This window comes from Hymenobacter terrenus, assembly GCF_000972495.1.
Classification (GTDB): domain Bacteria; phylum Bacteroidota; class Bacteroidia; order Cytophagales; family Hymenobacteraceae; genus Hymenobacter; species Hymenobacter terrenus.
The window spans coordinates 230,687-288,357 of record NZ_LATM01000002.1 but is presented as its reverse complement, the minus strand read 5'-3'; the positions used below and the strand labels follow the sequence as shown (position 1 = coordinate 288,357).

General features: G+C 58.4%; 42 protein-coding genes, 1 tRNA gene and 1 pseudogene (2 of these 44 running past the window's edge). 18 read left to right on the top strand and 26 right to left on the bottom strand.

Translation table 11 applies throughout. From position 1 onward, the window contains the following. The 4 genes from argG to carA form a co-directional block, all read left to right on the top strand. A protein-coding gene (argG, locus tag WX88_RS05715) for an argininosuccinate synthase (protein ID WP_046243357.1) crosses the window boundary here: on the top strand, positions 1–1,073 show its 3' portion. 118 nt of this gene lie to the left of the window's left edge; the window shows 1,073 of its 1,191 coding nt (coding positions 119–1,191); its start codon lies off the left edge, out of view; the stop codon is at positions 1,071–1,073. Then, a complete protein-coding gene (argC, locus tag WX88_RS05710) occupies positions 1,063–2,043 on the top strand; it encodes an N-acetyl-gamma-glutamyl-phosphate reductase (protein WP_046243356.1) in 981 nt (326 codons plus the stop codon). Before argG ends, argC begins: the two co-directional genes overlap by 11 nt. Before the next feature lie 157 nt (positions 2,044–2,200). Further along, positions 2,201–3,343: an aspartate aminotransferase family protein gene (locus WX88_RS05705; RefSeq protein ID WP_046243355.1), complete on the top strand. Its 1,143-nt coding sequence runs from the start codon at positions 2,201–2,203 to the stop codon at positions 3,341–3,343. 140 nt (positions 3,344–3,483) lie between these two features. After that, entirely contained in the window at positions 3,484–4,563 is a 1,080-nt protein-coding gene (carA, locus tag WX88_RS05700) for a glutamine-hydrolyzing carbamoyl-phosphate synthase small subunit (protein WP_046243354.1), read from the top strand. 146 nt (positions 4,564–4,709) lie between these two features. On the opposite strand, the gene WX88_RS05695 is transcribed toward carA, so the two are convergent. After that, entirely contained in the window at positions 4,710–4,892 is a 183-nt protein-coding gene (locus WX88_RS05695; RefSeq protein ID WP_046243353.1) for a hypothetical protein, read from the bottom strand. Positions 4,893–5,205: 313 nt separating this feature from the next. On the opposite strand from WX88_RS05695, the gene carB reads away from it, so the two are divergent. Both carB and WX88_RS05685 read left to right on the top strand, forming a co-directional pair. Further along, positions 5,206–8,436, top strand: a complete 3,231-nt coding sequence (carB, locus tag WX88_RS05690; RefSeq protein ID WP_046243352.1) for a carbamoyl-phosphate synthase (glutamine-hydrolyzing) large subunit — start codon at positions 5,206–5,208, stop codon at positions 8,434–8,436. Between the two features lie 81 nt (positions 8,437–8,517). After that, positions 8,518–9,108: a hypothetical protein gene (locus WX88_RS05685; protein WP_046243351.1), complete on the top strand. Its 591-nt coding sequence runs from the start codon at positions 8,518–8,520 to the stop codon at positions 9,106–9,108. A gap of 635 nt (positions 9,109–9,743) precedes the next feature. Here WX88_RS05685 and WX88_RS05680 read toward each other — a convergent pair. Then, entirely contained in the window at positions 9,744–10,346 is a 603-nt protein-coding gene (locus tag WX88_RS05680; RefSeq protein ID WP_197076684.1) for a Uma2 family endonuclease, read from the bottom strand. 184 nt (positions 10,347–10,530) lie between these two features. On the opposite strand from WX88_RS05680, the gene WX88_RS05675 reads away from it, so the two are divergent. After that, positions 10,531–11,475, top strand: a complete 945-nt coding sequence (locus WX88_RS05675) for a Rossmann-fold NAD(P)-binding domain-containing protein (protein ID WP_046243350.1) — start codon at positions 10,531–10,533, stop codon at positions 11,473–11,475. 329 nt (positions 11,476–11,804) lie between these two features. Here WX88_RS05675 and WX88_RS05670 read toward each other — a convergent pair whose 3' ends face one another. The 3 genes from WX88_RS05670 to WX88_RS05660 form a co-directional block, all read right to left on the bottom strand. Beyond that, complete coding sequence (locus WX88_RS05670; protein WP_046243349.1) at positions 11,805–12,116, bottom strand: aminotransferase class V-fold PLP-dependent enzyme; 312 nt, start codon at positions 12,114–12,116, stop codon at positions 11,805–11,807. A 50-nt stretch (positions 12,117–12,166) separates the two neighbouring features. Continuing rightward, a complete protein-coding gene (locus tag WX88_RS05665; protein WP_197076683.1) occupies positions 12,167–12,679 on the bottom strand; it encodes an aminotransferase class V-fold PLP-dependent enzyme in 513 nt (170 codons plus the stop codon). Positions 12,680–12,959: 280 nt separating this feature from the next. Next, positions 12,960–13,032 (bottom strand) — tRNA-Lys (locus WX88_RS05660). A 192-nt stretch (positions 13,033–13,224) separates the two neighbouring features. Here WX88_RS05660 and WX88_RS05655 point away from each other — a divergent pair. The 3 genes from WX88_RS05655 (at position 13,225) to WX88_RS05645 (ending at position 15,591) form a co-directional block, all read left to right on the top strand. After that, on the top strand, positions 13,225–13,875 hold the full coding sequence (locus tag WX88_RS05655; RefSeq protein ID WP_156175955.1) for a hypothetical protein: 651 nt from the start codon (positions 13,225–13,227) through the stop codon (positions 13,873–13,875). Between the two features lie 111 nt (positions 13,876–13,986). Then, a complete protein-coding gene (locus WX88_RS05650) occupies positions 13,987–14,811 on the top strand; it encodes an MOSC domain-containing protein (protein ID WP_046243346.1) in 825 nt (274 codons plus the stop codon). Positions 14,812–14,916: 105 nt separating this feature from the next. Beyond that, positions 14,917–15,591: a DUF2461 domain-containing protein gene (locus tag WX88_RS05645; protein WP_052732383.1), complete on the top strand. Its 675-nt coding sequence runs from the start codon at positions 14,917–14,919 to the stop codon at positions 15,589–15,591. A 227-nt stretch (positions 15,592–15,818) separates the two neighbouring features. On the opposite strand, the gene WX88_RS05640 is transcribed toward WX88_RS05645, so the two are convergent. After that, on the bottom strand, positions 15,819–16,442 hold the full coding sequence (locus WX88_RS05640) for a deoxynucleoside kinase (protein ID WP_046243345.1): 624 nt from the start codon (positions 16,440–16,442) through the stop codon (positions 15,819–15,821). 126 nt (positions 16,443–16,568) lie between these two features. Here WX88_RS05640 and WX88_RS05635 point away from each other — a divergent pair, with 126 nt between their 5' ends. Continuing rightward, the gene (locus WX88_RS05635) at positions 16,569–16,925 is read left to right on the top strand and encodes a hypothetical protein (protein ID WP_046243344.1); all 357 of its coding nucleotides are present in this window, start codon (positions 16,569–16,571) and stop codon (positions 16,923–16,925) included. 291 nt (positions 16,926–17,216) lie between these two features. On the opposite strand, the gene WX88_RS05630 is transcribed toward WX88_RS05635, so the two are convergent. The 11 genes from WX88_RS05630 to WX88_RS05580 all read right to left on the bottom strand — a co-directional run bounded on the left by WX88_RS05630 (position 17,217) and on the right by WX88_RS05580 (position 36,460). Next, positions 17,217–18,089, bottom strand: coding sequence for a creatininase family protein (locus tag WX88_RS05630; protein WP_197076682.1), 873 nt, complete (start codon positions 18,087–18,089; stop codon positions 17,217–17,219). After that, on the bottom strand, positions 18,076–19,113 hold the full coding sequence (locus WX88_RS05625; RefSeq protein ID WP_046243343.1) for an aldo/keto reductase: 1,038 nt from the start codon (positions 19,111–19,113) through the stop codon (positions 18,076–18,078). The genes WX88_RS05630 and WX88_RS05625 overlap by 14 nt, the downstream gene beginning before the upstream one ends. Before the next feature lie 288 nt (positions 19,114–19,401). Then, positions 19,402–21,594, bottom strand: coding sequence for an alpha-galactosidase (locus WX88_RS05620; RefSeq protein WP_046243342.1), 2,193 nt, complete (start codon positions 21,592–21,594; stop codon positions 19,402–19,404). 137 nt (positions 21,595–21,731) lie between these two features. Beyond that, positions 21,732–23,081: an MGH1-like glycoside hydrolase domain-containing protein gene (locus WX88_RS05615; RefSeq protein ID WP_072052945.1), complete on the bottom strand. Its 1,350-nt coding sequence runs from the start codon at positions 23,079–23,081 to the stop codon at positions 21,732–21,734. Positions 23,082–23,134: 53 nt separating this feature from the next. Next, positions 23,135–25,132: a sialate O-acetylesterase gene (locus tag WX88_RS05610; RefSeq protein WP_046243340.1), complete on the bottom strand. Its 1,998-nt coding sequence runs from the start codon at positions 25,130–25,132 to the stop codon at positions 23,135–23,137. 12 nt (positions 25,133–25,144) lie between these two features. After that, on the bottom strand, positions 25,145–27,403 hold the full coding sequence (locus WX88_RS05605; RefSeq protein ID WP_052732381.1) for a GH92 family glycosyl hydrolase: 2,259 nt from the start codon (positions 27,401–27,403) through the stop codon (positions 25,145–25,147). Between the two features lie 74 nt (positions 27,404–27,477). Then, a complete protein-coding gene (gene bglX / locus WX88_RS05600; RefSeq protein ID WP_052732380.1) occupies positions 27,478–29,796 on the bottom strand; it encodes a beta-glucosidase BglX in 2,319 nt (772 codons plus the stop codon). A gap of 244 nt (positions 29,797–30,040) precedes the next feature. After that, the gene (locus WX88_RS05595) at positions 30,041–31,624 is read right to left on the bottom strand and encodes an ADP-ribosylglycohydrolase family protein (RefSeq protein ID WP_046243339.1); all 1,584 of its coding nucleotides are present in this window, start codon (positions 31,622–31,624) and stop codon (positions 30,041–30,043) included. A 91-nt stretch (positions 31,625–31,715) separates the two neighbouring features. Beyond that, positions 31,716–32,711, bottom strand: a complete 996-nt coding sequence (locus WX88_RS05590) for a GRP family sugar transporter (RefSeq protein ID WP_046243338.1) — start codon at positions 32,709–32,711, stop codon at positions 31,716–31,718. Between the two features lie 129 nt (positions 32,712–32,840). Next, on the bottom strand, positions 32,841–33,779 hold the full coding sequence (rbsK, locus tag WX88_RS05585) for a ribokinase (RefSeq protein ID WP_046243337.1): 939 nt from the start codon (positions 33,777–33,779) through the stop codon (positions 32,841–32,843). Between the two features lie 398 nt (positions 33,780–34,177). Beyond that, positions 34,178–36,460: a glycoside hydrolase family 3 C-terminal domain-containing protein gene (locus WX88_RS05580; RefSeq protein WP_082115864.1), complete on the bottom strand. Its 2,283-nt coding sequence runs from the start codon at positions 36,458–36,460 to the stop codon at positions 34,178–34,180. A gap of 415 nt (positions 36,461–36,875) precedes the next feature. Here WX88_RS05580 and WX88_RS05575 point away from each other — a divergent pair, with 415 nt between their 5' ends. The 5 genes from WX88_RS05575 to WX88_RS05555 all read left to right on the top strand — a co-directional run bounded on the left by WX88_RS05575 (position 36,876) and on the right by WX88_RS05555 (position 46,380). Beyond that, a complete protein-coding gene (locus WX88_RS05575; RefSeq protein WP_052732379.1) occupies positions 36,876–39,533 on the top strand; it encodes a glycoside hydrolase family 3 C-terminal domain-containing protein in 2,658 nt (885 codons plus the stop codon). 117 nt (positions 39,534–39,650) lie between these two features. Continuing rightward, positions 39,651–41,597 carry a glycoside hydrolase 5 family protein gene (locus tag WX88_RS05570; RefSeq protein ID WP_231590648.1) on the top strand — a complete coding sequence of 649 codons (1,947 nt, stop codon included), beginning with the start codon at positions 39,651–39,653 and terminating at the stop codon, positions 41,595–41,597. A 4-nt stretch (positions 41,598–41,601) separates the two neighbouring features. After that, entirely contained in the window at positions 41,602–43,101 is a 1,500-nt protein-coding gene (locus WX88_RS05565) for a glycoside hydrolase family 30 protein (protein ID WP_082115863.1), read from the top strand. Positions 43,102–43,144: 43 nt separating this feature from the next. After that, entirely contained in the window at positions 43,145–43,999 is an 855-nt protein-coding gene (locus WX88_RS05560; RefSeq protein ID WP_046243336.1) for a sialate O-acetylesterase, read from the top strand. A gap of 149 nt (positions 44,000–44,148) precedes the next feature. After that, the gene (locus WX88_RS05555; RefSeq protein ID WP_046243335.1) at positions 44,149–46,380 is read left to right on the top strand and encodes a GH92 family glycosyl hydrolase; all 2,232 of its coding nucleotides are present in this window, start codon (positions 44,149–44,151) and stop codon (positions 46,378–46,380) included. Positions 46,381–46,410: 30 nt separating this feature from the next. On the opposite strand, the gene WX88_RS29390 is transcribed toward WX88_RS05555, so the two are convergent. Continuing rightward, a complete protein-coding gene (locus tag WX88_RS29390; protein ID WP_197076681.1) occupies positions 46,411–46,971 on the bottom strand; it encodes a MerC domain-containing protein in 561 nt (186 codons plus the stop codon). A gap of 321 nt (positions 46,972–47,292) precedes the next feature. On the opposite strand from WX88_RS29390, the gene WX88_RS05540 reads away from it, so the two are divergent. Next, the gene (locus WX88_RS05540; RefSeq protein ID WP_046243332.1) at positions 47,293–47,814 is read left to right on the top strand and encodes a hypothetical protein; all 522 of its coding nucleotides are present in this window, start codon (positions 47,293–47,295) and stop codon (positions 47,812–47,814) included. 641 nt (positions 47,815–48,455) lie between these two features. Here WX88_RS05540 and WX88_RS05535 read toward each other — a convergent pair. From WX88_RS05535 to WX88_RS05500, 8 genes and pseudogenes are all read right to left on the bottom strand, one after another. Next, positions 48,456–48,875 (bottom strand): DUF3526 domain-containing protein, encoded by a 420-nt coding sequence (locus WX88_RS05535; RefSeq protein WP_046243331.1) that lies wholly within the window; start codon positions 48,873–48,875, stop codon positions 48,456–48,458. Between the two features lie 7 nt (positions 48,876–48,882). Further along, positions 48,883–49,740, bottom strand: a complete 858-nt coding sequence (locus tag WX88_RS27255) for an ABC transporter permease subunit (RefSeq protein ID WP_052732377.1) — start codon at positions 49,738–49,740, stop codon at positions 48,883–48,885. A 32-nt stretch (positions 49,741–49,772) separates the two neighbouring features. Next, positions 49,773–50,272, bottom strand: a pseudogene (locus tag WX88_RS31315) (DUF3526 domain-containing protein). Next, positions 50,217–51,179: an ABC transporter permease gene (locus WX88_RS05520; protein WP_052732375.1), complete on the bottom strand. Its 963-nt coding sequence runs from the start codon at positions 51,177–51,179 to the stop codon at positions 50,217–50,219. Before WX88_RS05520 ends, WX88_RS31315 begins: the two are co-directional and overlap by 56 nt. An 85-nt stretch (positions 51,180–51,264) precedes the next feature. Beyond that, a complete protein-coding gene (locus tag WX88_RS05515; RefSeq protein ID WP_316932312.1) occupies positions 51,265–51,909 on the bottom strand; it encodes an ABC transporter ATP-binding protein in 645 nt (214 codons plus the stop codon). A gap of 288 nt (positions 51,910–52,197) precedes the next feature. Beyond that, positions 52,198–52,629: a Fur family transcriptional regulator gene (locus tag WX88_RS05510; RefSeq protein WP_046243328.1), complete on the bottom strand. Its 432-nt coding sequence runs from the start codon at positions 52,627–52,629 to the stop codon at positions 52,198–52,200. Between the two features lie 360 nt (positions 52,630–52,989). Next, positions 52,990–55,752 carry an MGH1-like glycoside hydrolase domain-containing protein gene (locus WX88_RS05505; protein WP_052732374.1) on the bottom strand — a complete coding sequence of 921 codons (2,763 nt, stop codon included), beginning with the start codon at positions 55,750–55,752 and terminating at the stop codon, positions 52,990–52,992. Positions 55,753–55,900: 148 nt separating this feature from the next. Then, positions 55,901–56,854 (bottom strand): SIS domain-containing protein, encoded by a 954-nt coding sequence (locus WX88_RS05500; protein WP_231590639.1) that lies wholly within the window; start codon positions 56,852–56,854, stop codon positions 55,901–55,903. A 281-nt stretch (positions 56,855–57,135) separates the two neighbouring features. Here WX88_RS05500 and WX88_RS05495 point away from each other — a divergent pair, with 281 nt between their 5' ends. After that, positions 57,136–57,671, top strand: the 5' portion of a protein-coding gene (locus WX88_RS05495; protein WP_046243326.1) for a bifunctional transcriptional activator/DNA repair enzyme AdaA. It continues 328 nt past the right edge of the window; only the first 536 of its 864 coding nucleotides appear in the window; its start codon is at positions 57,136–57,138; its stop codon lies off the right edge, out of view.

The following is a 57,671-nucleotide window of genomic DNA, read 5'->3' as shown; positions in this document are numbered from 1 at the left end:
TCACGGCGGAAGAATTGGCGACCATTGAGAAGCGCGCCTACGAGTTGGGCTCAGTGAAGCACGAGGTAATTGACGTAACGACCCGTTTCTACCGCGACTGTCTGCGCTACCTGCTGTTTGGCAATGTGTTGAAGAACGACACCTATCCTCTCTCAGTGAGCGCCGAGCGCATGTTTCAGTCGCTGGCCATTGCCGAATATGCACGCGCTAACGAGGCCGACTACATAGTTCACGGCAGTACGGGCGCCGGCAACGACCAGGTGCGTTTCGATGTGGCCTTCTCAGTTATCGCGCCCAAAACGGAGATTCTGACGCCCATCCGCGACTTGAAACTATCGCGCCAAGCCGAAATTGAATACTTGCAAAAACAGGGCTTCGAGATGAGTTGGGAGAAAGCCCGCTACTCCATTAACAAAGGCATTTGGGGCACCAGCGTAGGTGGCGTCGAAACCCTGACTTCACACGAGGCACTGCCTGAAACAGCCTATCCGTCGCAGCTGCGGCGACAGGATTCAGAGCGTGTGGAAATCACCTTCGAAAAAGGCGAGCCAGTGGCACTGAACGGCGAAACGTTGGAGCCGGTAGCTCTAATTCAAAAGTTGAATGAGTTGGGCGCAGCATTTGCCGTCGGCCGCGACATTCACGTGGGCGACACCATTCTGGGCATCAAAGGCCGCGTAGGTTTCGAAGCACCCGCGCCACTCATTCTCATCAAGGCCCACCACTTGCTGGAAAAGCATACCAGCACGCGCTGGCAGTTGCTGCACAAAGACTACATTGCCAACTGGTACGGCACGCTGCTGCACGAGGCGCAGTACCTCGACCCGGTGATGCGCGATATGGAGGCCTTTCTGGAGTCGTCGCAAAACCACGTGTCGGGCAAGGTATTTGTCAATTTGAAACCGTATCAGTTTGAGTTGCTCGGCATCGAGTCGAAATACGACATGATGCAGTCGAAAGTGGCTACTTACGGCGAAGAAAACAACGCTTGGGACGCCCGCGACGCCCGCGGTTTCATCAAGATTTTCGGCAACCAGCTGAAGATTAGCAGCAGCCTGCACGATGAAAATTAAGGTTGGCATCGTAGGCGGCGCTGGCTATACAGCCGGCGAGCTCATCCGCATTCTGCTGCACCACGAGCACGCGGAACTAGGTGCCATCGTTAGCTCTTCTAACGCGGGCAACCTCGTGTACCAGGTGCACGACGACCTAGTGGGCGAAATCAAACTGCGCTTTGCCACGGAACTGGCTGGCGACGAAGACGTAGTTTTTCTCTGTCTGGGTCACGGTGATTCTCGGGCGTTTCTGGAAAACAACAACTTACCCGCCACCACGCACATCATCGACCTGAGCAACGATTTCCGCTTGGAAAATGACCGGGAATTTGACGGCCGCGAGTTTGTGTACGGCCTACCAGAACTGAACAGAAGCAGTATTCAGCAAGCCCAGAGCATTGCTAATCCCGGCTGCTTCGCCACGGCCATTCAACTGGCGCTGCTGCCACTGGCCGGCGCGGGCCGGCTGACGGATGACGTGCACGTATCGGCCATCACCGGCTCGACCGGCGCGGGCCAGAGCCTGTCGGAAACAGTGCATTTCTCCTGGCGCACCAACAACGTATCCATCTACAAGCCCTTCACGCACCAGCACCTCGGCGAAATCGGCGAGAGCCTGGCGCAGCTACAGACGCAACTGGACACGGCGATTCATTTCATCCCCTACCGCGGTAATTTCTCGCGGGGCATTTTTGCCAGCGTGTATACGCCTTCGGATTTGACGCAAGACCAAGCACGGGAGCTGTACCGGAATTTCTACACCGACGCGCCGTTCACTACAGTTTCGGAAAAGGAAATTCACCTCAAGCAGGTAGTGAATACCAATAAATGCCTGTTGCACGTGCAGAAACTTGGCAAGCAGCTGCTTATTACCTCAATCATTGACAACCTAGTGAAAGGGGCTTCCGGCCAAGCCGTGCAGAATATGAATTTGCTTTTTGGGCTACCGGAGACGACAGGTCTTCATCTTAAATCGGTGCTTTTGTAATGCATCGCCAGAACGTCATGCCGAGCGGAGCCGAGGCAGCTCGCGTGGGGTGGTCATCCAATCAATCATTGGACGATGCGAGCGAGATGCCTCGGCTCTGCTCGGCATGACGTTTTTCCTGATTCCTAAGCTCTCTAACACCTAACCTCTATTTCACATGGAGCTTTTCAACGTTTATCCGCTCGTCAACATCACGCCTGTGAAGGCGCTCGGCGCCAAGCTGTGGGACGACCAGGGCCAGGAATACCTGGATTTCTACGGCGGCCACGCTGTTATTTCCATTGGCCACAGCCATCCGCACTACGTGCAGCGCCTGACGGAGCAACTGCAAAACATCGGCTTCTACTCTAACTCGGTGCAGATTCCGATTCAGACGCAGCTGGCGCACAAGCTAGGTCAGGTTTCAGGCTACGAGGACTATGCGCTGTTTCTGTGCAACTCCGGTGCTGAAGCGAATGAGAATGCGTTGAAGCTAGCCTCCTTCCATACCGGCAAAAAACGTGTGGTGGCCTTTAAAGGTGCATTCCACGGCCGTACTTCCGGCGCAGTGGCTGCCACTGATAATCCCAAAATTGTCGCGCCCTTCAACGCGGACCATGCCATAACCTTTGTCGATTACGACCTGAAGGCCGTGGCCAAATTGCTACACGGCGGCGATGTCTGCGCCGTTATTATCGAGCCCATTCAGGGCGTAGGCGGCATCATTATGCCCTCTGATGATTTCCTACAGGGCCTCTCCTTATTGTGCGGTGCACACAACGTCATCCTAATTGCCGACGAGGTGCAAAGCGGCTACGGACGCAGCGGTAAGTTTTTCGCCCACCAGCACGCCGGTATCCGGCCCGATATCATCTCCGTGGCCAAAGGCATGGGTAATGGCTTCCCCATCGGCGGCATCCTGATTTCGCCAAGATTGAAAGCTTCGTATGGCTTGCTCGGCACCACGTTTGGTGGCAACCACCTGGCTTGTGCCGCGGCCCTGGCCGTGCTAGAAGTCATTGAGGAGGAAAATCTGATGGCCAATGCCGCTGAGCTAGGCCAGTACCTAAGCACCAAATTGGAAGCCAACGCCGGCGCCGAAGAGATTCGCGGCCGCGGCCTAATGGTGGGAATCAAGTACGACTTTCCCGTCAAAAACGTGCGCGACAAGCTGCTTTCGGAACATCACATTTTTGTAGGCAATGCTTCCGACCCCACAGTTCTGCGCTTGCTACCACCGCTCAATATCACCAAAGCCGAAGTTGACCGATTTTTGGAAGCGCTATACGTTCTGACCGCAGCCGAAGTAAGAGCGCTGTAGAGACGCGACAATTCGCGTCTCGTCGTTGAACGACCTGCGTCATAAATGACAGATCAAAACAACGTCAGCAACGATTGAGACGCGAACCGCAGGTCGGCGTAGCCAAGTGTCGCGTCTCTACATCCTAACAGTAACAATCTATGATGCATCAAGTAAAACTCATTCTCGAAGACGGCACCACCATCGAAGGCGACTCCTTCGGGGCCTTTACCTCTGCAGCGGGCGAAGTCGTGTTCAGCACGGCCATGACGGGCTACCCCGAAAACCTCACCGATCCGTCCTTCGCCGGGCAGATTTTGGTGCTCACCACTCCTATGGTGGGCAACTACGGCGTGCCCGGCGAGGAACTATACGAGTCGATTTCAAAGATTTTCGAATCGGATAAGATTCACATTGCCGGCTTGGTGGTGAACTACTACTCCGAGGAGCACAGCCACTGGAACGCCGCTAAAAGCCTCGGCGACTGGCTGAAGGAGTACAACATCCCCGGCATCTGCGGCGTCGATACCCGCCTGCTCACCAAGAAACTGCGTGAGAATGGCGCCCTGCTGGGCAAAATCGTAGCCGAGGACGACGTGCCCTTTCACGACCCCAACCTCGACAACTTAGTGGCGCAGGTGAGCCACCCCGGCGTGCAGCACTACGGCAAAGGCCAGCACAAAATCGTGCTGGTGGACTGCGGCACTAAAACCAACATCCTCCGCTGCTTTCTGGAGCGCGACGTAGAGCTGATTCGCGTACCTTGGGACTACGACTTCACCACGCTCGACTACGACGGCCTCTTCCTAAGCAACGGCCCCGGCGACCCCAAGATGTGCGAGGCCACCATCAGCCACCTGCAAACGGCCCTGGCCCAGGACAAGCCTATTTTCGGCATCTGCCTGGGCAGCCAGCTCATGGGCCTGGCGGCAGGCGGCGACACGTTCAAGCTGAAATACGGCCACCGCAGTCACAACCAGCCCGTGAAGCTCACCGGCACCCAGCGCTGCTACATCACCAGCCAGAACCACGGCTTCGCGGTGGACACGGCCACGCTACCCGCCGAGTGGACCGTGCTGTTCGAGAACCTGAACGACGGTACCTGCGAAGGCATCAAGCACCAGACCAAGCCGTTTTTCTCCACCCAGTTTCACCCCGAAGCTGCCGGCGGGCCCCAGGACACCGAGTATTTGTTTGATGACTTTTTGAAAGCGGTGGTGGAGTATAAGTCCGGTAAATAGCAGAACGACAAATCCAGAACGTCATGCAGAGCGCAGCGAAGCATCTTGCCCGCTTCGTTGGAAGCTTTGCAACCCAGCTCATACCAATCAGAAGACCCTCGGGTAGAACCTATGTTATATCAGCTATTGGATGTGATTTCATCGCCTCACCGCTGGCCAATTGTTAAAACAATGGCTATTGGTGCTACGATAATTTGGTCTTCATCTAAAATAGCAGATATCGTGTCAGTTGGGCCTGGTCCCATTGATGACATAACTAGAACAAGCATCATCAACTCAACAATTACTGCTTGCGCCTGGATATTAATATGTGTTTTTCTTTCATACATATCGCATACAAGACGTTTAGTTCGCACAAATAAGAATGGCAAAATATCTTTTATAACAATGTGGGTACTTTACACCTATTTGGCGTTGTACATGCTGCTACTTTGTGTATTTATCCCATCAGCAAATGATAATTTTCTTGAGCATGAACCAGGACAACCTTTGTTTGGCCTAGTTTCTAATTTGAGTCTTTTAGCATAAAAAATAATGAGTGTAAGCTTGTCCCAACGAAGCGGGCGAGATGCTTCGCTGCGCTCTGCATGACGTTCTTTTTTAACATGACCACACCAAACGGTCTGTTACCTAACCCTTAGAATGAACAAACCCAACAAAGTTCTCGTCCTCGGTTCTGGCGCCCTTAAAATTGGCGAAGCCGGGGAATTCGATTATTCCGGCTCGCAGGCGCTGAAGGCGCTGAAGGAGGAAGGCATTCGCACCATCCTCATCAACCCCAACATTGCCACCGTGCAGACGTCGGACAATATCGCCGATGACGTGTACTTCCTGCCCGTGACGCCCTTCTTCGTGGAGGAAGTCATCAAAAAAGAGCAGCCTGATGGCATTCTGGTAGCTTTCGGCGGCCAAACGGCGCTGAACTGCGCCGTGGCCTTGTTCCGCGGCGGCGTGTTTGAGAAGTACGGGGTGCAGGTGCTGGGCACCCCCGTGCAGAGCATCATCGACACCGAGGACCGCGACATTTTCAAGGACAAGCTCGCCCAGATTGGCGTGCTGTGTGCCCGCAGCGTGGCCGTGACGACCATGGAAGACGCCCTGGCGGCCGGGGAGAAAATCGGTTTCCCGATTATCGTGCGGGCGGCGTTTGCGCTGGGCGGGCTGGGCAGCGGTTTCGCCAACAACATGGACGAGCTGCGGACGCTGGCCCAAAAATCCTTCACCACTTCCGACCAGATTCTGGTGGAAGAATCCTTGAAGGGCTGGAAGGAAGTGGAGTACGAAGTGGTGCGTGACCAGTACGATAACTGCATCACGGTCTGCAACATGGAGAACTTCGACCCCATCGGCATCCACACCGGGGAGAGCATTGTGGTGGCCCCGTCGCAGACGCTGAGCAACCGCGAGTACCACAAGCTGCGCAGCATCGGCATCCAGACCATTCGCCACCTCGGCATCGTGGGCGAGTGCAACATTCAGTACGCGCTGGACCCCGTTTCCGAAGATTACCGCGTGATTGAGGTGAACGCGCGCCTGTCGCGCTCCTCGGCGCTGGCCTCGAAGGCTACGGGCTACCCGCTGGCGTTTGTAGCGGCCAAGCTGAGCTTGGGCTACTCATTGTCGGAGCTAAAAAACAGCGTGACGCAGACGACTTCGGCGTTTTTCGAACCGGCCCTCGACTACGTGGTGGTGAAGCTGCCGCGCTGGGACCTCGGCAAATTTGAGGGCGTGAACCGGCATATTGGCAGCGCCATGAAGAGCGTGGGCGAGGTCATGGCTATCGGCAAGTCCTTCGAGGAAGCCATCCAGAAAGGCCTGCGGATGCTGGACACCGGTAAACGCGGCTTCGTGGCCAACAAGCCCGAAATCGTTGACAAGGCGACGATTGACAAGCTACTGAGCGAGCCCAACGAAGAGCGCATTTTCGCCATCAACCTAGCATTTGAGGCCGGGTACACGCTCGACCAGGTGCACGAGCTGACCAAAATCGACCACTGGTTTTTGCAGCGCCTGTCCACCATTTTCCAGCTCAGCAACAAGCTCGCTGAAGGCCGGGCGAATGGCCTTGCGGGCTTGGAAACCGCCTTGCTGCGCGAGGTCAAGAAAGCCGGTTTTTCGGACCAGCAGATTGCCGTGAAGCTGCTCGGCGAGGGAGACGTGAAGGCCGATGAGTTGCTGGTGCGCGCCCGCCGCAAGGCGCTGGGCGTGGTGCCAGTCATCAAGCAGATTGACACGCTGGCGGCCGAATTTCCGGCCAAAACCAACTACCTCTACAGCACCTACCACGGCACCGAAAACGACCTGGCGCCCGAAACCGACAAGTCCGTCGTGGTGCTGGGCTCGGGCGTGTACCGTATTGGCAGCTCGGTGGAGTTTGACTGGTGCGGCGTGAATGCCGTGCAAACGGCTGCCGCCGAGGGCTACAAAACCATCCTCATCAACTACAACCCCGAAACCGTCTCGACCGACTACGACGTCTCGGACCGGCTGTATTTTGAGGAGCTCAGTTTCGAGCGGGTGCTGGACATTCTGGATTTTGAACAGCCGCAGGGCGTGATTCTCTCTACCGGCGGCCAGATTCCCAACAACCTCGCCACCCGCTTGGCTGAGGCCGAAGCGCCCATCCTGGGCACCGCGCCGGCTCGCATCGACGAGGCCGAGAACCGCCACAAGTTCTCCAGCATCATGGACGAGCTGGGCATCGCGCAACCCCGCTGGCAGGAGTTGACCTCGCTGGACGCCATGGACGAGTTCGTGCGCGAAGTTGGCTTCCCGGTGCTCATCCGGCCGAGCTACGTGCTGTCGGGCGCGGCCATGAACGTGGTTTCCAACGGCCACGAGCTGGAAGCCTTCCTGCAAACCGCCGTGGCAGTAAGCGCCGAATACCCGGTGGTGGTGTCGGAATTCATCCAGGAAGCCAAGGAAATTGAGCTTGACGCGGTGGCCGACCACGGCGACATTGTGAGCTATGCCATCTCCGAGCACGTCGAGTTTGCCGGCGTGCACTCCGGCGATGCCACCATGTACTACCCGCCCCAACGGGTGTACGTGGGCACCATCCGCAAGCTGAAAATCATCGCCGAAAAGATTGCCAAGCGCTACGAAATCAGCGGCCCGTTCAACATCCAGTTCCTGGAGAAAAACGGCGAAATCCGGGTGATTGAGTGCAACATCCGCGCCTCGCGCAGCTACCCGTTCGTGTCGAAAGTATCGGGCAACAACCTCATCCAAAAGGCCACCCAGGTGCTGCTAGGCAAGAAGGTCGAGCGCGACGAAAGCGAGCGGGTGTACGACCTGCCCTTCGTGGGCGTGAAGGCCCCGCAGTTCTCTTTCACCCGCCTCCCCGGCGCCGACCCGGTGCTGCGCGTCGACATGGTGAGCACCGGTGAAGTGGGCTGCCTGGGCGACACCGCCGAGGAAGCTCTGCTGAAATCGATGCTGAGCGTGGGCTACAAAATCCCGCAGCAATCGGTGCTGATTTCCGGCGGCCCTATCATCTCGAAAGTGGCCCTGCTCGCGCCCGCCGCGCTGCTCATTAAAAAGGGCTACACCGTGTACGCCACCCAGGGCACGCACCGCTTCTTCGCCGAAAACGGCATTCCCAGTAGCCTGCTCTTCTGGCCCGATGACTTGCAGGAGCCCAACGTGCTGACATACCTGAAGGAAAAGAAAATTGACTTAGTCATTAATATACCGAAAAACCTGTCGAAAGGCGAGTTGGATAATGATTACAAAATCCGCCGCACGGCCGTGGATTTCGGCGTCGGTTTGCTGACGAATGCGCGGCTGGCGAAGGCGTTTATTCAGGCCTTCTGCTCGCTGGAGATGAAGGACCTGAAGATTAAGAGCTGGAACGAGTATAAGGCCATGTAGCTTCGTTAAAAGGTAGAAGGTTGTTAGAAGTTTAAGCAAAAATCCTTAACTTGTAAACATACCTTCTACTTTTTCAGCTCCATGGGAAAATTTACTGTTCGCTTTCTTTCACAGGACAAAGACATTCACCGGGAAAATTGGAACCGGGATTGGCAACACGCTTACGACTTAGCTTCTCGGTACGACATCCAAGAAATGAGTAAGCTGAAGCATGATGGTGAAGACTTTGTTTTGGATTTCAATGTTTCTCTATTAGGGGAAAGTATTGATTGGGAGTATGCGACTTATCCGAGCGAAAAGATAAAAAAAGCAGTTGCTGCCATAATCTCCTTTGAACCTATTCACCGGCAGTTGAGAATAATCAAGGAGAAAATCCAGTCTTGCCAGTTTGAAGAACGACGTTATTTAGAAACGTTTGGTCGAGAAGCTCTGCGCATAATTGAGCAAGCAACACCTAGTGAAGGTGCATCCCTTCTAGCAGGAGCCAAAAAAGAGGCTAACAAAGCCATGGAGCATTCCTTGGGCAAAGAAGTGAAGCAGGCAGTCGAGTTGAAAAAGACCAGCAGAACTTCTCAGCGCAGTATAGATTTAGCTATGAAAGACGCCAGATTCTATCTGATTAGAGATATTGACTTATTTATTCAATCAGCAACCATTTACCACACTCTATAGCCTTACTGATTAGAGCCTAGGCTTACCTTCGCCCTACCGCACGGTTTTTCCACCTCACCACACGGCTGCCCCTGAAAAGGTGGAGCCCCCAGTGTTGGAGCACCGAGGGCTTCAAAGAAGAAGGTGGAAACGCACCTAATTCTCGGTCCAATGAGAAAAAAATCGTGCGGCGAAGATGAGATGAAAAGCCCTACTTCGTAAACACACACCATCAACGGCTGAAAAAGGTTTCTAGTGGTGGCTGATGCTGGAAACGGTCAAGGTGGCGCTAGCGGCCGCGGCCCGACACTGGATAAGCTAACGGGTTGGCAAGGAGCCGGGCCGCAGGGTTCGGCCTCTTGTTTTCTACGCTTCGAACCCGCTGGGGCGTTGGGCCAGATAATCAAAAGGAGGTGGTACAGGAGGGGGGTGGTACAAAAATAAATGTACCACCCCCCTCCTGTACCACCTCCTTAAGCATCGCATCCTACTCCACGCCGGTTTGGCGTCGCAAGCTGGGCTTCTCCCAAACCGCCCTGGCGCGCCCGGCCGCCGCATCGCCACACTATTTGGAGCAGGAATGTAGTGTAGGGCCTGATACAAGTTGGCCTGATACATTTTGTTTTGTATCAGGCCAACTTGTATCAGGTTCCGTTCTACGCCCGCCGCAAGGGCCGCAAATCCAGCTCAAACCCGGGCAGTGCCGGCTCCGCGCTCAGCGTCGTGTCGAAGCTGGTGATTTCTTCCGGTTCCTGCCCGCTCCGGTAGATGGTGGCGGTTTCGTTGGTGGGGTCGAGCAGGAATCCGACTTCGACACCGTTGGACAGGTAGGTTTCCATCTTGCGGCGTAGCGGGGCCAGTCCATCGGAAGGCGAGCGGACCTCGACCACGAACGGGGGGCACACCGGCGCGAAACGTAGGCGTTGCTCCTCAGTCAGCGCATCATAAGCCGCTTTGGGTACCCACGAAGCATCAGGTGAGCGCACTGAGCCATCGGGCAGCGTGAAGCCGACGGATGATTCAAATACGTAGCCTAACTGATGCTGGCGATTCCAGAGCATCAGTTGAAAAGTCACTTCACTGGACTTACGGCTGGATTCAGAACCGGCGTGGGGCATGGCAATGATTTCGTGTTCGGCATTGCGCTCCATGCGCAGGAGAGGATTGTGCTGACAGAGGTCAAAAAACTCCTCATCGGTGAGCCGGGCCAGGACGGGGCCGTGCAACACCATCATATTATCAATGTCGGCGAAAGTCATAGCAGCAAGAAATGGAAGCTCATCAAATATACAGAGTTGTTATACGACAAGGACGGCGCAGGCGTAGAAGTTCGTCCTTGCCGTTCTTACGGCACTAGCAGTAGCGCGAACTTTGTAGTTCGCGTAGTCGCACGACCTATACTCTAACAACGCAAACTACTAAAGTTCGCGCTACATCAACACCATGAAAAACTTCACCTCTTTCGCTGATGCCGGCGACTACCACGCCCTCTTGAAACAGGCGCTGGAAATCAAAGCCAACCCTTACGGCTACCAGCATATCGGGCGCAATAAAACCGTCGGCCTCATCTTCTTCAACCCCAGCCTCCGCACCCGCCTCAGCTCCGTGAAGGCGGCCTACAACCTGGGCGCGCAAGCCTGGGTGCTCAACGCCGGCGCCGACTCCTGGACCCTGGAAATGGCCGATGGCGCAGTGATGAACGGCGGTACCCAGGAGCACATCAAGGACGCCATCGCGGTGATGAGCCAGTACTGCGACGTGCTGGGCGTGCGCACTTTCCCTACTCTCAAGGATAAGGCCGAGGACTACGGCGAAGTGGTGTTCAACAAGATTCTGCAATACGCTACTGTGCCCGTCATCAGCCTGGAAAGCGCTACGCTGCACCCGTTACAGTCCTTCGCTGACCTCATTACGGTGGCCGAAACCAAGCAGAAGGAGCGCGTGAAAGTGGTGCTCACCTGGGCCCCGCACGTGCGCGCCCTGCCCCAGTGCGTGCCCAATTCCTTCTGCGATTGGTTTTCGGAAATCGACTGGGTCGACTTCGTCATCACCCACCCCGAAGGCTACGAATTGGACGAGAAATTCACCAAAGGCGCCCGTATCGAATACGACCAGCGCAAGGCCCTGGAAGGCGCCGACTACGTGCAGGCCAAAAACTGGAGCAGCTACCGCGACTATGGCCAAGTGCTGCAAAACGACCGCATCTGGATGCTCACCCCCGAGCACATGGCCCTCACCAACGACGCCAAATTCCTGCACTGCCTGCCCGTGCGCCGCAACGTGGAAGTGTCCGACGCCGTGCTCGACGCGCCCGGCTCGCTCATCATCCAGGAAGCCGGCAACCGCACCATCTCCATGCAAACCGTGCTGCACGAGCTGCTGAAATAACAGTTGATATCAGAAGCGGATGCGGATATAGAAGGTTTGCCAGCAGCGAAAAGAACGTCATGCAGAGCGCAGCGAAGCATCTCGCGTGTAGCAGTAATTCAATCGAAAGGATTAGTGACGGCACGCGAGATGCCTCGGCTGCGCTCGGCATGACGGTTTAATAAACGCTCCCCGCTAAACTGGATTTGGTGGGGGCTGCTGCGTTTACCGCACTATTTCCGCTTTGCCCGAAATTTCCAGCGGGGCTTCAATCGGCGACGGGCTATTTTGGTACGAAAAGGGGGTTTGCTTACGAAACGGAAGCTGCTCATAGTCGAATTAATATCTGTTTAGCGAAGGCTTCGCACTGCCTCTAGGGCCTGGTATACTTCTTCGGGTGTATTGATGATGCCGGGTGTGAAGCGCGCGTATTGATAATATTGGTAAGATGCTTTGGTGGCAATGATTTTCTGTTCGTGCAGCCGCTCCACCACTTCGTCGGTATTGTAGCCGCGCACTTCGAAAGAGGTGATGCCCGAGGAAAGCGCATCGTCCAGGGGCGTGTGCAGCACCACGTGGGGCATAGCTGCCAGTCCTTCCTTGCATTGCCGGTTGAGTTCGTGCACGCGTTGATACACGCGCTCCCGGCCCAGCGATTCCATAAACTCAAAATTTGAGCCACGGGCGTCTTCAGGCCAGTGCTGGAATGTACTCAGGTAATGCCCACCGCGCGGATTGCAGGGCATATTTCCCGCATGGGGCAGCCCACTATTTCCTCTTCGGCCACGTGGTTGAGGCGGTCGTACAACTCAATTTTGCGGTAATTACCACCTGAACAGCGTGTAGCCAGCCGAATGGCCTCGTGCTGCGAGTAATGGTCGTGCACAGTAGTCAGCACTTCCTGGCCCGGCGTTAGATTCAGCCCCGAGTAAATGGTGCCCAGCCCCATGGTAGTGCTGTCGGTCAGGGCAATGTTTTCAGGCTCAGCGATACCCAAGTAGCGGGCCGCGGCTTCCCGTACTTTCTGCATCTCGGCATTTTCCAGTGCCTGAGTGCGAGGCACGGGGTTTTCATCGAGTAGGCGGCGGTAGTGAGCGATGGCCTCGCGTACGGATTTGGGGTGCGATGCGATGAACTGCGAAGCCCCAAGGTGCAGGTACTCGGGGGTTAGGGCGAACTGGGCGCGCACGGCCTCCCAGTCAGAAGCAATTATCGAGGGCAGCAAAAGCTTGTTGTTGGTCAATCATGAGCAGGCGAAAAAGAAATCCAAATGCTCCCTACGCACCCTTTAAGCCCTTGTTAAGCCAGAAAATACGGAATTGATTACGTACAAAGCCCGCCTACTTCTGCTTCTTTCCAATCTCTGCTGCTGTCAACCTCCGCCGGTATTGCCTTTAACAACCTAACCATTTGCCACCCTGCCCTGCCCGGTTCCACCCGTAGCCTGCCGCACCAACACCCAAAGAAAAAGCCCCAATCTATTTCCAGATTGGGGCTTTTTGTTGTGATCCCGCTGGGATTCGAACCCAGGACCCGTACATTAAAAGTGTACTGCTCTACCAGCTGAGCTACAGAATCGGTACCTTGTCACTTCAAAAGGCGATACCTTTTTTGTGGGCACAAAAGTACGACCACCTTCCGGATTTCACAACCTTGATTCAAAAAAAAGTCTCTCTTCTTTCTGTGCGGGCCCTTTTACTCGGATTAATAGTCCTGCCTATCTGGACCTTGGGTGCAAATGCGCCCGAAAATAAAACACCAAAAAAAACTATGCTGCCCCCCGTCGAGGCGCTGCGGCAGGCCGATTCACTATTCGCAGCGGGGCGATACGCCGCGGCAGTACCGGCCTACAAGCAGCAAGTATGGCAGCAACGCCGGACTTCGCCAGAGCTGCTGTTGAAATTGGCTTACGCCCAGCAGCAGTTGGGCTACTATCCGGCCGCGCTGCTCTATCTGAGCATGGCCCAGGCCCGGCAGCCGCGCGTGCGAACGTGGCGCCAGCTAGCTACTCTGGCCGCGCAGCACCAGCTAGTGGGCTACCCGGTTACCTGGCAGCAAGAGCTGCGGGTGCAAGCGCAGCGCTACTATTACCCCGGCTTGCAGGTACTGTTGGGTGGAGCCGTGGTGAGCGCCGTCTGGCTGCTGTGGCGTCGGAGCCGGCGCGAGGCTTGGCTGGGCTACGCTGCCTACGTGGCGCTGCTGGGGGCCTATCTGCACTTGCTGCGGCCCAAGCCGGCAGGACTAGTGGCGCGGCCAGGAGCAGCTTTGATGGCCGGACCGAGCGCGGGAGCGGCGTGGCTCAGCACGGCGGCCGTCGGCGACCGGCTGCTGGTGCTGGGGCGCCAGGATATTTGGTACCGCGTGCAGTGGCAACAGCGAGTGGCGTTTGTGCGCGCGGCCGATTTGTTGGTGGTGGAATAATGGTCAAGGGAGAAGCCGAATGTTTTTAGGGGAAGTTAAATTGACTATCAAACGCCCTATTTCTCTCCTGCGGCATTTTCCCACCTCCGTTGTGGCGGTACTTTTGCCGGCATGTCTGTTTCTCTTACCCTAACTGGTCTGTACGTATATCCCGTTAAATCTCTCGGGGGCTACGCGGTGTCCGAAGCCGAGGTGACGGCCCGCGGCCTGCGGCACGACCGCCGCTGGCTAATTGTAGATGAGCGCAACCGTTTCATGACCCAGCGGCAGCAGCCCGAGCTGGCGTTGTTGTTGGTAGCGCCGGCTTATAATGGTTTTTTGATTACTCACCGCCAACGGCCCGATTTGCTGCCCCTGTTCGTTCCGTTTGAGGCAACGCCGGAGCGGACGCTGTTTGTCACCATCTGGGATGATATGGCGTGGGCCTGGCGTGGCACCGCCGAAGCCGACGAATGGCTGGCCGAAGCCCTCGGCCGCCCATGCCGCCTGGTGTACATGTCTGACATGGTACGCCGCGATGTAGAGCCGGATTTAAATCCCGAAGGCCAGCTGGTGAGCTTCGCCGATGGCTACCCTTTCCTCCTCATCGGCGAACCCGCGCTGGCCGATTTGAATACTCGCCTCGCGCAGCCTGTACCCATGAACCGCTTCCGCCCTAACCTCGTGTTCGACGGTGGCGTGCCTTACGATGACGACAATTGGGAGAACTTTCAGATTGGTGCCGTCCCGTTTCGGGCGGTGCGGGGATGCGGCCGGTGCGTGCTCACCACCATCGACCAACAAACCGCCACTAAGAGCCCGCTTGGGGACCCACTACGCACCCTGGCCACTTATCGCAAGGTGGAGAACAGCATCATGTTTGGCCAAAACGTGACTGGTGGCGGCACAGGCCGCCTGCGCGTGGGTGATGCGCTAACGGTACTTAGTCGGAAGTAGCGCTTAGCCATCCGGGGCTGCTGAGTTCAGCGTTTAGCGGTTCGCTGCAACTCTGGTGTCAGCCACAGCGTTCTGATTTTCCGGGGTACTACGCCCGGCTTTTTGATGGAACTTGATATTCTGCTGGACTTTCTGGCCCGGCTCGCGGCTAATAACACCACGGCCTGGATGGCCGACCACCGGCCCGATTACCAGCGGGCCCGCACCGCCTGCACCGAGCTGGTACGCCAGATACTGGCCGGTGCCGCCGCTACCGACCCCGACCTGGCCGGCCTGACCACGGCAGATGTTATGTTTCGGCTGCACAAGAACGACCGTGCCCACCGCGACCCGGAGCCTTACAAACGGCGCATGGGGGCTGGCCTGAAGCGGGGTGGGCGCCATGCGCCCCGGGCGGGGTATTTTGTCGCTATTCAGCCCGGTGGGCGCAGTTGGCTGGGGGCCGGCACCTTCTACCCTACTCCGGCCATGCTGGCGGCCATCCGACAAGAAATCCATTATAATGGCGCCGAATTTCACCGGCTACGGCAAGCTCCGGAACTGCTGCGCTATTTTCCGGCTGGCCTCGATACCACAGGCCCCCAACTCAGCCAGCCGCCCCGTGGGTACTCGGCCACTGACCCGGACCTTGCCTGGCTGCGCCTCAAGACCTACGGAGCCGGCCGCTTTTACACCGATGCGGAGGTGTTGGCGCCTGGTTTTGTACCCGAAGTCGTAGCAGCTATTGCGGCCGCCCGGCCGCTGGTGGACTTCTTCAATGAAGCTCTTTCCAACTGTTGATTCCGCATAAGTCGTCTAAGCAGGAGGCCCCGTTTGGAGTAAACAGGGCCTCCTCTTTGAGTAGTCAGACAAACGTAACCGCATCACTCAGGCGGTCATGCTCAGCAGGGCCACATCTCGCGTGCTGCTGCCAATCCTTTTCTGACGATTGAATTACTGCTGCAAGCGAGATGCTTCGGCTCCGCTCAGCAGGACGGGCTTAGTACGCTCTTAGCATAGTAATAGCGCTAGAACAGACCAAACAAGGTATTATTTATCTTGTCGATGATGGTGCCGAGGTCTTCGGGATTGCGCACGTAGTCAAGTTCGCTCACATCCACGATGAGGTAGCGGCCGGCGCTATAGCTGGCTATCCACTTCTCGTAGTGCTCGTTGAGGTTTTTGAGGTACTCGATGCTAATGGTATTTTCGTAGTCGCGGCCGCGCTTTTCAATCTGGCTGATGAGCTTGGGTAGGTCGGCGCGGAGGTATAGGAGTAAATCGGGTGGCGCGACGAGGTCTATCATCGACTCGAACAGCGCGTAGTAATTGTTGTAATCGCGGGTTTCGAGCAGGCCGGAATCGTGCAGGTTGGCCGCAAAGATGTGGGCGTCCTCGTAGATGGTGCGGTCCTGAATGATGCCTTTACCGGCTTTCTGCAGCTCTTTGATGCGCTGCGTCTGACGGAACCGGCCGTTGAGGAAATACACCTGGAGGTGGAAGGCCCAGCGGGGCATATCATGGTAAAAATCCTTCAGATACGGATTGTCGTCCACGTCCTCCAAAAAAACTTCCCAGCGGAAATGCTGAGCCAACTTATAGGCCAGCGTGGTCTTACCGGCCCCAATGTTGCCGACGATGGCAATGTGCATGCGCTATGAACGAAAAAGACGATAGAAAAGCAGAACCCCAAAGGTAGCAGTACCGCTGAATTGCAGCATCTTTATTAGAAATTTCATATATTCGAAACGATTCGTAGAGCTTTACTAATTTCTACCATGCTCCCAGGCCCTCCGACCCAACTACTCGCTCTTCAGGATGGCCACGGGGCAGCCTTGGCAGAGTTCTTCTACCATCCGGATAAAAGCTTGCTACACGTGCGCTGGCACGGACACCTGACCAGCGGTGACTGGAGCGAGGCGCTGCCGTGGCTGCAATACGAATGGTTGCCACAAGTTCTAACGGCCGGCGTGCAGGCCATAGCCTACGTGTTTTCGCCTGACCACGCAAACCAGTTTGCTACGCAGCGATTTGTGGAGGCCGTGCGGCCACGCATGGCCATCGAACTTTTTGCCGACCTTGACATGGCAGTGGCCTGGCTGGTGCGACAGCGGCACGACGGTGGTATTCCGTAACGATAAAGTGCGAGAAAAGCCGTTGCCAAGTCGCTAGGCAGTTGCTCATAGCCGTTTAATGGAGCGGCGGGGGCACCTCCTCACCCCCGGCCCCTCTCCCGAGAAGAAGGGGAGCCAAACAACCGGTACATAGATTTTAAAGCTGCTCTAGCGTGGTTTCACCCTCCGTGTGCTGGGCTAGGCCGTAGCGCGGACTCTGTGCGTCCGCGTTCCCGGCAGACACCCGAACGAGTGCGGCACGTGGACGCGAACTACAACGTTCGCGCTACGGTATCCCTAAACTGCTCTAACTTACAGCGTAAATGCTTCTGCTGGCTTCCAAATTGAGTTATTGGGAGTGGCTTCCTGGCTGGGCCGGAGGGCGTTGGTCTGCCAATCGGCTTGGCGGGCCAGCAGCTGGTGCCAGATGGCCTCTACGGTTGCGTACGGCATTAGCGGCCGATCGAAAGAGTGGTTGGAGAAGTTCAGCTTGGCTACAGCTTCACCCAGAAAATCCAGGCTCTTTTCGATGATATCCTGCCCCTGTTCCCTGGTCGCCTGGGCAGCATCGGGGCCCTGGGCAAAGCGGCCCAGCGAATCGGGCGCTTCGGGGCGCCCGATAGCGGTCAGGTTGATGGTATCGGGGCGCAGGTAGAGAGACTGTGAAATCTCGTAGGAGCCCGCATGGTCACCAATGTAGTGGCCGGCAACCAATTCATTGTCGGCAAAAACCATTGTTGTCATGCCACTGTGCTGGCTGAACAGGCTGGCGGCCAAGCGGAAATCGTACTGGTTGCCACCCGAATGGCCCGTGATGACCACTGCGGCCCCAAAACCAGCGTTGTGAAACGCCCGGAGCTGGTATAGGAAAAAATAGAGCATCACGTGGGGCGGCATGCCGGTCATCAGAGCTGGCCGCTCGCCCACTACCTCGGCCAGCCAGGGAGCGTGGTAGCCGCTTTCGTGAATTTGGTAGCCCTGCGTCGGCGCGACGATGCCGCCAAAGCGCCGGGCGGCCTCATCGCACAGATAATCGGCTTTGTAGGTATCCAGCCCAAAGGTTGAGACGTAGCCATGCGGCTCGCAAATGCCCATGGGCAGGTAAACCACGGGCTGGGCTTGCCGACGGCTGAGAAACTCATCGGGAAAGAGGTCGGCCCAGCGGACCTGGCTACGACTGTCCATGCTGCGCGGCTTCAACGGCGTTGGCGGCATCGAGGTCATTCTGCTGCCAGTATTTTTTCGTGTAGAAGTTTCGCACCCAGCGGTGGCGGGTGCGAAGCTCGTAAAACGCCTCGTCTGAGAGCGGCGGCTCCGCGGCAGCTTCCATGTTTTCGATGGCAAACCGCTCGATGTGCATGGACGAAATAGCGGTGGTAACTCCCGGGTGCTTGAGCACGAATTTGAGGGCCAGCTTAGCCAGCGAACCAGCGTGCTGCGGAACAAACTCCTTGAGGGCATCGACCCGCTCAATGTATTGTGTGCGCGGCACTTCCCCGAAAAAGGTCTGGCGGAAATCCTGGGGCTCAAACGCCAGGTCTTCGGTTAGAAAACCCGTCAGGCCGCCCTCATCCAGCACGCAACGGGCAATTATGGCCACATTGTGCTGCTGGCAAATGGGAATCACGCAATCGAGCGGGGTGGGGTCGAATAAATTGTAGATGATTTGCACCGCATCCACGGCTCCGGCCATTACCAGTGGCAGGCACAAGTCGGCGCGGCAGTCGGGCATTGATACTCCAATTGCCTCAATTTTGCCTTCAGCTTTCAGGGTCAGCAACTCATCCAGCCAATAGCCCGAGGTGCCCCAGGTAGGCCAGTACAGATGCAGTTGCATGAGGTCGAGGGAATCGACGCCCAGCCGCCGGAGCGAGTCTTCCGTGTTCTGACGGATGAGGTGGCGGGGAAAGGTTTCTTCGACTGCGGGGGGCAGACACCAGCGCGTATTGTCGGGCCCGTGCGACTGGATTTTGCTGGCTAGAAAGGGCCGCTCGCCCTTCCACTGCGCCAGTGCTTTCCCCAGAATCTCCTCTGATTTGCCGTAGTGCCGGGCAGTGTCAATAAAATTGCCGCCCCGCTCCAAATACGTCAGCACCGAGCGAATACCTTCGGCCTCATCAAATGAGCCGAAAGCTCCTCCCAGTCCCATGGCCCCGTAACCAATGCGGGCTACTTGTTTTCCCGTCCGGGCAAATTCATTATACTGCATGCTTCGTTCAATTTTTCTCAGGTAGCCGTTCGTGCTATTCGGTGGCTAGTTAGTCAAATAGAATTTGTCAGCCAAGCTTTGGCAACTGAGTATTTGACGGGGCAATGATGAGTGCGGATGAAATTTTGCTTAACAAAGATGACATAAAAAGCGCCACGAAGCAGCTGTAAATCGGCTTTTCAACGATTCACAACTACTTCGTGGCGCTCTGAAACTTCGTGGCGCTCTGAATGAGAATTCGCTTATTCCAATAAGTCCAGCCTGAATAAGCCAGAGCTTTGGCGGCAACTACTCCGCCGTCAGTTCGAGCACGTGGCTGGTGAGTTGCTTGGCTTCCCCATCACTAAGTAGCAAACCTACTTTCATGAGGTAGTCGCCGGAATAGGTTTGGCCGTGGGCGGGCAGGTCGGATTTCTGGCCGGGCATGAGGTTGATTTCGGTGACCTTGTAGCGCTTGGCGGGGTCCAGGCCCTGGAGCTTGACGGGAATGACGGCTTCGTGAAAGCGCGTGTGCAGGTTGTAGCCGAAGGCCACGGCATTGCGCTGGGCCTCGTCCACGTACATGAGGGCCACTTGGTTGCCCTCGTAGGGCGAGCGCAGGCGGAACAGGTCGCCTTGCCAGATGACGGGGCTCAAGCGCTTATAATCTTTCACCACCTGCTGGCTGAATTGCTGCTCGTCGGCGCTGAGCTTGGCCACGTCGATATCATAACCGAGTTTGCCCATCATGGCCACGTCAGTGCGGAACTTGAGCGTGTGCTGGGGATTCCAGTTGGTGACGTGGCTGGCTAAGGTGTTGGCGGGAAAGAAGTTCAGGAAGCCCCACTGAATGAACACCCGCTCGAAGGCATCGGTGTTGTCGGAAGTCCAGAACTCGGTGAAGTACTTCAGCGCGCCGTAGTCGGCGCGGGAGCCGCCCCCGGCGCAGAGCATCATGGGCAGGTGCGGGTACTTCTGGCGCAGGCGGCCAAGCACTTTGTATAGGCCCTGCACGTAGCCAATGTAGAGGTGCGACTGGTCTTTGCCCAGATACTGCGAATAGGCATTGGTAATCATCCGGCAGTTGTCCCACTTTATGTATCCCACATTTTGCGACAGCAAGCCATCAACAGTGTTATACACGAAATCCTGCACTTTGGGATTGTTCAAATCGAGCACCAGTTGGCTGCGGGAGAGGTCCTCGGGGCGTTTGGGCAGGCGCAGAATCCAGTCCGGGTGCTTGCTATACAACTCACTCTTGGGGTTTACTGCTTCGGGCTCCACCCAGATGCCAAACTTGATGTCTGCCTTGGTGGCAGTTTGCACGAGGTGGCCAATACCGTTGGGCAGCTTGGTTTTGTTGGGCTGCCAGTCGCCGAGGCCAGCTTTGTCGTTGTTGCGCGGGAACTTGTTGCCAAACCAGCCATCGTCGAGCAGAAACAAATCCACGCCCAGCTTGGCCGCGTCGCCGATAAGCGAGTCAAGCCGGGGCTCGGTAAATTTGGCGTAGGTGGTTTCCCAGTTGTTGAGCAGCGTGAGGCGGGGCTGAGTGCCGTCGAGCGTGCCGCCCTGGCGGCGGGCCCAGCGGTGCAAGTTGCGCGAGGCTTGCCCCTTGCCGGTGGTGCTGTACGTGAAGATGAACTCGGGCGTGACGAAGGACTGATTGGCCGGCAGCGTGTATTCCGAGGCATACGGATTGATGCCGGGCAGCATCCGCAGCGTGTTCAAGTTATCTACCTCGAAGGCCAGGCGGAAGTTACCGGTCCAGGCCAAGGTACCGGCCAGCACTTCGCCGCTGGTTTCGGTGGCCGGCTTGTCGAGAGCCACCAGGAAAGACGGGGTGTGGTACCAGCTGGGGCGGGTGCCCAGCTTGGAGTCAATGACTTTCAAACCACTGGTTAGTTCGCTCTGCGTCTCCTTGGCCTCGGACGCCCAGTCGCCATGCAGCTGGGTAAGCCAGTAGTGCGGGGCGTGCAGGCGCAGCATGGCCGAGGCGTACTGCGTCAAGACCACGGGCTTTTTCTCGCGGTGCTTGATTTCCGTCCAGGTCTTGATGACGTCCTCCTTCTGGTAGGCGGCAAAGTGCAGCAACACGTCTACCGGGTAGACCGGGTCGCGCAGGTGCACGGTGGTGGTCGTCAGGTTGTCGCCGGTTTGGCTGGTTTTCACGTCCGCAAAAGCCAGGGCCAGGCCGGGGTTGCCGTCGGCGTGCACTACCCGGATGGCCGGCTCGAAGAGGTTATCGGTGCCGGCCGGCACGTAGGCCTCGTTGGGCGCGGGCGCGTAGGCATCGAACGGACCGGGCTTGGGCAGTAGCTGCTTGTCCGCTTCGGTTAGCTTGGCGCCGAGGTAGGTTTGGTAGAGCTTCTGGTTGCCGCCCACCGTCAGCACCAAGCTTATGTGCTCGGTTTCAATGGCAATGGGCGGTGGTGGGGTTTGCGCCAGGGCGGGCGTGATACGAGCGAACAGCAGCAAACAGCCGTAAACAAAACGAAGATTCATAAGAACTTTAAAAAAGCCGACGGCAGATACCGTCTTCTGGAAATAATTAGGTGATAACTACTTGCGTCAACCTCTACCCCTATCGGCCCCGACCCACGCCACTTGATGCGCGGAGTGTGATGGGGAGGCATTGCACATCAGGGTTTTGGTTGAATGAACTCCCGCCAGATGGTGATGGGCACGATGGCCGTCCAGCCGCAAAAATCCGGCTTGGCGGGGTTACCGTAGTTGGCAAACTCCGGCGCATAGTTTTCCCAGAATGTGCCGGTCTTCTGGAAAACCTCGGCCACCGCGCCGTAAAAGCGCTGGGCCAGGGTCCGCGCCAGGGCGGGTTTACCCACGTGCTGCAAACCGCGCAGCACCATGTAGGTGGTGGGGGCCCACACGCCCCCGAGCCAATAGTCCCCATAGGCCTTGTACTCCGGCTCATCGGCGGCCAGGGAGGGCACCGGGACTGGCCGGTCAAACTTGTTGGCGTCCGTCAGGTGGGTCACGAATTTGTCGAGCCGGTTGGCGGGTACGCAATCGGCCAGTAGGGCCCAATACATACCCATGTGGAAGCGTCGGATGGGCTTGCCGTAGCCCAGGTCAAAGTAAAAGCCGTCGGCCTCGCTCCAGCACTGCTCGTTGAGCGCCTTTTTAATGGCCGCGTGCGCCTGCTCGTAGGCGGGCACGTCGGCGGCATGGTCGGTTAGCTTGGCTATCCGATTGAGATTTAGGGCAAAAAATGCCATCTGAGAAGAAAAATCGACCAGCCGACCCTGGATGTTCCACTTGGCATTCTTGCCGCTGTACTGAAACACCTTGGGGAAGAGATTAATGACCGGCAAGCCTTTGCCGTCGTCTTCCCAGCCCGTCGGGTAGCGCGGAATGTTGTCCATGCCCATCCCCAGGGTATCGCCGAAGTACAGGCCGTCGTCCCCGCGATAAGTACGCTGCAAGAACTCGAAGTGGCTTTTCAGGTGCGGGTACACTCGGCGCAGGCGCTCCACATCGGGTTTCTGGCTGTGAAGCTCCAACTCGGCAAAAGCCAGCAGCGGCGGGTTGATGCTCACTGGGTGGTGCTTTTCCCAAAAGGGCTGACCGTTTTCCGTGTATTCGCGCCCGATGTAGCCGTCAGCATCCTGCACGCGGTAGAAGTTGTCGAGGGCCTGAGTGATGGGCAGTTCCTGCTGGTGGTACTTGGCATAGCAGGTCATGAAACAGGTATCCCAATAAAAGATATTGGGCGAAAAGGCCTCGTCCAGGTACGGCTTTTTAAAAAACGGCTCTTTCTCGCCGCCTCGAATCTTGGTTTTCGCAATGCTTAGCGCCTTGTCGTACATGCGCTTGGACAGCTCAGGCGAAACGATAAATGCCTCATTCCTGGCCGCAGCTGCCGTTTCGTTAGTCGTAGCCAGCGTCGACGAACACGCGGCCAGCGGAGTCAATGCCGCAGTAAGGCCAGCGGCGCCTGCGCTTTTCAGAAAGTTACGACGATGAAACATGCTGAATAATAGGAATAGAAACAGTACTTAACAACTGCTTTAGAATTGAGAATTTATTTCACCCCGACCGTGATGCCGGGCCAGGAATCGGTGCGGAAGGGCACGGCGGGCAACCCGTCTTTATTGTAGAGGTTGCCGTTGGGATTGTTAGCCCAATTGTAGCGCACGGCCACGGGCGTTTTCACATCCGCACTTTGCACCATCACCTCGTTGCCCATCAGCCGGGCCGTGGCCCAATGAAATTTCTGGTCGGCCCCGGCCACGGCAAACCCTTGCAGCAGCTTGCCATTTGGGGCCACCAATCCGCCCCCGACATGTTTAAATCTCAGCCGGACCTCTGCGCCTTTCGCCGCCATACCTGCGTAAGTAGGTCCACTGTGTACCAAAGCCTTTTCGCCGTAGACGATGTGCCGAGCGGCTAGCGCCAGACGTCGGCCCACCTCCTGCTTGTTATGCGGGTGAATGTCGTCGGTCTCGCCAATGTCGATGGCGGTGGCCATGCCCGTGCGGGGCAGCACCAGCGCCTGGGCCTGCGCCTCGCGCAGCTCAGCCCACGTAGAAGGCCCCGGCTCCGGCACAGCCGGCAGAAAGTTGGCCAGCTGCACGAACAGAAAGGGAAGCTCCGGTGCGCCCCAGCGCTTACGCCAATCGGTAATCAGCGCGGGAAATAGCGTGCGGTACTGCTCGGCGCGGCCGGTGTTATTTTCCCCCTGATACCAGATAACGCCCTTGAGCGCAAACGGAATGAGCGGCGCCACCATGCTGTTGAACAGCACCGTGGGCGTATTCTGGGCCCCACCTGGGAACGGGGAAACCGGCCAGTCCTTGGGGTCGAGGCCGACCTGGTAATGCCAGGAGCCAGCCAGCGATAGAGTGCGGCCGGGGCCAGTTAGACTCAGGGTGGCTGGCTCGCCCGAGATGCCGCCGTTGCTGCCCAGGTCTACTACGCGCACGGCCACCACGTTGCGGCCGGCTCGTACCAGCGCAGCGGGTACCGCGTAGCGGCGGTCTTTGTTATAGCCATCAGTGCTGCCCACTTTCACTCCGTTGAACCAAGTGCTGTCGGTGTCATTGATGCGGCCCAGCGACAGGGTGAGCGGCTGGCCCGCCGCTGCGACGGGCAGGTCAATTTCCTTACGAAACCACACCACACCATCGTAGCCCTTCAGGGCGGGGGTGGTTTCCCAGTAGCTGGGCAGGGCCATTTCAGGCCAGGCGCTGGCGTCGAAATCGGCAGCCGCCCACGCTTTACCGCCGGGTGGGTAGCCTTTGTCAATCTTCTGCGAGGTGAGTGCGGCACGTTGGCGCTGGCGGAAAGCCTGGTCGTCATCCGTAAGCTTAGTGGTACGCTGGGCAACATCGGCCGCTCGGGTGCTAAAATCAGGCAGGGCGCGCAGGCCCTCGGCGCTGGTCCAGGCTTCGGCCGAGGTGCCACCCCAGCAGCTCGAAATAAGACCGATGGGCACTTGGTAGCGCTGGAAAATATCGCGGCCAAAAAAGTAAGCTACCGCCGAAAACTGCGCTACAGTGGCCGGGCTGCACACCAGCCAGCCGGTGCTTTTCACGTCGGAGGCCGGGTGGTAGGCCATCGCCTGGGAAATCTTAAAGAGGCGTATCTTAGGAAAATTGGCCGCGGCAATTTCCTGGTCGGCATTTACTACCGGCTGAAAGTAGCCGGTGGGCAGGTCTTTCACCGGAAACTCCATGTTCGACTGCCCCGCCGCCAGCCATACGTCGCCTAACAGTACATCTTCCAGTACGAGCGTGTTTTCGCCTTTGATGGTCAACGTATAAGGGCCGCCCGCCGGGGTGGCTGGCAGCGTGGCTTGCCAGCGCCCATCGGCATCAGGCGCTGTAGCGGCGTAGGTTTTGTCCCGGAAGGTAACGCTGACTTTTTCGCCTGGTGCGGCCCAGCCCCAAATGGGTAGGGGCTTGTCGCGCTGCAACACCATGTGGCTACCCACTAGCTGAGGCAGTCGCACAGTGGCGTGGGCAGCGGGTGCGGCCAGGGCTAGGGCGAGTACCAAAGCCAGGATTACTTTTCTGAACATGGGAAGGCGCGTTTATTGTACCGTCGGGGCCTTGGGTCCCATTTGAAACTCCAAGGTGCCGCCGCGCATGATTTCGTCGTGGGTGATGGAAAAGCCTTTAACGGGCTGCCCGGCCAGCTTCACCGACTGCACATAGATGTTATCTGGTCCCGCGTTTTTAGCTAGGATGCGTAGGTTTTTGCCGTTGCTCAACTTCAGGGTCACGTCCTCGAAAATCGGGCCGGTGAGGTAGTAGTAATTCTGACCCGCGTTGGGGAAGAAACCTAGGGCCGAGAAGGCGAACCAGGAGCTCATGGCCCCGCTGTCGTCGTTGCCAGGCATACCCTCCTGCTCGTTGAAGCCCTCGCGCATGAGCTTGCGCACGTAGTAGCTACTTAGGTCGGAGCGCCCCACGTGGTGGAACAGATGCGGGGCCAGAAAAGCTGGCTCGTTTTCGTACTGAATCAGGTCGTGCTCGAAGGCGTGCTGCAGCTTCTTGGCGAAGGCGGCCGAGCCGCCGTTCAGGGTCACGAGTGTGTCAATCTGGTGAGGCACGAACCAGGAATACGTCCAGGAATTGGCTTCATAGAAAAACTGTTTCCAGGAGCCCTGCCGCTGCTTCAGGTCGATTAGTAGAAACTCTTTGTCTTGCGTTTTGGGCACGATGAAGCCAGTGAAGCCGTCGCTTTCGGCCTTGGGATTCCACAGGTTTACCCACTTCTTGCTACGGGCCAGATAGCGGCGAGCGTCGTCGGTTTTACCCAAGCCCTGGGCTACCTGCGCGGCGCAGAAATCATTGTAAGCGTACTCCAGCGTCATACTGCCAGCCATAGGCCCGAACGGAATCCAACCCTGCTTTTTGTAGTTGCCCAGCAGCGGTTCGTCTTTGCGCCAGGCCGCGCTGCCTTGCCGCTCTTTGTCGGCATTGAATTTCAACACCTCATACGCCTTATTCCAGTCCACGCCGGGCACCTTCTTGATGTAGGCATCGGCAATGATATTGTCGAGGTTGTTGCCACCTTGCTCGGCCTGCATATCGTTGCCGGCGATGAAGGCGTCCTTGAGCTTGCCGTTTTTTTGCAGGCGGGCGCTGAAGGAGTTAATGGTGCCAGCTACCATACTGGGGTTCAGCAGCACCTGCAACGGATAGAGCGTGCGCCAGGTGTCCCACACGGCGAAGTGGTCGTCCCACATGGGCACGTCTTTGCCGTAGCCGGGCAGGTCGTTGGTCCGGTCGCGGGGCATCAGGTGGGCATGGTAGAGGGCGGTGTAAAACAGGCGCTTATTCTGCTCGGCACCGTTAACGACCTGCACTTTGCTTAACTGCTGATTCCAGATAGTCTGGGCTTGAGTTAACACTTTCTGGTAATCCCAGCCGGGAATTTCGGTATCGAGCCAACGCACAGCCTGTTCGGTGCTTTTCAGCGATACAGCTACCTTCAAGTATACAGCTTCGTTAGACTTGGTCTTGAATTTGAAGAAGCCTCCCACTCTATCGTTGGCTTTGCGCAAGGAATCGGTGGTTTGATCGGGGTGCAGTTCGCCGTTGAGCCAGGTACCAATTGCAGTTGGCTTTTTGGCCACGCGGGCGCAGAAGTACACGTTGTAGTTGCCTTCTCCGAAACCGCCCCGGTAGGTGCCGTAACCCTGAATTTCGTCGCGGCTGGAACTGGTGAATGTCACTTTGCCCCCCAGCACGTCGCCGCCTACGAAGGGCACGATGTCGCGGGTGAGGGTGTGCGTGATGTCAAGCAGGATACTGGCCTCATCGGACTGCGGAAACACGAACTTGTAGATAGCCGCGTGCCGGGCCGGCGTTACCGATGTAGTGATGCCATAGCGGCTGAGCTTGACCGAGTATTCATAGGCCCGCGCCCGTTCGTTTTCCTTGGGCGAATCATGGGCATCCTCACCGACTGCCACGCCCAGCTGGGGCGAGAGGAACACCTGCCCGTACTTGCCCCAACCCGTGCCGCTAACGTGCAGCTGCCCGAAACCGCGGATAGGCTGCTTAGGCGAGTAGCCGTCTTGGTCACCGTCCTTGGTTTGGGGGCTGGGGTTGATTGAGCCGAACGGCAATTGCGGGCCAATCACGCAGTTCGATGCTCCTGCCTTGGTGTCCATTACCCCAATGCGCGGGTCTACATAATCGGCTAACTGGCGGACTTTACCTATTTTGAGAGGAGTACTGCCGGACGGTGTCTGAGCCAGTGCCCGACTGCCCAACCCCAGTAACAGCACTACGAGCAAGCTGCTAATGAAAAGCGGCTGAGCGGTGAGTTTTCGGTCCATGGTTAGCGTAAGTGTATGATTTAGTACTGAATGATGTGAGCCGCCGCTAAGTGCGCAGCTCTATTTCGTGCGGTTTATTCTAATGTAAAAGCAGCCTGCTGCACGTCGCGGGAGTTACCGCCGACGAAGACGTGGAAGGCACCCGGCTCGGCCACGAACTGCAACTCCTCGTTGTAAAACTTCAAGTCGTCGGGGGTCAGACGGAAGGTGAGCTGCTTACTTTCCCCCTTTTTCAGCAGCACCTTCTGGAAGCGCTTGAGTTCCTGCACCGGTCGGGAGCTGGAGCCCAACAGGTCGCGGATGTAAAGCTGGGCCACTTCCTCGCCATCATAATTGCCTGTGTTGCGCACGTTCACCGTCACGTCCAGTGCTTGGCCCGCCTTGAGCGTCGTGGTGCTCAGCGCGGGTTTACCGTATTCAAAGCTGGTGTAGCTCAGCCCATATCCGAACGGATAGAGCGGGGCATTAGGCACGTCCAGGTAACTAGACTTATACTTGTCGTCTGGCCCGCCCGTGGCCGGCCGGCCGGTATTTTTGTGGTTGTAGTAAATCGGCACCTGCCCCAGCACCCGCGGGAAGGTCATCGGCAGCTTGCCAGCCGGGTTATAGGCCCCAAACAACACGTCGGCGATGGCGTTGCCCCCCTGGCTGCCGGCAAACCACGTTTCGAGGATGGCGTCGGCATTTTGGTCCTCCCAGCTTAGGGTCAGCGGGCGGCCGTTCATGAGCACGAGTACCAACGGCTTGCCGGTCTTTTTCAGCGCCTCCAGCAGGGCCCGCTGCTGGCCCGGCAGGTTCAGGTCGGATCGGCTGGCGGCCTCCCCGGTCATGCCGGCGGCCTCGCCCACGGCGGCCACGATGACGTCGGCCTGCTGGGCTACCTGCACGGCTTCGCGAATCAGTTCCTCAGCCGGCCGCGCATCAAAGACCAGCTCGCCGCCACTAGAGTTGAGTTGGTCGAACAGGCGGCGGTCGTCAGTGAGATTGGCGCCTTTGGCGTAGGTGATTTTCACGCCCGCGCCCGCCACGTTGCGCAAGCCCTGCGCCAGCGAGACGGCCTGTTTCCATTCCCCAGCCGCTTTCCAGCTGCCAATCAGGTCACGCTGGCTTTGGGCCAGCGGGCCAATCAGGGCAATGGTGCCCGACTTTTTCAAAGGCAGGGTTTGCTTATCGTTTTTCAGCAATACGAAGCTGCGCCGGGCCACGTCGCGGGACGCATCCAGGAAGGCGGGCTTCATCAGGGTTTGTTTGGCCCGTTTCTCGGAGAGGCCGCGGTAAGGGTCCTGAAACAGGCCCAGACGATACTTGCCCTCCAGCACCCGCCGACACGCCTGGTCAACCTCGGCTTGCGTTACCCGGCCGCTTTTCAGGTCCTCGGCCAGGTGTTTGATAAATAGCTCACTGACCATATCCATGTCTACGCCCGCCTTCAGCGCCAGGGGGGAAACTTGCTGCTCGTTGCCCAGGCCATGGTCCATCAACTCGCTGATAGCGTTATAGTCGGTGGCCACGAAGCCTTGGAAGCCCCATTCGCCCCGTAGCAGGTCGGTGAGCAGCCAGCGGTTAGCCGTAGCCGGGCGGCCGTTGATGTCGTTGAAGGAAGACATGATCGAGCCCACGCCGGCCTCGACCGCCGCCTTGTAGGGCGGCAGGTACTCGTTGTACATCCGCTGGCGGCTCATGTCCACGGTGTTGTAGTCGCGGCCAGCCTCCGCCGCGCCATAGAGCGCGAAGTGCTTGAGGCAGGCCATGACCGTGTTGTTCTTCGTCAGGTCGTTGGTGGGACCCTGGTAGCCGCGCACCATGGCTTCGGCCACGCGCGACCCCAGATAGGGGTCCTCGCCGGCGCCTTCCACCACCCGGCCCCAGCGTGGGTCGCGGGCAATGTCGACCATGGGCGAATATACCCAGTGCAGGCCGTCGGCGGCAGCCTCCTCGGCGGCGATGCGGGCGCTTTGCTCGATGGCACCTAGGTCCCAGCTGGCGGCCAGGCCCAGGGGCATGGGGAAGAGGGTGCGGTGGCCGTGAATCACGTCGTAGCCCAGCAACAGGGGGATTTTCAGCCGGGTGTGTTTGAGGGCCTGGGCCTGGAGCTGGCGCACGGTGGCGGGGGTGTAGCTGTTGAACACGGCCCCGACTTTGCCTTGGCGGATGCTCGCTTCCACGCCCTGGCTCACTAGAGGCCCTGTTACGTCCACGCCCAGAGCCAGCAGATTCAGCTGCCCGATTTTCTCTTCCAGCGTCATCTTCGCCAGCAGCCCGTCAATGAAGATCTTCATCTTCGGGTCGTTGCTTAGCGCCACCGGACGCGGCGGCAACGGCTGTGCGTTAAGGGGAGTCGTTAGGTTCAGCGCCCCAGCAAGGGAGAGGACGGCGCAGATGTACTTGGTCATAAAATGTTATAAATCAATTATTCTGCTGTTAGGGCGGGCTGCTATTTTACGCATGCGAAACAGTCACCGCATTGTCTATTCATATGTGTTCCCCGGCTAGTAACGCGCCCTTCATCAAGCGCCTCCCCAAGCGAAACCGACAGGTGACGGTGCAGGGAAATGCCTGATGCAGGGCGCGTTATTAGCCGAGGAACAGTGACTTAAAATTCGCACTAAATACTTCCGGGGGAAATAAGTTCTAGCCTCATTTCACGGCGAGTTCGGTCACGGGCTTATCGGAATAGATGAATGCTTCGCCGAGGTTGCAGGGATAGTCCGGACTGGGGTTCAGTAGCTTCAGGCGCACGGTGTGCTTGCCTTTGGGCAGCTGATATTTCCAGCATAGCTCCAGCCGACGGGTGGTGAAAGCCGTGGGCAGTTCAATTACTTCCGGAGCCTTGCCGTCAAGCGTCATTTCCATCTTAAGCACGTAGTCGGATTTGGCAGCCCACTTGGCCGTTTCGCCCCGCAGCACAAACCCAATACCGTCGAAGTCAAACGTGTACTCGTCAGTCAGAGGCTTATTCACGCTAATCTTGCTAACGGGGAAATGGCCCGCGAAGCTCTCCTCAAACTTCACCGGCGTGGGCTCCTGCACCTTAATGGTCACTTGGTCGCCGCTTACTTTGCCGCCATTGCGCTCCACCATTTGCAGGGCCTGCTTGAAGCCGATGTCGTATACCTTACTCAGCGAGGTGGTCGTGTATTTGAACTCGAGGCCTTCCACATCGGCTAGGCCTTGCTTCCAGTAAGCCGGAATCTTGTCGTAGCCGAGAATAGTGCCGAGAATGCCGCCGGCCGACGAAGGGTTGCAGTCAGCATCCTGCCCGCAGCGGGTCGAGATGTTTAGCGTTTTGGTGAAGTCGCCGCCGCCGTAGAGCAGACCGATGACCACATAGGCCGAGTTGACGGTGGCGTCGATGTCGTAGGGCTTGAACACGCCATCGGGGCAGCCCAGGTCAGATGTCCACTTCTTCTGTACCTCAAACCAGGTCTGCTTCCAGTCGTTGGGATATTGCTTATGCCAGCGGATGACGTCGCTGATACACTGATGATATTTGCTCTGTTTGGGAATGGTTTTCAGCGCTTCCTCCACGATGTAGGGGATATTGTCGGAAGTGAAGGCCAGTGTATAGAGGGCCCCAATGTAAACGCCACCATACCAGCCGTCGCCGTAGTTCATGATGTGCCCGATTTTGTCGCTGACGGCTGAGGCGGCATTGGGCATGCCTGGCGACATGAGCCCGGCGAAGTCGGCCTCAATCTGGTAGTCGATGCAGTCGGCATGGGGGTTATTCAGCCAATGGCCCGATTGCGGCGGCTGAATACCGTGCAGGATATTGTAGCGACCAGCCTGGTTGGCGTGCCAGAGGGCGTAGCCGGCGTTGGCATAGGCCTTGGCAAAGGAGGTAATGGGCGCATCAAGTCCTTCTTTATCGAAGACTTCCACGAACGTCAGGTCCATGTAGATATCGTCGTACAGCCCTTGGTCCCCCGTCATCGTTTTCTTCAGGTAGCCATCGTACCACAGAATGGGCTGGTACTCCTGAATCATGGTGCCGTTGTATTTGAACTCCATGGGCCCGCCGTAGGTCACCCCGATGGTTTGGCCGGCCCAACCACCTTTGATTTTGTTTTGCAGCGCTGATTTGCTCATTGTCAGCGTTTTGCCCGCGCCCGTGGGCCTCGGGACCACGGCCTTTTTAGCCGGAGCTTGAGCCAGGGATACGGTAGCCGTGCAAGCCAAGCCGTAGACCAAGCCTGTAGTCCATAACAGTAGGTTTTTCATAACATTAGACTGTACTTGAGAGACGAGAGTGCAAGAGAAGTCACCTGAAAGCATTGCGGCAAGACAAATGCGGAATACTGGCCTCTGTCAATTAGCGGGCCGCAATAATCAGCACCAGCCCACCAATATAGCAGGCTAGCATACTATTCAGAATCAAGGGAGTGCCTTTGGGTGCGTTTTTAAATTCTTTCCAAATGACAATGCCCCAGATGGCGGCAACCACGGTAGCTCCCTGGCCCAGGCCGTAGGAAATAGCTGGGCCGGCCTTGCCCGAAGCGATGATGCTAAATGACATGCCCACGCACCAGATAACCCCGCCCAATACGCCCATCAGGTGGCTGCGGGCGCTGCCCTGGAAGTAATCAGCGTAGCTCACAGGAGTACCGCTGAAGGGCCGCTTCATCAATAGGCTGTTGAACAGGAAGTTGCTGAGCAGAATGCCCCCGGCAAAGCAGAACACAGCCGAGTACGGGCTGAGCTTACCAGCTTCGGGCACGGTAAAATCCGGAAACATGGAGGCTGCCACGTACTTGTAGAAGAAACCCATGAGCAGTCCCGCCACCACGGCCAGCAGCAGCCCCCGGCCCGATACCTGCTGGGCCTGCGCCGCCGCCCGGCGGTAGGCAAAGGCATTGAGCAGAATAGCCACCATCACCAGCCCCACGCCCAAAAACAGGAAGGTGGCATTACCCAGCGGGTTGCCCAAGTAGTTGACCACTACCCCGCACACCAGCGCAATGCCAATGCCCACGGGAAAAGCCACCGACATGCCCGCAATAGCAATGGCGGCCACCAGCAGAATATTGGCGGCGTTGAAAATGATGCCTCCCAGCACCGCCTGGCCGATGGCGGACGTATCTGCCTGCCCCAGGTCGGCCAGAAAGCCTCGCCCAGCTGTACCCGTGCTGCCCAGTGTGAGGCCGAATATCAAGGCGGTCAGCACGATGCCGAGCACATAGTCCCAATAGAAAAGCTCGAAGCGCCACTGTTGTGTGGCCAGCTTCTGGGTGTTGGCCCAGGAGCCCCAGCACAGCATTGTGACCACGCAAAAAACAACGGCCGTAGTGTAGGTTTCGATGATGAACATAGCGGTAGGTTTGATTGGTGGAGCGTAGTCTTCCTCTGGCTCCCTTCTTCCGAGAGAAAGAAACAAGACTTTCGCCTAGCTTTACAAGAGGGACACGAAGCCCTGATTCTGTTTTATTTCCTCTAAAGGCTAGTTTCCGCTCTCCGAAGAAGAGGCCAAGGCGTGAGGCGCCAACTCCCGGCGGTAGGGCGCCGAAGCCTGGGCCCCGAGGCGAGTGACGGAAATAGCTGCCGCCTGATTGGCAAAGGCCACGGCCGCCGCCAACGGAGCACCTTCGGCCAGGGCCACCGCTAAGGCGCCATTGAAGACATCGCCGGCGGCGGTGGTGTCCACGGGCTGGGTGCGCACGGTGGGCAGGCGTTGTGCACCGGCCGACGTGTAGAGGTAGGCTCCCTCCGCCCCTAGCGTGATAACCACGTTTTCGACTCCTTTTTCCAGCAACACGCGGGCCGCAGCCTCCAAGGATTCATCATCCGTGATGGCGATGCCCGTCAGCGTCTCCGCCTCCGACTCATTGGGCGTGATGAGGAACAAACCCTGGAGCAGTTCGTCGGGCAGCGGCTGGGCGGGGGCCGGGTTCAGGATGATGCGCTTGCCCTGACCGGCGGCCTGTCTAGCCGCCGCTACAACCGTGGGCAACGGCACCTCCAGCTGCATCAGCACCACATCGCAGCCGTCGAATGCCGGCGTAGCCCGCTCAATGTCCGCTGCGGTGAGAGCGCCGTTGGCGCCGGCAGCCACGACAATGTTGTTTTCTCCGTGAGCGTCTACTGTAATCAGGGCCACACCCGATGGATGGTCGGGGTCGGTCAAAATGTAGTCGGCAACCAGGCCTTCCTGCTGAAACTGCTGCCGCCCCTGCTGGCCAAACAGGTCGTTGCCGAGCTTGGTAATAAAGGTGACTTGCCCACCCAACCGGGCCGCAGCTACCGCTTGGTTGGCACCTTTTCCACCCGGATTCATCATAAACTGCTCCCCCAGCACCGTCTCGCCCGGCCGTGGAAACAATTTGGTTTTGATGACCATATCCGTGTTCGTACTGCCGATGACTAAGATATTGCTACTCATAGAAGAAAAGTTGGGAAAGGAATTATCTAACTCGAATGCATAGGATAGGCGCTAACGGCCTGCTATGCGGGAATCATGGCACTAGCCTAACATTAAGCCAGCCACCGCCTTACACGGCTCACCGATGTAGTAAGCACCATTATGAGCGCACCTGATAGTGACCAGCCGCGCACTTCAAAAATCAGCATTGCACTCCTTGACTATAATGACTGTAGGTTTTCAACCTTCGGCATAAGGAGTCAGTGAGTGATTACCAAGTAGTAGTCAGTGGCAGAAGTACTAGTTAAGAGTGAAAGCAAGCTACACACTTTCTTGCAAAGCATCACAACCAGTCAATCAGCTAGTTAAGTACCCTGCACGAACTATGTAGCGCAAGGCATTGTGGCTGGAAGTGCCCGTTACAGTGTCACGTTACCAGTCAGGCGGATGTCGCGTGAGGAACTGCCCACAAGCACATCGAACTTACCCGGCTCTAGGTGCCAAGCCTTTTTGGCTTCGTCGTAGTACTGGAAAGCGCCGGAATCTAGCGTCAGCGTTACGACTTTCGCTTCGCCGGGCTTGAGGAAGACTTTCTGGAAGCCTTTCAACTCCTTCTCGGGCCGCTTCACCGAAGATTGTTCATCGTGGACATATACCTGCACCACTTCGGCCCCAGCTACCTTACCGGTGTTAGTCACGGTGAGCTTCACCGTGGCGCTTTTGGTGCCGGGCGTCACGCTCAGCTTATCATACTTAAAGGAAGTGTAGCTTAGGCCGTGGCCGAAAGCGAACTGCGGAGCCACTTTGTAGGTATCGAAGTAGCGGTAACCCACGTATACATCATCCTTATAGGTCACCTTCAGCGGGTTGCCGGGCGTGCTGGGATATTCGCCTAGCTTGTGAGCAGGCGAGTCTTCCAGCTTCACGGGGAAGGTAAAAGGTAGCTTGCCGGAAGGGTTCACATCACCGAACAAGATGTGGGCCAAAGCGTTGCCACCTTCCATACCGGGGTACCAGGCTTCCACAATGGCTTTGGTTTGCCCAGCCCAAGCCGAGACGTCAATTGGACCGCCGCCCAGCAGCACTACCACCGTATTGGGGTTGGCCGCCAGCACAGCTTTCACCAGCTCATCCTGCCCAAAGGGCATGTTCATGTCGGGCTTATCGGTGTCCTCGGCATCGTAGGCGTTGTCGCTCCACTTAGTGTAATCATAGCCGTGGAAAGAGCCGCCCACAAAGACAACTACCTCGGCCGCTTTGGCAGCGGCCACGGCTTCGGCAATCAGCGCTGGGTCGGCCTTTTGGTCACGGGCAATTTTGTAGCCCTGCGCATAAGTGATGGTAGCCGTATTGCCCAGCTCGTTTTTGAGGCCCTGCAAGGGCGTAATTTCATACTTGCCTTTCAACTGGGCGCTGCCGCCGCCGCCGGCATTCTCACGCGTGGCATTGGCCCCGATGACGGCCACAGTTTTTACCGTCTTCTTCAGGGGCAGAATGCCGTCGTTTTTCAGCAGGACGATGCCCTCCTCTGCTACTTTCAGGGCGGTGGCTTGGTGTTCTTTGGTGTTGTGAGAGCCGGGCTGGCGCTTGGCCCCACCCAGCATGTTGGTAGCGTACATCACCCGTAGAATGCGACGCACTTTATCGTCAATCAGCGGCACCAGCGTGGGGTCTTTGCGGGCCGCATCCAAAGCAGGGGAGGCTAGGTAAAACCGCTCGTAAAGTGCGGGGGTATATATAGGCTTGGGGCCACCGCCGATTTGCCCGCCGTCTTGCGCAGTGCCCTGCGACGCCAGGGCCAAATCGGTGCCCATTTCCAGGTCAGTACCGTTGCGCAGGGCATCCATGGTGTTGTGCGTAGAGCCCCAATCACTTATTACCAGACCTTTGAACCCCCACTCACCCTTGAGAATGGTGTTCATCAGGTAGGCATTCTCGGTGGTATACTGACCTCGGAACTTGTTATAGGAGCCCATCAGCGAATAAACGCCACCTTGCTGCACAGCGGCCTGAAAGCCTGGCAGATAAATTTCCCGCAGGGCTCGCTCACTCATGTTTACGTCGACATCGCTGCGGTGAGTTTCCTGGTTATTGGCCGCGTAATGCTTCACGCAGGCCGAAACCCCTTGATCCTGCACCCCACGGATATACCCCACCACCATCTGCGATATCAGGTAGGGGTCTTCGCTCAGGTACTCAAAATTGCGCCCATTGAGTGGGGCCCGAATGATGTTGATGCCAGGGCCGAGGATTATGTCTTTGCCCCGGAAATTGGCCTCGCTGCCTAGCACCGTGCCATAGGCATAGCCCAGGGCTGGGTTCCAGGTCGAGGCGAGGGTATTGTTGGTGGGCAGATAAGTGCCCGCGTTGTTGGGGTTATCAACCGGTTTCCAGTCGCGGCCCTGCTCGGGGCGCACACCATGCGGGCCATCAGAGGTGCCTATTTCAGGAATACCCAGTCGTGGAATACCACCCGCCGCGAATGCCGAATTGGCGTGAATCATCTTCACTTTTTCCTCCAACGTCATCTGCTTAATGAGGGCGTTGATTTTGGTGTCGTTTGTTGTCAGCGCAGCTTGCTTATTAACGGTGGAACCAGAGTTTTTGGCCGATGCCGTAGCCTTTGTTTGGGCTTGGGCAACACTGGTTACCGCGTAGCAAAAGGTGGTGCCCAACAGGGCTGCTAAACGTGGGAATTGCATAAGGATGCAGGGCAATAATTTAAGGAGTAGACGAGGAAGCTGAAGCCGATGACGCAGGTGCAAAACGCGCTCAGCTATGCCGGCCAGAAGCTGGGACATTATTTGCGCGAAGAGTGGTCAATCGGAGGACAGGCGCGGTAAAGCTAACTGACGAAACGTTAGTTTAACAAAGCTGATGTGCATAAGGGCTTTTTTTACATGCCCTCTTACCAGTGTTATAGAACTGCCGAAGGTGAACATAGTGTATTTATGCTAAATTGATTTAGCTTCTTGTTAGGGAATATATTACAACTAATTTTGACGCGCAGTTGAAAACACCCGCTACTTTTGTGGTCACTCACTTACGGGGCTTTCAAGGCGAATATTTGCAGCAGACTGCTGGCCCTGGTCCATCCCTAGAATTCCCCTGCAACATATGAAAACCTTACGCATCACTTTCTGGGGCCTGCTGCTCACTGGGTTCCTGACGGTGTCCGCGCACCGCCCGCCCACGGACCCGCCGAAGTACCTAAACCCGCAGTTCAGCACGAAGGAGCGGGTGAGCGACTTAGTGAGCCGACTTACGCTGAAGCAGAAGGTGAAGCTGCTTATGTATACGGGCACGGCCATCGACAGCGCGGGCCTGCAAGTGCCGGCCTACAACTGGTGGAACGAGTGCCTGCACGGGGTGGCCCGCGCCGGCAAAGCCACGGTCTTTCCCCAAAGCATCGGCCTGGCCGCTACCTGGGACCCGGCCCTGGCCGGCCGCGTGGCTTCCGCCATTTCCGACGAGGCGCGGGCCAAGTACGAGCAGTTTTCCCAGGCCGGCAAGCGCGGCATTTACCAAGGCCTGAACTTCTGGACGCCCAACATCAACATCTTCCGCGACCCGCGCTGGGGCCGGGGCATGGAAACCTACGGCGAAGACCCGCTGCTCACCGGGCAGATGGCGGCTTCGTTTATCAAAGGCATTCAGGGCGACAACCCGAAGTACTACAAAGCCATTGCCACGGTCAAGCACTTCGCTGTGCACAGCGGGCCCGAGGCCACGCGCAGCCGCTTCGACGCCCAGGTCAGCGACCGGGACCTGTACCAGACCTACACGCCGGCCTTCAAAACCTGCATTCAGGACGCCAAGGCCTACTCGGTGATGTGCGCCTACAACCGCTTTCGGGGCGAGCCTTGCTGCGGCAGTAATTTCCTATTGAACAACGTCCTGCGCCAGCAATGGGGCTTCAATGGCTTCATCGTCACCGATTGCGGGGCGGTCTCGTTCTTTCACAAGAAAGGCATGCACGAAGTGGTGCCCACGCCGGAGCAGGCCGCCGCGCTGGCCATTAAGGCGGGCGTGGACTTGGAGTGCGGCAGCACCTTCAACGCCCTCGACAAGGCCTTAGCCCAGAAGCTGGTGACGGAGGCTGAGCTGGATGTGGCCCTCAAGCGCTTGTTTACGGCCCGCTTCAAGCTCGGCTTTTTCGACGACCCGAAGGAAAATGCCTACACGAAGATTTCCTATTCGACGGTGGAATCGGCCGCGCACGTGCAGCTGGCGTTAGAAACGGCGCAGAAGTCCATCGTGCTGCTCAAGAACCAGAACAACACGCTTCCGCTGGCGAAAACCCTCAAAACCCTGGCCGTGGTGGGGCCGAACGCCGACGACGAGGAAGTGCCGCTGGCCAACTACCACGGGTTTCCCTCCCAGGTGGTGACGCCGCTGGCCGGCCTGCGCAACCGCCTGCCGAACACCAAAGTTCTCTACGCCAAAGGCAGCCGCCACACGGCCGAAGTGCCGTCGCTGGACCTCGTGCCTACCGAGCATCTGTTCACCACGGCCGACGCCAAAACTCACGGGCTAACCGCCGAATATTTCTCCAATAGCAAATTCGAGGGCAAGCCCGCGCTCAGCCGGGTGGATAAAAACGTTGATTTCTATTGGATTAATGACCTACCGGTCAAGACCTTCGACCGCCAGAATTTCAGCGTCCGGTGGCGGGGCTACCTCAAGGCGCCCGTGTCGGGCCGCTACAGCCTGGGCGCTTACGGTTTCGACAAAGGCGAACTGCGGTTGAATGACAGCCTGCTGTGCCGCATCGACGACGAGCACGAGGCCCACTTGCTTTATAAAGACGTGACGCTAGAGGCCGGCAAAACCTATAAGCTGGAGCTGCGCTTCGCCAGCACCAAGCCCGCGCCGGTCATCAAGCTGAAGTGGGAAGTGCCCAACCAAAACCTGCAAGCGAAAGCCCTGGAAATTTGTAAGAAGGCCGACGCCGTGGTCATGTGCATGGGCCTCTCGCCCCGCATCGAAGGCGAGGCCATGAAAGGCTTTGCGGTGGACGGCTTTTTCGAGGGCGACCGCACCAAGCTCAAGTTGCCGGATGCCCAGCTGGAGTTGATACAAGCGGTGCAGGCGCTGGGCAAGCCGGTGGTGCTGGTGCTGCTCAACGGCAGCGCCGTGGCCGTGAACTGGGAAAATCAGCACCTGCCGGCCATCGTGGAGGCCTGGTATGGCGGGCAGCAGGCCGGCAACGCCCTGGCCGACGTGCTCACCGGCACCGTGAACCCCTCCGGCCGCCTGCCGATGACCTTTTACACCTCGGAAACGCAACTACCGGCCTTCGACAACTACGACATGAAAGGCCGCACCTACCGCTACTTCACCGGCCAACCGCTCTACGAGTTCGGCTACGGCCTGAGCTACACCTCGTTTGCTTACTCCGGCCTGAAAGTGGCCGGCACGGCCGCCATCGGCCAGCCCGTGACGGTGAGCGCCGTGGTGAAGAACACGGGGAAAATAGCCGGCGATGAAATCGTGCAGCTCTACCTGGCCAACACCACCAGCAAGAACCAGCCCGAGCTGCGTACGCTCAAGGGCTTCCGGCGCGTGAGCCTGAAGCCGGGCGAGCAGCGCACCGTGACCTTCCAGCTGGCGCCGGCCGACTTCTCCACCATCAGCGACGCGGGCCAACGGGTGCTCAACCCCGATGCTTTCACCATTTCGGTGGGCGGGCGGCAGCCCACCAAAGCAGCGGCCGGGCAGTTCGTTACCCAGACCCTTACGCTCACGGGCACCGCGCAAACGCTTAAGCTCTAACCTCACTCCTCCCCTTTCGCCGGCGACACCACGCCCCGGTTTTTCTTTGACCACATGCCCTGTTTGAATCCTCTGAAAACGCAGTGTAAAAACTACCTTATCCTTTGTTTCTTGCTCGTGCTTGGCGGGCGGGCGCGGGCGCAGTTGCTGACGCAGCCGGGCACCTTCGCGGTCGGGTGCAACTACTGGGCCTCGCACGCCGGCACGCACATGTGGCGCGACTGGCGCCCGGAGGTGATAGAAAAGGATTTGCAGCAGCTCTCGGAGAACGGCATCAAGGTGATGCGGGTGTTTCCGCTGTGGCCCGATTTCCAGCCCATTCACAAGGTGTACGCGGGCGAGGGCGGCGTTAAGTACATCGGCTGGGCCAACGGCCAGCCCCTGCCTCCCACCGGCGTGGGGGCCAATGGCATGAGCGAGGAGCAATTGCAGCACTTCGAGGCGTTTGCCAAGCTGGCCCAGAAATACAACATCAAGCTGGTGGTGGGGCTGATAACGGGCTGGATGAGCGGGCAGCTCTACGTGCCGTCCGCGCTGGAAGGCCGCAACATCCTCACCGACCCGGAAGCGCTGGTGTGGCAGCAGAAATTCATCACCACGTTCGTGCACCGGCTCAAAAACCAGCCCGCCATCCTGGCCTGGGACTTCGGCAACGAGTGCAACGTGATGGGCAAGGTCGACAATCACCACCAGGCCTACGTGTGGTCGGCGATGCTGGCTGGCGCCATTAAAAGCGCGGACCCCACCCGGCCCATTGTCTCGGGCATGCACAGCCTGAGTGCGGAGGACAACGCCCCCTGGCGCATTGAGGACCAAGCGGCGACCACCGACGTGCTCACCACCCACCCCTACTCGCTCTGGACCAAGTATGCCAGCCAGGACGGCGTGAACACCATGCGCACCATCCTGCACGCGGCGGCCGAAACCCGCCTCTACGGCGACATCGGCGGCAAGCCGGCCCTGACCGAAGAAACCGGCGTGATGGGCCCGATGACGGGCGGCGAGAAAGAGAAAGCCGCCTTCGCCCGCACGGCGTTGTTCTCGAACTGGGCCCACGACTGCATGGGCACGCTCTGGTGGTGCGCCTACGACCAGCTCAGCTTTGCCTACCCGCCCTACAACTATGCTTCGGTAGAAGGCGAGCTTGGGCTCATCAAGGAAGACCGCACCGTCAAACCCGTGCTGGGCGAGTTCAAAGCTTTCAGCGGCTTCCTCGACCAACTGCCCTTTAAAGCCCTGCCGCCGCGCAAAACCGAAGCCGTGTGCATCCTCACCGAAGGGCAGGACACCTGGGCCGTGGCCTACACCAGCTTCGTGCTGGCCAAGCAGGCGGGGTTTGACTTCAAGTTTCAGAAGTCTGGGCAGGAGCTGGCCGAGGCGCCGCTCTACCTGTTGCCTTCCCTAAAAGGCATTGACCCTTTTCGCAAAGACTACTGGCTGAAACTACTGGAGAAGGTGCAAGCTGGCGCAACGCTGTACATGTCGCTCGATGATGCCTACCTGCCCACCTTCAACGAGCCGCTCGGGGTGAATGTGACCACCAACGCCAAGCGGCGGGGGCAACTGGCGTTTGCCGCCAAGCTTGCGGGCAAGAACGTAAAATTCAGCACCAACGCCGAGCGCAAACTCTCGATTGACCCCAAACAGGCCACCGTGCTGGCCAAGGAAGCGGACGGCAACCCAGTTTTCGTGAAAACTGCCTACGGCAAAGGCCACATCTACTTGCTCACCTTCCCGCTGGAGCAAAACCTCACCACCCAAACCGGCGCCTTCGACGCGGGCCAACCGGCCTACGCCAGCCTCTACCGCGAGCTGGCCCGGCCCCTGCTCGCCGAGCGCGTGCTGACCCAACCGAACCCCTTCGTGGGCGTGACGGAACACGCCGTGAGCGACACCGAAAAAGTAGTCGTGCTCATCAACTACAGCCCCACCAACGTGTCGACCACCGCCCAGGTAAAAAACGGCTGGGCCGTCGCCGGCAGCCTTTACGGCCCGAAACCATCCTCCCTGAGCTTGCCGCTCAAGGCCAACGATGCCTTGGTGCTAACCCTTCGCAAGAAATAAGTACATGAACCACTTTGCCAAGATTGTAGAAACTGTTTCCCTGCCGACGGCCCTAAAATGCACGCTGCTGGCCGGCGCGCTCACCTGCCTTAGTGGCGCGGCCCAGGCCCAGAAAACCGGCGTCGAATGGGTGTCCACCACGCCCACGGCCCCTTGGGTAACCCAAACCGGGCTGCAAACCGCGGCCGGTTCCGCCGTCGCTGCTTCCGTTGTTGCTGCCGATTCTGTTACGGCCGAAATCAATGTAACGCAGCCCCAACAGGCCATCGAGGGGTTTGGGGCGTGTTTCAATGAGTTGGGCTGGACTTCGCTGAGCGTGTTGGCCCCGGCCGACCGGAAAACCATCATGCGGGAGTTGTTTGCGCCGGGCGTGGGGGCCAACTTCACCATCTGCCGGATGCCCGTTGGGGCCAACGATTTCTCGCGGGACTGGTACTCGTACGACGAGACGCCCGGCGACTTTCAACTGAAAAATTTCAGCATTGCCAACGACGAGCAGACCCTTATTCCCTTCATCAAGCAGGCGCAGCAATACAATCCCAAGCTCAAACTTTGGGCTTCGCCCTGGAGCCCGCCCACCTGGATGAAGTACAACGGCCACTACGCCGCGGCCGTGGTGAAGCCCGAGGACGCCCAGCGGGTCAGCAACGGCCTCAAACCCGAGCAGGCCGGCCGGGAGGGCACCAATATGTTCCGGCAGGAGGATAAGTATCTGGCGACCTACGCCCAATACTTCGCCAAGTTTGTGGAAGCCTACCGCCAGCGCGGCATCCCCATCAGCATGGTGATGCCCCAGAACGAGTTCAACTCGGCCCAGATATTCCCGAGCTGCACGTGGACCGCCGCGGGCCTGTCCCGCTTCGTAAGCCACCTGGGGCCGCTGATGCAACAACAAAAGGTGGACGTGTTTTTCGGTACGATGGAGCGGGCAAACGAGGCCTTGGTCGACAGCGTATTAGCCAACCCAAACAGCGGCAAATACATCAAGGGCGTCGGCTTTCAGTGGGCGGGCAAGGGCGCCATTGCCGGCATTCACCAGCGCTACCCCAACCAAACGCTCTACCAGACGGAGCAGGAATGCGGCGACGGCCAAAACGACTGGAAATACTGCACCTACGCGTGGTCGCTGATGCGGCACTACCTGACCAATGGCGCCAACGCCTACCTGTACTGGAACATCTCGTTGCGCGAAGGCGGCATTAGCCGCTGGGGCTGGCGCCAAAACTCGCTGGTGACGGTGGACGAAGCCAAGAAGACCTACCGCTTCAACCACGAATACTACCTGCTCAAGCACGTGAGCCACTACGTACAACCCGGCGCCAAGCGCCTAGCCACCAGCGGCCCTTACACCGACCTGCTGGCCTTCCAGAACCCCGATAAAAGCCTGGTATTGGTGCTGCGCAACAAGACTGCGGCCCCTCGCACAGTGTACTTGAAAGTAGGAGCCCGTTCGCTGGCTCCCCTGCTCAAAGCCGACTCCTTCAATACGTTGGTACTGAGGTAGCGCGGCCGAAGCCCTTTCTGCGCAAGCCCTAACCCGCGCCGCTATGAAAACTGACTCTATTCTTCGCTCCCTGCTGGCTTGCTGCCTGTTGCTGAGCGGGGCCGCAACGGCGCAGGCCCAAGCCCCGACCTGCACCGCGCCCGACCCTGATTTCCACCTCTATCTGCTGATGGGCCAGTCCAACATGGCTGGCCGCGGGCCGCTGACGGAGGCGCTACAAGCGGTGGGCCACGCCCGGGTGTTCATGCTGAATGCCCAGGGCGAGTGGGTGCCCGCTCGCCACCCGTTGCATTTCGACAAGCCGGAAATGGTGGGCGTGGGACCGGGCTTAGCGTTTGGCATGGCGATGGCCGACGCCAACCCAGACGTGCGCATTGGGCTGGTGCCGTGCGCGGTGGGCGGCACCAGCATCGCCAAATGGCAGCCCGGCGTTTATGATGAGGCCACCAAAACTCACCCCTATGACGATGCCGTGGCCCGCATTAGCGCCGCCATGCGCTGCGGCGTGGTAAAGGGCATGCTCTGGCACCAGGGCGAATCCGACGCCAACCCGACCGGCACGGCCGCTTACCTGCCCAAACTAACCGAGCTTATTGGCCGGGTCCGGGCCTTGACCAACCAACCCGCGCTACCCGTGGTGGCCGGGGAGGTGGGTCGCTTCAAGGAAGCCAGCCTCCTTTTCAACGCTCAACTGCTGACCCTGCCAACCATGGTGCCGCGCACCGCCGTGGTCACCTCGGAAGACCTCACCGATAAGGGCGACCACGTGCATTTCAACGCGGCCTCGGCCGATGAGCTAGGGCGGCGCTACGCCAGCCAGATGCGGGCGCTTCAACAAGCCGCCCCAGCACCAAAAGAGCGGCGAAAGGGCAAATCCAAGGTTGAAGCGGGTCGTTAGCCGTAGACCCCACCCCCGGCCCCTCCCCTCCGGAAGAGGGGTGCGTTCTAGCAGAACAGTCGTCTGGCTCCCCTCTCCCGGAGGGGAGGGGCCGGGGGTGGGGTCTACGGGGCCAAATCCAAACTAAGTCTTTTCACGAAAGCTCAACCATGGCACTTTTACGCCTACTTTTTCAAGGCCTCGCGCTGGGCATACTCGGCACCCATAGCCGCGCGCAAGCCGCGCCAGTGGCCCCGCCCAAGGCGCCGGTTGATTGGGTGGACCCTTTCCTGGGCACGGCGGGCGACGGCAACGTGTATCCCGGCGCTACGGTGCCGTTCGGGTTCATTCAGGTGGGGCCCGACACCGGGCCGGGCAGCTGGGCCGGGGGCTACAAGTTCACCAAAAACATCGATGGGTTCTCGCAGCAGCACATCAGCGGCATGGGCGGCCCGTTGTTTGGCGAAATATCGGTGCTGCCCATGACGGGCGCCTTGCAGAACCCGAGCAACATCTGCTCCACTGGCAAATCGGCCGAAACGGCCACGCCGGGCTACTACGCCGTCACGCTAGCGCCCTGGAACGTGCGCGTGGAGCTGACGGCTACCCGCCACGTGGCGCTGCACCGGCACACGTTTCCGGCCCATGCGCAGTCGCGGGTGTTGGTGGATGTGGGGCACGTGCTGTACGGCACCGGGGCGGGCTGGAGCTCCGCCAAGCCCATCGGCGGCGAAGTCAACGTAGATGCGGCGGCCCGGGAGGTGTCTGGGTTTATGGAATACCAGGGCGGGCGGAGCACCCGGAAATGGAAGGTTTACTTCGCGACGCGCTTCGATACGCCCTTCGGTTCCTCCGGCACCTGGGACGACGCCGGCACCCTGACCGACGGCGCACCGCAGCGCCGCGGCAGTGAAATTGGCGCTTACCTCAACTTCGCCACCAAGCAAGGGCAGGTGGTCAATTCCAAAGTTGCCGTGTCGTATCGGAGCGTGGAGCAGGCGCGGGGCTATTTCGCGGAGGTGCCCAAATTTGATTTCGACCGGGCTCGCCAAGCGGCGCGGGCTGAGTGGAGCAAGGCCCTGAATACCATTCAGGTGGAGGGCGGGACCGACGCCCAGCGGCAGCAGTTCTACACGGCGCTCTACCGGGTGCACCTCACGCCCAACGACTGGACCGGCGAGGCGCCCGCCGCCTACGGCAACCAACCCTACTACGAGAACCTGCTCTGCCTCTGGGACACGTTTCGGACGCCCTATCCCCTGCTGACCCTGATTCAGCCCAAGGTGCAAACCGACATCGTGAACAGCATCATCGGCTACTACACTCACAACGGCTGGACCGGCGACGCCCACAGCGCCTGGGCGTATGAACACGTGCAGAATGGCTCTAATGCCGACGTCATCATTGCCGATGCTTACGTGAAAAAACTGCCCGGCATCGACTGGAAAACGGCCTACCAGGCCATCCGCAAAAACGCTTTCGAAGACGACAACCCCACCGCCAACTACCGGCCGCAGAAGGGCCGCTACCACCTCAACGACTACCGCCGCTACCACCACGTGCCCACCGACATCGGCACCAACAAAGATGTGCAGGCCGTGTCGCGCACCCTCGAATACGTGTACGACGACTACGCCGTCTGGACCCTGGCCAAAGACCTGGGCACGCCCGAAGACGTGGCCGATTTGCAAAGCCGCCTGCGCTGGTACCAAAACCTGTGGCACCCCGAAACCGGCTTCATGCGCGGCAAAACCCGCGACGGCAACTGGCACGCGCCCTTCGACCCGCTCCTGGCCGAAACCGGCCGCCAGTACTACGAAGGCCACGCCTGGACCTGGAGCTGGTACGTGCCCCACGACACGCAGGGCCTGATAAACTTGCTCGGCGGCAACCCGGCTTTCGTAGAAAAGCTGACCACCGCCGTCGACCAGCATTACGAAGCCTACAACGAGCCCGGCATGCTGCAAACCTACCTCTTCACCCACGCCGGCCGCCCCGACCTCACGCAGTTCCACATCCGCAAGGCGCTGGGCAACTTCGCCACCGGCCCCGCCGGCCTGCCCGGCAACGACGACAGCGGCACGACTTCAGCCTGGCTGGTGTGGGCCATGCTGGGCATCTACCCCAACGCCGGGCAGGACTTTTACTACTTCGGCAGCCCCACCTTCACCAAAGTCACCATCCGGCTGGGCAACGGCAAGCAAATTGTCATCAACGCGCCCGCCAGCTCGGCCACGGCCAAGTACATCAGCCAGGCCACGCGCAACGGCAAGGCTTGGAACAACGCCTGGTTCCGGCACCGCGACATCAGCAACGGGGCCGAATTCACGCTGAGCATGAGCGACCAGCCCGCTGTCTGGGGCCGGGACACCCCGCCGCCTTCCCTTTCGGCACGTCCTTGAGCGAAGGACTTCGCATTCTGCCACGCTATTTTAGATAGGTGACCCAACTACGCAGCGTCGGCAGTATCGTTGATTTAGCAGGTGGGCCCCAATCAGGCCGGCGGAGGCAGCATATTGCACGAACTGCATCCAGGGCCAATGCTCAGCCAGCAAGGCGGCAGCAGTGAATAGACCAAATAAAAGCCATAGAGCCAGTCGGAGTCGCGGCGCTGATTGCCGCCAGGTAGCCACTGCCACCAGCACGCCGCTCAGCACCAGAAAGCCAAGTTCCCAGTGTTCGGCCGTGGCGCCCGCATTCTGGGTACCCCACCAAGTCAGCAGCAGTGGTCCAGCGGCGCAATGTATTCCGCAGAGCACGGCATTCAGTACCCCACCGTAATCGGCCGCCCGACGCAATAAACTGACCTTACCTGGACTAAAATGAGGGATAATATCTTCCGTCACTGACTGAACTTCTGTGCTAACCTCGCTCGCACTCCTAGTAACAACGGCAGCCTTTAAACCCTCGTGAGTGTAAATGTTATGGTTGGGCGAGGTGACTGGGGCCGCTACCAGAGAGCCACTAAACACGGCGACGGGCAGTTTTTTCACGGTATTGATGCTAATTGGCATTGGTAAAGTCTTGTTTGAGGGCGCAAGTACGCAAGAAGCGGCCACAATTGCAACTATGTTGCAATTGTGGCCGCTTCTTTTTATTCAACAACTCTCGCTCGTCCCGGAAGCCAGTCATGAATTCGAATACTCAGCGTGTTCCGACTACGGCAACTTAGAGCAAGTTGGGCAAGGCCTTATGGTGTATCGGCCACTGTGCCGACCTTGCAACGGCAATACCCTGTCATGGCCATGGCTTCGGTCGTGAGTTGGAGTGGTGCCAAACGTTTCTTTTTGCTTTCTTCTACTGCTACAAGGGCCATGAAGTTTCCTTCCAGCATTCAGGCTACCTCTTTTATCATTGCCTTGAGCACCGGCTTGCTGGCGGCCTGCACGCCAGCAAGCAAGAGGGAAGAGCAACCTATTACTTCCCATGCTCAACTTGGGGCTGAACACACCGCCATGGAGGCCGACCACCAGCACATGGAAGAAGCAGACTCAGTGATGGAGGCCGACCATTTCGCGGCCCTTGCTGCCGCCAGGGCCAAGCAGCAAGACCAGACGCCAGCCTTCCAGGTTCTGGAAACGCGCCACCGCGCCTTCATGGCCCGATGCCGGTGGGTGATGCAGCACCACACCCAGATACTGGCCCGCCACGCCGAACTGGAAAAAAGTCACGCCGCTGGTCGTGTCTCCCTCGCGCAGATGCAGGCCGACCATGCCATTATGCAAGCCGAAGACGAGCAGATGAAACGGGAGCACCGCCAGCTAGTAGAAGCCCACAAAAAAATGGAGCAGGAACACACAGCCTTGCTAAACAGCCAGTCACAACCTGCTAAATAACACCGCCTGCCAAAGGTGCAAAGTATCTGGCGCTGGTCCACGTTGTACACCAACTTGCCCTCAACCAGCTCAGTCACTTTCTGCTGCCCCATTACGGTCACTTCGCGCAGCAGCTTGATGGAAGACAAGAGTAGCGCGGGCTGACCGGGCCGCACGGGGAAAGTGGGGCTGGTCGGCTTCAGGCCAACGGCTGTGGCGCACAACAGGTAGCCCCCACCAGCTACGCCTATCAGCTCGAAATGCCCAACCACGTCGGTTTGGGTGCTAGCCACGAAAGCACTGCCGGGCAGGTGCAGCGGCTAGCCCCACAGCCGGGCGGCTAAGCAACAGGACGCTCGCCCCAAAGCCAGGCATACAAGCAAAGATGGTCGCATAGGGAAGCAGAAATAGTGGTAGAAATCAGAGCCCCGTCAACACCGAAAAGAGGACTTGCGCGAATAGCACATTGGGGCGGTGTCGGTGCCCTAGCATTCCATTTAACTCTTGGCTGCACCACGTTAGCTGCGCAGGTGGCGGGGCAGGTTCCAGTAGCCCAGGGCGAAGACCAGCCCGGCCAGCGCGGCCAATTGCGCTACGCCCCCAGCCAGCCGGCGCAGGTAGCCGGCAGGTGGCGGGGCCGGCCGGAACTGCGGGCGGCGGGCTTAGTCGGCCACGGTGAGGGCCTGGTTGCGGAACAGACGGGGATAGTAGAAAGCCACAATGCGCTGGTGGAAAGCGGGCAGCTGGCCCAGGAAATTGAGGTAGGTAGCCAGGTCGGTGCGGGCGGTTTGGCTGAGCAGGTTTTGGGCATGCACGGCAGGGTTCACCACATCGAAGCGGGCGGCCAGCTGGTCGCGGGCGGCCACAGCCTGCAGGTAGCCAGCCACCAGCGGGCGGTTGTCGAGGTCATTGAGCTGCGTGAAGGCGGCGTAGCCTTTGGCCGATAAGTTGGGCTGGTACAGAGTAGCGGCGGGCACGGCCAGGGCGGGCTGCTGGCGCAGATAGCGGCGCACCACGGCCCGCACGGCCCGCTTATCCTGCTCATTGTCGATGCCACGGCGACGCACCAGCGGGGCCAGCACGGAGCTATCAACCGAGCACCGCCAGGGCCGCGCTCAGGCCAGCCGGCAGCACCAGCAGAAACAGCAGCCACAGCCCCACGGCCGCTAGCGCATTCACCGCCGAGTCGCGGTTGAAGGAGGCTACCGCCCACACCACGGCGAACCAGAAGGCGCAATTGCTGGCCACCGTCAGCAGCCAGAGCAGCATTCCGGCTCCGTCGCGGCGCACGCTAGCACCCACCACCGCGAAGCCCAACAACGACAAGCCTTCGGCCAGTGCCATTACCAGCAAAAACCCAAACAGCAGCATACCCAGCAGCAGACGGCGCACCGATGCCACCTGCACCCGCAGCAGGGGCAGCACACCGCTTTCCTTCTCACCGGCCATCAGGGCGTAGCTGAGGGCAATGATGAACAGCGGCAACAAATACACCAGCACGAAGGCCAGATCGAAGTTGCCGACCAGCAGCTTCAGCGGGTTGGCTAGCTCATTTTGGAAAAGCTGGTAGTACAAGCTCATGCCCGTGAGGCGATAATGGCCGGGGTTGAGGTCGCGCTGCCCCACCACTAGCGGAGCCAGGGCCGAGGCTGCTTGCCGCACCACGTAGCCCTGCCGGTGCCAGGCAAAGCTAGGGTCGGTGGCTTCCTCAAACTTGTCTTTCTCGGTGGCTACGCTGGTATCGGCCTGGAAAGCTTGCTGGTAGTCGGCCCACTCGGTGCGTGTGGTTTCGTCCAGTTGCGCCAGCGTGGCCCGCTGCACGGCCAGCTGCCGGTGGCCGTAGTAGATGGCATAGAGCCCAAACAGAGCTAGCCCGCCAAACAAAGCCAGCTGCAGGCCATTGCGACGGAAGTGCAGCCACTCGTACTTGAGAATAAGTTTCAGCATGAGCAAGGAGTAAAAAATCGTGACGCTCCGGGCTACAGCGCCAAGCGCCGCGTGGCCAGGTGCAAGGCCACCGGCAAGGCCAGCACCCAGAGCAGCAAGGCCAGCAACTCGGCCCCGTAGTGAGGCAGAGTGCGAAGCAGCGTGGGCAGATGGTAGGCAAAATCCGGCACTGCGGCCCACAGCGCCGCCCCTTTGTGATACTCATAAAACCCACCGTATTTGGAGTGGCGGGCGGCATCATCGTTGAGGCGCGCGATGAACCGGGCGCGGTAGTCGGTGGCCTGCTGCTGAAAGTTGAGACTGGTGTAGAGGTCGGTGCCCGCCAGGGCCATGCTCAGGTTGCGCACAGGTAGGGGTCAAAAAAGCTGGCGGCCGTGCCCAGGCGGTTCTGCGCTTCGAGGGTGCGTACCAACGCGGCGCGGTGGCGGGCCTGCACCCGGTCGTGGTAGGCTTCGTGGGCCTGCGTGGCCAGCCACTCAAAGTTGAATGGCAGGCGCTGCACCGAGTCCACCCCATAGGTTTGCAAATACACCCGTTGCAGGCGGGCTTTGCGCTCGGCCTTGGGCAGGTCGCCGGGCAGGCCCTGGTCGGTTTCTTTGTTGATGCCGTCCTGGTAGGCTTGCAGTGTGGGCAATGGGTAACGTTGGTCGCCGAGGGCCGCAGCGGTTTTGGGCAGCACCACGGCAAATACTAAGCGTGAGCAGCGTGAGTAAGGCATTGCGCGACGAGCCCGCCCGGGCCGACACCAGCACGCACAAGCATACGAAACCAAAAAAATAGGCCGCGTACACCGCTTCCAGCCCCAGCAGGCGGCCCACTACCTCCCCTCCTGCCGCGCCATATCCCAAGCCCAGGCCGCCCACCACGGCCAGAGTGGGCAGCAGCAGGGCCAGTACCAGCGCGTAGTAGGCCAGCACCTTGCCCCAGGCCAGCCGCCGACTGCTCACGCCCTGGCTTAGCAGCAGGCGCAAGGTGCCACTCTCCCGCTCCCGCGTGATGGCCCCGAAACACAGAAATATCACCAGCAGCGGCAGCAGCACCTGCAACACCAGCGCCCCCGACAGCTCCCCAAACCGAATCAGGGCCGAGTAGTCTTGCGCCGGCCGAAACATGAATTCGTGCTGGTAGTGCGCCTCCAGGTACACCGAGGTGCCCGTGTAGGCATCCAGGCCGTAGTCGAAAAAGCTGAGCCCGGTTTTGGGCTTGAATACGAAGGTGCCGAAATGAGTAGCAATGTGCGGATGCTTTTCGCCCTGCCCCAGCCATTCGGCCCGGCGCTCGGCCTGGGCGCGCGCCATCTGCTCGCGCTGCTGCCGGAAGCCCGCGTAGCTAGCGACTCCCGCGGCCAGCAACAGCCCGGCCACCAGCAGCCCAAATACGAACACCTGCCGGTTGCGCACGGCCGTGCGCAGCTCTTTGAGTACGATGCGTCGTAGCATAAGTCACTTATTAAGAACGCCCTGCTTTGCGCCGCATGACAACCAATTAATCTACCTCATCTGCCATTAGTTGAAAGCCAGCTATTCAGGCATGCATGTGCTGCAAATACAGCTCTTCCAGCTCATTATAGTCCACGCGGTTGGCTTCGAAGGATTCGAGCAACCGGCCCTCCCGCATGATGCCGATGTGGGTGCCGGTGTCGCGGGCCCGAAACAGGTCGTGGGTGGCCATGAGCGTAGCCACGCCCCGCTCGCGCAGGCGCAGCAGCAGCTCCGAGAATTCGTTGCTGGCCTTGGGGTCGAGGCCAGAGGTAGGCTCGTCGAGCAGCAGGGCCCTGGCGTCCTTAGCCACGGCCAAGGCAATGCCTACTTTCTGCCGCATGCCCTTGGAGTAGGCCGCCACGCGCCGATCGGCGAAACCGGCTTGCAGGACGGCTTCGCGCAGCAACTCCCCCAACTCACCATGGGAGGGCTGCTTACCGGCCAGTCCGCAGAAAAAGGCCAGATTTTCCCGCCCCGTCAGGTCAGGGTACAGCATCAGGTTTTCGGGGATGTAGGCCAGGTATTGCTTGCTGCTCTCGCCTTGGGTTTGCACATTCAGGCCATTCACGTAGGTCGCTCCGCCCGAGGGCTGGATGAAGTCGAGAAACAAGTTGATAGTTGTGCTCTTGCCGGCCCCGTTGGCTCCGAGCAGGCAGTAGATTTCGCCGGGCTGCACCGTGAGATTCAGCGGGTGCAGGGCAACAATGTTTCAAATTTGGCAAGCCCTCTTTGTAAATGCAGCAATGTTTCTTTTAAAAAATTCTGATGTATTGTAAGAATACGAGCTTAACCAAAGCTGTGTAGAATATTACACCTTGATATTCAGAAATAATACGGTATAATGTGCTTTCAAAAGCAGCATTGTTGCTGCATCGGCATATACTAAGTAACCGTCATTTATGGCACAAAAAAGCCGCCCCTGTCTTGAAGTGACGGGGGCGGCCTTGCTAGCGCTTGAAGCTTTGTACAGTATGGTCTAAGCCGGCTGGCACTCCCGGCATACCCCCGCCAGCAGATAATCGCGGGTTTGCGCCTCAAACTTATCCGGCAGCATAACCGCAGGGATGGGCACTTGGCTAAGGCAGTAGATATGCTGACAAGCTGTGCACTTGAAATGCACGTGATTGTCGAAGTGCGCGTGAGCACTGCATTCTATGGAACAGGAAGCGTACCGGATAACGTCTGAAGAATCAATAACCCGATGAATCAGACCATTTTCCTCAAACGACTTCAGCGTCCGGTACAACGTGATACGGTCAGTGCCAGGCCCTATTTGCTGCTCTATCTCGCTACCCGAGAGAGCGAAGGGTGAATCGCCCAGCACCTGTAGTACGGCCCGACGCACGGGCGTCTGCCGCAGGGCATGGCGAGTCAGTGTTTGCGCAATACGTTCGGCGGATAAAGACATATGCAAATTTGATAAAGTGGCGACTAGAGTATTCGAAAGGTGAAGGGCATCCTTGTTTTAAGATAACGCCTGCAAAAGTAACGAAGTTGCAAAGCAAAACTTACTTTATTAATAATACTCTGCTTCAGACACCAACTCAATGGCCACATTCCAGGCAGAAATGGCATTCACTGGGTATTACTCCGGTCCTCTGGAATTAATTAGCCTCGCCTTCCCCCTATTCCAGAGGAATACTCCAACCTTATTTTGCTCTGACAAGCTTACTAATCACTGTTACTAGACATCTGGTTGTCAACGCATTTGGCTACTCAAACAACTTCTTATGGGATTATAAGCTCTGTCTGACAAACAAGAACGAGGTTATTTACTGGCTACTATCTTTAGCTTGGCCTGGCGGCTGGCAGTGGCGGGGATAACAAGTTGTAGCGCGCCACTCACTGCTTGCGTGCAGGGCACCGAGCGGCCGTTGACAGTGGCGCGATACGTGGGGCCGGCTTTCAGGCATACCAATACGGTGGGAGTTGTGCCGGGAGCACTCAGTGTCAGTGTAGCATCCAATTGCGTGTTGTCGACCGAGAAGGTACTGGCTTGCACCCACGTATCGAAGCCGGTGGTAAGGGTGCCAGGGCGGAAATAGGCGCCAAACCACGACAAGATAGGCGTCGACAACCCCGAGAACTGTTGCCAGCCGGTGCCCCGACCGGTTTCTACCGAGAAGTGTTCGGGGCTGTTGTATGTCAGCTCAGCTTCTTTTTCCCAGGCATTGAGTGCCGTCAGCGCAATCTGAGCGGCCCGGTCACCCTCCCCCAGGTCCAGCAAGGCTTTCCAAAAAAACCACTGATGCGGAAACCAAACCGCCCCGTTCCAGTAGCCTTCGGCATCGTAGTAAGGCGCCGATTGGTCTACGGCAGTTGCCCCCACGGGCGTCCACAGGGCCTTCTCCGAGAACAAGTGACTCAGTAGTTGTTGCTGCTGCGCGGGGGTGCAAATGCCGGCCATTAGCGGAGAAATTCCGTCTACTCCCATGTTGAAATTGACGCCCTTATCGGTCCGCAGGATGCCGGAAGGAGTACCGTCGGGCGCGTGTAATACATAGCCGAAATAACCGGAAGCCGGGTCCCAGGAATAGCGTTGCAGCGCCTGAGTGAAGGTGGCGATGTCCTGGTCGTAACGTCGCACATCGGCCCGATTGCCCAACTGTGCGGCGGTTTGGCGCATGATTTTCGCGATGCGAATGGCTTGCGCCGTGGACACGACGGGCGCCACGTGGTCGGTGTATCCTTTTTGACTGTGGACGAACCGTTGCGGCGGATAATCGTCCCAACCGCCCGAGTTGTAGAAATAGTCCCAGGGGCGCAGCAGGCCCGATTTAGCCATGCGCGTGGTTGAGCTGCCGGCTTGACCGGTGTAGAAAAGGTAGTACTTGCGCAGCCGCGGATAGAAGTACGTGAGCAACTGACGCGAGCGGGTGCGCTGCCACAGTTCCTGGAACACATAAAACTGCGTGGGCACCAGCGAGCCGTGGTGCACGAAAGCGTTCGGGTCGGTGGCATCGGTGGTGTAGGCATTGAGTATTTCGGCGGCTTTCACCGTATCAATCTCCGTCATACCCAGCCCGATAAAGCCGCTGTCCCAGGTATAGAGGCTGTTCCACAGGCGGCCGGGCGTGAAATGCTTGATGTATTCGCCGGCAGCGTACACTGGATATACTATGTTTTGCAGCGTGTTAGTGCGAATCATCTGGTTGCCAAAGCGGTACTTCTCTCCGGCCGGATTGACGCGCATAGCCTGAAGCTGCGTTTCATACGGCGTGAAATACCGACTGTAGTCCTGCTCCTGCCGAAAGCGGGCCATGCTCTGCGCTATTTCGGCGGGAGTGCCCTCGCACACCACCGCATACAGTGTTTTGGTTTGGTTAGCCTGCAACGGTACGGCTCGTAATAGGATGTCGGTGTAGTGGCCCCTACTGTTGCCAAAAAACTCCCGGCTGATGTGCCTGTTCACAGTCAGAGGCAGGTCCACATCCAGCTCATCGTTGTGAAACTGCCGCAGCATCGAGAGCTTGTGTTGCCACGCTACACCGTAATGCTGCGCCACATCCGGGTATTTGAGCACGACGGTCTGCGCCTGCTCATCGTTTACTATTTTCGGTATGGGGTGAAAATCAGTGATGAAGGCTACCGAGTCAACTTGGTAATTTGCTACTACTGTGAAGCCATCAAGTTCCAATGCTCCGTTGCCCAGGGCACGCAGGCGCAGGCGCTGTGGGCCGGCGGCCACCTGGCCCAGGGGCACGCGCGCCACCTCCATTTGCCCGGTACCCGCTACGCTGATGGGCTTGGTGCAGATACCTTCTGTAGCCAAGGTATTGGTTGTGCCCTTCGGGGCCCGGTAGCGCAGCAGCAGACAGGCGTCCTGTATCGGATTCGGCACTGTGAACGAGTAGGTTGTCTGGTCACCGATGTCTTTGCCAAACCCTTGCCCCAGCCCATTGCCGCCCACAAAATCATTGCCACGCGCCTGCCCTTTGCGCAGCGCATCGGCCGTTAGGTTGTCTTGGGGCCGGGGCTTGGCAAATGTTAATTGGATATAATCGTAGGCGCTTTTCCAAACAGCTTGGCCTGGCAGCACCGCCCGGAGCGGGTTCACGTCGGGGTAATGTAGGCTCTGCACAAGGTGCACAACCAGGTTTTGCATGTTGGCCGTGCGGTTGATGAGCTTTATTTGTACCACCCGTGCATGTGCGTCGAAGGGCGCGAACGCCACGTCTGTGAATACCTGGTCTTTCCATTCCAGCTCCTCGCGGAAGGAAAAATAGTTTAGGTCGGCCGACGCCTGCCAAGGGTAATAGCCTGATTCGTAGAGCACATTGGGTACTAGCACCCTCCGCTCGAAATGCCCTGGCATTACCGAAAAATCGAAGCGCATGCCTTTCTGGGCATCGGCCACGTGCGAAATGCCAGCATATTGCTTGCTATAAGGGCCCCAGGCCGGGGCCGTCACGTTGTGTGTGCGGTCCAGCTTCTGCAGGTTCACGGCATCGAAGCGGCTTTGGGCAGTGACTGTTTCACCGGTTACCAGCAGGCCAGCCAATAAACTGAGCCCGAAAATTTCTTTGATCATGCGGTTAATGACAAGCTCTATTTAATTATCAAGCCGCTTTGTGCCCGAAGCGCGCCAGCTGCTAGTGGAGCAGCATGATGGCACGTCAGTTATTGAGGATTTTGTTGATTGATATGCGCTGAGCCTTTGTTGGGCAGCTGCCCTTGGTTCAACTGCCTGACTGCACTTCCGTGACTTTTCCGCCCACCACGAAGGTTTCGCTGACATTCAGTTTCATGGCCAGGTAATAGGCCATGAAGTTGAAGGGAATGATATTGGCCAGGATGGAGTACGTTTCCTCCACGTCCGGGTCTTCCACCGTCAGCACATAAGCGCCAGCCTCGGCAATCGTCTCCGAGAGGTGGTGGGTGCGCTCGTAGGCGCCGCCGGGGGACAGTATCTGGATGACGATGCTGTTGTGGGCCGTTTCCTTGGGCCCGTGGTCGTACTGCGCCATTGGGAGGCCCTGGAACGTAAGCTTGGTTGTTTCACTCAGAATGAGCGCCGCTTCCAGGGCCGTGGCAATGTTGGGACCGCTGCCGGTAATGTAGATGCCGTGAATGTCGTGCTGATTCAGCAGCTCAAATACTTCCTCGGCCAAGTGCTGACCTTGAGCTTGGTAACGCTCCATGCTGCGCGCGATGTGCGCAATGGTAGGAGCCGGCGAAAATCCGAAACCTCTAAACAGCGCCAGCAGCGTATTAACGTAGGTTTTCGACGAGGAATAGCGCTCGACGCCCGCTAAGATAGGAATCACACCCACCACGTTCGGGGATGTGCACAGTTCACTGTCGGTATCGTTGGAAACGGCTATGTAAGAGTCAAATAGTACGCGGCACCACAGCACCTCACTGCTCCGGCCCGATTGCGACAACAGCACCGCCAGCGGCTCCTTTTTATCCTGAGCCAGATAGCACACGTATTCGGAGGCCAGCTCAGGGTAGATGGGCACGCCCAGGTATTTGAAGGCGAGCGGCGCAAAATAGGAAGAACCCATACCCAGGTAGGGCACGCGCTGTGGCAGCGCTGCGGCGGGATGGCTAAGGGCCTCTTGGGCGCGGGCGGGTATTTCTAGAATCTCGTGCAGAATGGCGTCCATGCGGTTTTTTGCGTTGTTTTTCAAAAGTAATTATTATCTGTTCAACTATGGACTTGATTGCGTGCTAGGTCCAGAAGTCGCATGGGGAGCCATTGCCTCTTATCCTTCCGTGATTTTCCCTTCATCCAGTGAGCAACGCGCTTAGGTCGAAACCTAACGCATCGGTCAACGCCTAGTCGGAGAAGTTAAACGCCGTGGCAAACCCCTGATTCTTGCGCCATCGGATTCATCGGCTGGCGCAAGAATCAGGTTGTCCCTACGCGAGAGAAACGGTGATTTGCATCTTTCTTAATTATCATTCAACCATGAGCGCGAATTTTGCTAACTATCAGCGCATCGAGCAGGCCATTGGCTTTCTGACCGACCATTTCCTAGAGCAACCCTCCTTGGAAGAAGTGGCGGCGCGCGTGCAGCTCAGCCCCTTTCACTTTCAGCGCCTGTTCGTGGATTGGGTAGGGTTAAGCCCTAAAAAATTCCTCAAATATCTGACATCCAACTATCTCAAGGACAAAATCCGGGAAACCCAATCCGTGCTGGAAGCCGCCGATTTGGCCGGTTTCTCCAGCCAGTCGCGGGTGTACGACCTGTTTGTGACGGTGGAAGGCATGACCCCGCAGGAGTACAAGTCGCAGGGCCTGGGCCTGCAGATTACCTACGGCTACCACCCGAGCCCGTTTGGCATGTGCTTTATCGCCGTCACGGCGCGCGGCATCTGCGGGCTGCGGTTTATTGACGAGTCGCGGCAGCGCGACGAGTTTGCCCGGTTTCTGCAGCAGTGGCCCGCCGCCGAACTCCTGCACGACCCCCAAGTGACTCAGCCCTATGTGCAGCGCATTTTCCA

Excerpts from the sequence above, each read along its gene's own strand:
- WX88_RS05510 (WP_046243328.1), bottom strand. The coding sequence starts at position 52,629 with ATGTCTTTATCCGCCGAACGTATTGCGCAAACACTGACTCGCCATGCC.
- WX88_RS05625 (WP_046243343.1), bottom strand. The coding sequence starts at position 19,113 with ATGCAGTATAATGAATTTGCCCGGACGGGAAAACAAGTAGCCCGCATT.
- WX88_RS05670 (WP_046243349.1), bottom strand. The coding sequence starts at position 12,116 with ATGGAATCGCTGGGCCGGGAGCGCGTGTATCAACGCGTGCACGAACTC.
- carA (WP_046243354.1), top strand. The coding sequence starts at position 3,484 with ATGATGCATCAAGTAAAACTCATTCTCGAAGACGGCACCACCATCGAA.
- WX88_RS05620 (WP_046243342.1), bottom strand. The coding sequence starts at position 21,594 with ATGAATCTTCGTTTTGTTTACGGCTGTTTGCTGCTGTTCGCTCGTATC.
- WX88_RS05645 (WP_052732383.1), top strand. The coding sequence starts at position 14,917 with ATGGAACTTGATATTCTGCTGGACTTTCTGGCCCGGCTCGCGGCTAAT.
- WX88_RS05680 (WP_197076684.1), bottom strand. The coding sequence starts at position 10,346 with ATGACTTTCGCCGACATTGATAATATGATGGTGTTGCACGGCCCCGTC.
- rbsK (WP_046243337.1), bottom strand. The coding sequence starts at position 33,779 with ATGAGTAGCAATATCTTAGTCATCGGCAGTACGAACACGGATATGGTC.
- WX88_RS05505 (WP_052732374.1), bottom strand. The coding sequence starts at position 55,752 with ATGATCAAAGAAATTTTCGGGCTCAGTTTATTGGCTGGCCTGCTGGTA.
- argC (WP_046243356.1), top strand. The coding sequence starts at position 1,063 with ATGAAAATTAAGGTTGGCATCGTAGGCGGCGCTGGCTATACAGCCGGC.
- carB (WP_046243352.1), top strand. The coding sequence starts at position 5,206 with ATGAACAAACCCAACAAAGTTCTCGTCCTCGGTTCTGGCGCCCTTAAA.
- WX88_RS05580 (WP_082115864.1), bottom strand. The coding sequence starts at position 36,460 with ATGCAATTCCCACGTTTAGCAGCCCTGTTGGGCACCACCTTTTGCTAC.
- WX88_RS05675 (WP_046243350.1), top strand. The coding sequence starts at position 10,531 with ATGAAAAACTTCACCTCTTTCGCTGATGCCGGCGACTACCACGCCCTC.
- WX88_RS05685 (WP_046243351.1), top strand. The coding sequence starts at position 8,518 with ATGGGAAAATTTACTGTTCGCTTTCTTTCACAGGACAAAGACATTCAC.
- WX88_RS05520 (WP_052732375.1), bottom strand. The coding sequence starts at position 51,179 with ATGCTACGACGCATCGTACTCAAAGAGCTGCGCACGGCCGTGCGCAAC.
- WX88_RS05565 (WP_082115863.1), top strand. The coding sequence starts at position 41,602 with ATGAACCACTTTGCCAAGATTGTAGAAACTGTTTCCCTGCCGACGGCC.
- WX88_RS05555 (WP_046243335.1), top strand. The coding sequence starts at position 44,149 with ATGGCACTTTTACGCCTACTTTTTCAAGGCCTCGCGCTGGGCATACTC.
- WX88_RS05605 (WP_052732381.1), bottom strand. The coding sequence starts at position 27,403 with ATGGACCGAAAACTCACCGCTCAGCCGCTTTTCATTAGCAGCTTGCTC.
- WX88_RS05540 (WP_046243332.1), top strand. The coding sequence starts at position 47,293 with ATGAAGTTTCCTTCCAGCATTCAGGCTACCTCTTTTATCATTGCCTTG.
- WX88_RS05650 (WP_046243346.1), top strand. The coding sequence starts at position 13,987 with ATGTCTGTTTCTCTTACCCTAACTGGTCTGTACGTATATCCCGTTAAA.
- WX88_RS05655 (WP_156175955.1), top strand. The coding sequence starts at position 13,225 with ATGCTGCCCCCCGTCGAGGCGCTGCGGCAGGCCGATTCACTATTCGCA.
- WX88_RS05695 (WP_046243353.1), bottom strand. The coding sequence starts at position 4,892 with ATGTATGAAAGAAAAACACATATTAATATCCAGGCGCAAGCAGTAATT.
- bglX (WP_052732380.1), bottom strand. The coding sequence starts at position 29,796 with ATGACCAAGTACATCTGCGCCGTCCTCTCCCTTGCTGGGGCGCTGAAC.
- WX88_RS05610 (WP_046243340.1), bottom strand. The coding sequence starts at position 25,132 with ATGTTCAGAAAAGTAATCCTGGCTTTGGTACTCGCCCTAGCCCTGGCC.
- WX88_RS05560 (WP_046243336.1), top strand. The coding sequence starts at position 43,145 with ATGAAAACTGACTCTATTCTTCGCTCCCTGCTGGCTTGCTGCCTGTTG.
- WX88_RS05635 (WP_046243344.1), top strand. The coding sequence starts at position 16,569 with ATGCTCCCAGGCCCTCCGACCCAACTACTCGCTCTTCAGGATGGCCAC.
- WX88_RS27255 (WP_052732377.1), bottom strand. The coding sequence starts at position 49,740 with ATGCTGAAACTTATTCTCAAGTACGAGTGGCTGCACTTCCGTCGCAAT.
- WX88_RS05575 (WP_052732379.1), top strand. The coding sequence starts at position 36,876 with ATGAAAACCTTACGCATCACTTTCTGGGGCCTGCTGCTCACTGGGTTC.
- WX88_RS05595 (WP_046243339.1), bottom strand. The coding sequence starts at position 31,624 with ATGAAAAACCTACTGTTATGGACTACAGGCTTGGTCTACGGCTTGGCT.
- WX88_RS05640 (WP_046243345.1), bottom strand. The coding sequence starts at position 16,442 with ATGCACATTGCCATCGTCGGCAACATTGGGGCCGGTAAGACCACGCTG.
- WX88_RS05705 (WP_046243355.1), top strand. The coding sequence starts at position 2,201 with ATGGAGCTTTTCAACGTTTATCCGCTCGTCAACATCACGCCTGTGAAG.
- WX88_RS05590 (WP_046243338.1), bottom strand. The coding sequence starts at position 32,711 with ATGTTCATCATCGAAACCTACACTACGGCCGTTGTTTTTTGCGTGGTC.
- WX88_RS05615 (WP_072052945.1), bottom strand. The coding sequence starts at position 23,081 with ATGTTTCATCGTCGTAACTTTCTGAAAAGCGCAGGCGCCGCTGGCCTT.
- WX88_RS05630 (WP_197076682.1), bottom strand. The coding sequence starts at position 18,089 with ATGGACAGTCGTAGCCAGGTCCGCTGGGCCGACCTCTTTCCCGATGAG.